A 57671-nucleotide genomic window follows, 5' to 3' on the forward strand; every position below is an offset into this window, starting at 1 on the left:
TAGCGTTTGCCTGGTATCAGCAAAGGTTCGGTTGGGCCATACAGTAAGGTGGTGGCCTGCGTGGTGGTGCGGTACAATGGCTGTGATGTACCGAAAGCGGCTGCGGGCGCTATAGCATTATCCCATAATTCCACCAGCGTGAATTCGTATTCGGTGTTGAAAGCGGCAGTGGGACTCCCCATATTACGGGGCGTCCATTGGAAAATGATATTGGTTGGCTCTTTCCAGGCAATGCTTTCGCCGTTCCGCGGCAGGTTGAGTAAGGGCGGATCCAGCAACGAGAGCCAGGCCATGGCGCAATTGCTGCGGCCAATCAGCCTGTTGGTATTATATTCATACACTTCGAAACAAAACTGGTAGAATCCTTCGGGAAGTTTTTTGGTTTGCAGGTATTGTGCGCGGGTGATGCCTTGCAATACAAGATTGTCTGCATTGAAATAGGGAGCCAGATCATTCAGGCTGACGCGGAGCGGAACACCTGCATCGAGCGTGATGGGCGGATAATACATTTCATCGCGGTTGATGAGCTTTGCATTCTGGCCCTGAATGCTCATTTTGAGCCTCACCTGCAACGTGGGTTTGCTCAGGTCCGTATTGGTAAGAAGCACCACCAATTTTTCGGTTGTACCCATATGATAGTCGCTCACATTGAGTGTATAGGGCGGCAGCAACCGGGGCGTTACCTGCACAGGATACACCTGTGCATGCAACGGCCAATGCAAAGCCAGCAGCAGAACATTCAGCAATAAAACGCGTATGGAACGGGCCATGGGCAAAGTTTTCACAGAAAAGAATTGGTGTGCTTCCTACTTAAAGAGATATAACGATCCATATTTCCTGAATGAATAAGTTGTTTGCCAGAGATCATCCCCATCCCTTTCCTCCAGGGTATAAATAAGGGTCTTGCCGGTAAATTCGGAAACAGTCATATCTTCTCCGTCGATGGTCAGGATATTGCTTTTGTAAGTGTAAGCCAGCGTATCATGCGGGTCAAAACCCGGGCCTTCATTGGGATTGCTGAAGCGGGTGTACACTTTTCCATTATCGCGGAACTCCATGTAGTCGCCGGCATACACTTCAAGGTCCTCTTCGGTAAAGTTGCCTGTTTTGGTGTCCGTCACTTTCTCTTTGGTACTGACCGGCGTCCATTTTCCCAGGAGCTGGTTTTGGTTGGGCGATGAATTGTCTTTGTCCTTATCGCAGGCAGTGAAGGTTAAAGCGGCGATGGCAGCGAGGGCAAAAATTGTCTTTTTCATTTTTGGGATATTCTGATTGATTATAAAATTTAAAGGATCATTACTTTGATTATCCTGTACTCTTTTGCAGTTTCCAGCACCAGGGAATAGATACCGGCATTGAGCGAAAGCTGGTAGGGAACCTGGTATAGCTTATCACCGCTTTTCTGTTGCTGGTGCACAGTAGCGCCGGTGTTCAGATCTATCAGTCTTAGTTTGATACTGGCTTTCTCTTCCAGGCTGATCTTCACAGTGAATTGTCCGCCGGATGGATTGGGCGCCACCATGAACTCTTTGATGAAAGGCGAATTGGCGGGGCCGGGATCATTGAAGGCTTCAGGCTGTACAATGGTGATCGATTGCGTTACCAGTTTCTCGCAGGCGCCCACCATGGTTTTCATGCCGATGGTGAAATGTCCTGTATTCCTGAATTTCACTTGTGCATATTGATCATTGGCCCTGATGATGGAAGTGCCATTATCAGGCAGCACCCATTCCACTTTTTCAGGAGCGGGTTTGCTTATGTTCACCAGCATCACTTCTTCGTTGGCGAATGCCTGTGAGGAAGCCAGCATTTCTGCCGCCACTACGGCATTGCTCTGGGTTACGCCAACGGTGTCTTTCACCACGCAGCCATTGGAGGTGGTAGCAGATACATAGTATTCGCCCGCGAGATTCAACCGCACTTTGGCTTCTGATGCGTAAAAACCATTATTGGCCGTCCAGCTGTAGATCACACCATCCTGGATACTTGCATCGGCTTCATAGACTTGTTCTGCGCATAAGGTGATCTTCTCTTTGAGTGAAGTGGTGAGTTGTGGTGGTTCATTAACAGTGAATATCTGTTCCAGCGGGCAGCCCTTGCTGTCTGTGAGTGTGAGCCTGTATTCACCGGCAGACAAACCATTCAGGGAACTGGTGTTTTGTCCATTATTCCAATTATAATTGTAAGGGAAACTGCCACCGGTGGCAGTGAAGCTGATAGCTCCATCGTTGCCTTTGTAACAGGTTGCGTCCTTTACCACCAGGTTACTGAGACTGACGGGATCAGGTGATGTAACCTTTACCAGCTGCTGCACCTGGCAACCATTTGCATCTTTCACGAAGGCCATATATGTTCCCTGCGCAAGATTGGAAATGCTTTGACTCGTCTCACCGGTTGTCCATTCCAGTGAGTACGGCAATGTGCCGCCATTGATCAGGGCGCTGGCCGACCCATTGTTACTGCCATTACAAACGAGCGGTGTGCTGCTCAGATCGAGGGTAAGCAGGTCCGGCTCTGTGAGCAGGAATGGATCAGATTCTCTGGAGATATTGTTCCTGTCTGTAATGATGATCTTGTACAGCCCTGCAATGAGCCTGATAGCGATACTGTCTGACTGCGAAATATCTGTCCAGGTTCCGTTCTCATTACGGAGCCATTGGTATTTGTAACGGAAGACGGGTAGCTCGATCCCACCCTGCGCTTTTGCATAAAGCTCTCCGTCCGACAGATTTTTGCAGGAAACGTAACGATACTCGCTGATCTCTACCAATAGCGGCTCTGGTTCTACCAGTGTGAACGTATCCCTGGTGATACAGCCTTCGGCATTGGCGCCGGAGCTAAGCGCATAATGGGCGTCTGTAGCTTGCAAGATGTATTTGCCATCGCCGATATTTTGGAGGATGGAGGTGAAAGGATTGGTGGATGGCGGTTCGGGCGTGAGCCGGGCGCCGGCTTCGTTTGTCCATTGCAGGTTGTAACTGTCGCCATTGACGGGCGTTCCACCGGTAAGGATGGCCCTGATGCTGCCATCGGTGTAACCGAATGCCAGCGGATTGATGGCCTGGTAATTGTCTACATGCAATGGTTCTGCAGGCTGCCCGATGGTAATGGTTGCGATCACTTCTTTTCCACCGGCGTCTTTCATCATACAATCATTGCCATCGCGGATGCGCAGATAGTAAGTGCCGGTGTCCAGGCCGGTAATGGTATGCGTTCCGGCGGATGCAAAGCTGGTCCAGGTATAGGTATCGTTTTGCACTTTTCTATAACCAGCCAGGTAATTCCCCACTCCACCTGTGGTGTTGATGGTGATGGTTCCGTCTGCGCCACCATTGCAATACACATCCCTTTTGGTAGAATTGAAGTTCATGGCTGTAGGACCTGTAAACCCGAACCTTCCCACATGGAATGGGCCATCTGTATACGTGGCGATACTGCCGTTCGGGTATTTTCCCAATAACGTTATCCTGTAGCCGCCGGGAGGTAATTCGGATGGCCAGGTGATGGTATTGCCGGGATCCAGGGATGTGAGGTTGATGATGGAATGATTATATCCTGTTGCGCTGGTGGTATCTTCCAGGAAGATATTCAGCAATTCATTCGTATACAATTCCCTGTCGAATTGGATCTTCACGCTGCCATTGGACTCTCCGAAACATTTGTTGGGATTAACTGCAAGACCTGTGATCTTTGGCGAAGAGAGCCTGTTGTTCAAAGTGATCACATTGGAATAAAGATCGGTACAGGTCCGCATGCGGATATAGGTGTTCTCGCCGATGATCTTTACCTGCCCTGGTTGCAACAGATCAGTAAGTGAAACATCAACAGAAGCTTTGCCGGCGCTGTTGGTGGATGCAGGAAAAGGGTCCCATTCCCAGCCATTCAATGAATACTCCCAGTTGTAAACATTGGAAGGGAAACCGGCTGTGGCATTCAGGGTGATCTTATCGTTATCGGGGAGCAGTGTTGAATTGCTGCTTAAAGAAAGAATGGGCGTGAATTTAACATTGAAAGTGATGCTGGTCATCCTGGGCGTACCGGAGGGTACGCTGATACCATTTACGTTACAGATACTGATGTCATTTGTCTGATCATAATCAGCGTCTGTTCCGCTGCGGAAGTTCACGAATCCGGAAGAGCGGACTGCCACAGGAAGCTGACTAACGGTCATGGGTGGGTTCAGCCACCAGTCATTCTCATTGTCGCCGGATTCTCCCAGGTGCCTGAAATAGAGTTGCCGTTTGGAATTGTCCGCCATTACCAGCTCTATCAAAAGATGCGAGGTGGTATTGTTCTTTACACCATCGATCACCCTGAAGCTCAGGTTGGTGAGCTCCACATTATAGCTTTGGGCCTTCGATGCAAAGGAAGCCAGCAAGCACAATATGAATAAATATTTTCTCATCACAATTGTCTTAAAGCATTAGTGGAACCTAATATTTTGCCGATACGGTTTTCATGCTGCTGAAACTGCCGGAACTGAACACGGCCATCACACCATACTGGTATTCCGTATTGGGCTGAACATTGTTATCGTAGATGCCCATCTGTGCGGCGGGCAGCACTTTCCATAGCGCCAGTTGCTTTCCCAATTCGGCGCGATAAACCTGGTATTCCACTATCTGCTGCATGTTATGGTCCCAGGTGATCTCGATCCTTCTTTTATCGGGCTGCACATAAGCATACATTTTAGTGAATTGGGAAGATGCATTCGCTGCGTTTGCCACAGTGGCCACTTTCAGCTCTTCCGAAGGAGTTGTAAGACCGCCCTCGCTTTTGGCCACCACGTAATAGTTGTATGTTTTTCCACTTGTCAATTCTTTATCAGTAAAAGTGGACAGCGATCTTCCCGCAAAACTGATCAGCTCCACTGGCTGGCTTGTATCTCCGGCCATCTTCCGGATCACTGTATGCGACACCACATCGGAATCGGAACTACAGATCCAGTTGAGCATTACAGCATTGCCTTCCACCTTGAACCTGGTGATCACTGCAGGAGATGGCGGGATCACTTCTGGTTTCTTCACTTCCACCAGTACGGATTTTTCGGATTGATTGAAACGCTGGTCCAGCGCCGTGACGGCATAGTAAGATCGCTTGTTCAGCATTTTCAGGCTGAGCGTATCCTTGAAACTATTACCGTAGTAAACGGAATCCACCAGCGGCACCAACTCCTCTCCTTTCTTTTGCGCCCTGAATACTTTGTATCCCATCAGGTCGCGCTCATGGTTCTTGTCCCAGGAGATCGTTACAACTCCATTGGTATCGATTATTGCTTTTACGTTCACGGGAATAGCCGGCGGAGTACTGTCTTCCGGCTGTACCAATACAGGAAAAGAAGTGCTGCCTTCGCCTTCTTTGGCAATGGCGGAGATGGTGAAATAGTTGGAGGCAGCCAGTTCTTTTTTCAGCGTGGTATGCCGGAGCGAAGCAGTAAGGGTATCGCTGAACAATTCATAAGGGCCATTGATATTGCTGGCCCGCTTCAGTACAAAGCCGCGGATGGTATTATTGAATTTTTCGTCGAATATCCAGTTCACCTGCAGCATACTTTTGTTGTCAACAAATGCTTTTCGGATATTCGGAACAGCAGACAACAGCTCCTTACCCATTCCTTTGATGATAGGCGAAGCTGGTCCTGTTTGCCCCAAAGGATTTACACCAAGCACGCGATATTGGTATTCTTTTCCATTTTCGCGAAGCGAATCCATCAGGTACATGCGGGTCTGCTTGCCGGTACGGTCGTCGAAATTAGAAACAGGAAGACCGTTCAGCTTTGTGAAGTTCGCGCCTCCATCTTCCGATCTTTCCACGTAGTAAGAGGCGTAGTACTGAGAGAGCATCTGAATGTCCCAACTCAATAGCACGCCTTTATTACCAAACTGCGCGATGAGTTCCTGCACAGCAGGCAATGGTTCAAATTCAAGCGGACTGATAAATACGCCAACCGAGTCCGGCTTCAGCAAATGAGCCGGAGCAGCGGGTTTCAGCCGGTAGAGATACTTTTCGTCTGGTTTTACATTTTTATCGACATAACCCCAGCCGGCCAGCATGGCTCCTTCGAATGAATTGTCTGCGGCGTACAGGGAAAAGGAAAAGCGTTGTTCCAGTTCCTGCGATTGCGCCATGATCTTTGCTGCTCCTTTTTCATTCACACTCACATCGAAATCGGAACCATACAATGCCTGCGCTATCACGGCAGCATTACCGTCGAGCTTTGCGAGTGTTTCCCATTCTTCCAAAACAGCTGGTTTCAAGGGCGCTGGCGTGAGTACCATTTTTTCCGGTTGCGCCAGCATTTGTTTGTTTCGGATCACGGTATATCGCTCCAGTATGAAGCCATATTTATTATTCGTCTTCCAGGCCTGAGCGTTGGCGGATGCCCAGCGGAGGTAGATGGCTTTCTGTGAACTGTCTGCCCTGCCGATCATGCGCATGGAAGGCTGAGGCTTTTTAACGGCAGTCTGCGCCATCAGCATCACCGGAAACAGGAATAAGTAAAATATGGAAAACAGTTTTTTCATTTTTCTCTTTTCTTTTTTTCGTCTACCTGAGATCATTACGGTAAGGAACAGTGAAGGAGCTTCCCTTTGCGCCACCGGGCAGCACAAACTGGTAATTCACGCTGTAGATACCCTGCCTGATGAATGGATAATAGCCATTGATGATCTTTTCATAATCCTTTTGCAGTGGTGTACCGAGATACCTGTTCACCAGCTGGTTCTGTACATCATGGAAATCGGATTTGTAGTAAGATGGAAGATCATATACATAAGGCAGCCACTGCGTCACCTGCGGATCAGCATAATTCCCGTTCTCTATCATCCACAGATAACCGGGCGAAACAGGCAATGCACGTAACGGGATGAGGCCGTATTCAGCCGTGTCCCTGTCACTCACAGTAATATCGCCATAAGGCAGGCCAGCATACAATAATGGATACATGTCTTTATTGAAATAATCGTCTGTTGTAACAGCTACTGGTTGCACCAGTGGGATCCCGGCTGTATAGTCAGTTCCGGAGAGCTCAGCCAGATCAAAAGCTTCTGCATTGGCCACACCCTGTGTGAAACTGATCAGGTCAGAGCTCAGTTTTCTTGCCCTGGTGGAAGTGAGACTGTAACTGTTCATCCTGTCGGCAAATTTTCCAAATCGACTGCTCACAAATTCATATTCTAAAATGGTTTTGGCAATATCTGTCCGGGCCACATTGGACGCTGTTCTGTTGGTCAGCTCCAGGCCGTTCTCATCAGTGGTGGATTGCTGTGTAGTGCTGCCTGATGCGGATGACCCGATGGGCGCGCTGGACATTATAAGTTTGTATTGCTGATCTGTTTTCAGCTTGATCACATTGAAGCTGAGCCTGCGTGCCACGGAATCGTATTGGAATGGAAGAGTGATGGGTTGACCGCCATTCGCAGCAACAAAGGAAAGTTCCTGCCTGTAACCGGGGATCCTGAAAAGATAGGTTTGTCCTCGTTTGAGTTGCACATAACCGATCACGGTCTCATCCTTATAGAAATTGCGCTGGTCCACTACCGGCCAGGAATATTCGATATTATTCAGTGGGATGGCCTCGGGCGCCGTACCTGTAGTGAATTCCAGTATTTTACTTTCTTCAGCTTTTTGTCCATCCGTGTAAACGGTCTGCCAGCTACCATTCTTCAGTTCTTTGAAACTCACACGCACAGTGGCTTTCACACTGGTTTTGGAAGGCAGGATCTCGGTGGAATAGAAAGTGGCTACATCTTTATTGGAATTCCACCTGATCTCACCGGGAATGGACTTGCCATTGTTGACCAGGTTGAATTGCTCCAGCTGAACGCGGAAGGTTTTGTTGCCTTCATCATCCTGTATTGGAATATCCTTATCGATCGCGAAATTGAATGCTACCTGTGGCGCAGTGAACACGTCGGTGTTCACGGTATCTTTCGGCGAGATGTCGGATATAACGGCCATGCCTACCACTGCTTCCTTGCCATTGCCCTGCACAATTTTACACTCTTTACCGATGGTGAGCTTGAAACTCATATTGCCCTTCACCAGTCCTCCGAGGATATTGAACTTCACTCCAAGATATCCCGCAAACCACGACGGATTGGGCAGTTTAGCCTGCAGCAAGGTAGCTGCCGCTCCCTGGATAATAGGAAAACGGAACTTGATGAATTTGAGATTCACTTTCACACCCAGCTCACCCTGCAAAAAAACATAGGCCTGTGCATTGCCATACCAGCCATTGATCCCGATCGGCTCGCTGCTGCCTTCGCAGTGTGCATCTTTGTATTGCTTGAGCATGAGATCGAAACCGAGCCCTGCTTTGAAGTTGGCATAGAGAATGAGAAAAGTAAGATCTCCTGTCTGCACTTTGAGCCGCGCTCCTGTAGCGAAGCCGCGGCCCTCGCCAAGCGAATTAAGATCACGCATGTAATCGAGCTGCTTCATATCCAGTCCGAGGATATCAGCCACTTCGCCGGGCGGTGGTGGAGAGCCTGGGATCTTAGTCCCCATCATGAAATAGGAACTGGTTTCAAGACTAAAACCTCCCAGTCCAAACCGGATACCTACCGGGTTATTGGGCGTGCCCATATACACATGCCAGTCGCCGGGAGCAAAATACATTTCGGACCAGCCTGCCCGGTAATTCTCTCCCACGCCCGTCAACACATTCGCAATATTGAGATAGAGCTCGAAATTGGATTGAAAGATCCTGTTCTGAAAATCGTACGACATGCCCACGTAGGCAGAGAGCCCTTTGAAGTTCGGACCACCAATAGAACAGGGAATTTCCTGCGCGGCCGTCTGCGGATCATTGGCCCGCAGCTCCTGTTCTGCTGCAATGGCCTGTTGCTTTTGTTCATCGGTCATGCCTTCCATCGCCTGCGCTTCTTTGGAACTACCATTGGCAAAGATCTGTTTGGCCTGTTCCAGTTCTTCCCCTACTGCATCGGTTACGCCGCGCATGATGTCTGCATTGCCAAAGAATCCCATATAGCGGATACCACCGCCATTGTTGAACGCTACTTCAAACTCCGCACGGGCATTCACTACTTCAGGACTGGTAACGCAAAACAATACACCGGCTTTGATGCCAAGCCCCAGCGCATTGTCGGGCTTGTATTCGGGCATGAGATTCTTACTGATGCCGGCAAAGGAATTCATCTTGCTCATATGGTAGTAAGCGCCGCCGGCAAAGCCATTGATCATCACAGGCCCCACCACGGGAATTCCGGGCGACCAGCGCGCCAATCCATCCACAAACCAGTAACGGAAACTTGTTCTGCCGAAGATGGCCCTTACCTGCACTTCCAGGTTCAGCGCGGAGAAAGTGGCATTGATACCGCCGGCAAATCCATCGCCGTACACTGGATCGTCTTCCATGAAATGCACTTCACCACGGAGCGTAAGCCCTCCTATCTTCACATTATCCAAACGGATACTTTCAAGTCTTACTTTGTCTAGTTTCCAACGATGGGTTCCATTGCTATTCTCGAAATCCGCGCCGATGTTCAGACGGGTGCTGGCCTTGAAGGCATTGTCCTGCAATGTGAGCTTCAATCCGAATGCAAGATCTGCATGCGTATTGTTGGCCACCAAACTGATATTATCTATCGATACAGGAAAGTTCCCCACTTTCACTTCGCCTTCATAACCGAAATAATCAACCGAAAAATAGGGATTCTTCGTGCGCAGTCGTAGTCCCCGGAAAGTAACGCCTTTGAAACTGGCGATTGCTTTGGAGCCTTCTGGTTTGGTGGTAGCGTTGATGGTGAGCCGGCCGTAGAGATTGGCTTCGGGCATGAATTCACCATTATCTACCAACAATCGTACATAAGAATTTGAATCGAGTGTACACTGCGCCTGCCAGAGCTTGAAATCAAGTTGTCCTTTGGGGCTGACAGTGAGCCAGTATTTGTTATCCTGCGTAACAACAGCCTCGTAGCTAAGCGAATCCTTATCAGCTACCGGCAACCCTATATTGCCTTTGAAACCCGCCGCCACCAGGCGATTGGCTTCAATGCCGATACTCAGTTCATCCACCGAGAACTTCCATCCCGATGCTGAGCCACTGCTATAAGAAAGAATATTTTTTCCATAGAATAATCCGCTCACACCATTATTGTCCACTATCAGATCATGCGCGCCAAAACTCACACGGGCATTTGCATCTTTCTTTTTGAATGCTTTCGGAAGCATCACTTCCACCATTTGCACATACACGCCGCGCCACATATTGGGATTGGGATAGCTCATATGCCGCAACTCATATCCCTGTGGGAAGATGATACTGGAACTATTGCGGGTATCGCTGAAATCGAACACTGCATTGGTAACGGTGAATACGAAACCATCCAGACCACTGATCTGGAATTTGGGCAGACTGATCGCCACCAGCATATCGTTCCAGTCACTCACTACTGATTTGAAACTTCCTGCTACCTGTACTTTGGTATCTGTGATCTGTTCGCCATTTTGATCACAGGGGATCAGCAATGAACGGGGAAAAACCACATCGGCAGCGATACCCATTTCCTTGAACCCATTACAGTCCATACTCAGGAAAGTTAGATCGTCGGCGGCCTGACCTTTATTGAGATTGAACCCTCCTTTCAGTATTACCTGGCTGTTGCCGCCATTGATATTGATGGGCACATTTCCGAGCAGGCAGAGCTTTGCATCGCCGATGATACCTCCTTTGTAAGAGAGCTTTAATCCACTCACACCAAAGAACAACTGGCCTGGACTCTGAGGAATTTCCACTTTTGCAAAAATGGTGAGCTCGGCAAAGGTTTCATGGAAAATGGCACTGCTGATGGCGAGCTTGTAAGTGACATTACTGATGGTCCTCTTCAATCCGATGGGCAATTCATTCAGATCATCTGGCTGCAATGTTTCCAGCCATTTGTTGAGATCGTCCACTTTCTGCACGGCGGCATTGGCCACTTCTTTCACTTTTACAGAATCTGCAAGTGTAAAAATGGATTTCCCGGAAATAGCGCTATCCGGTAATGCATGCTGAACAAATGCCGGTACACGCAAACTGTCATTGGCCCGGATCGAAGCGCCGGCCAGCAGGAAGAGTACAATGTATATGATCCTAAAATTCATGACTGCGTTTGTTGTGTTGTTAAAAACCGAAACTATAGCCCAGTGTTCCCGTCAGGTCTCTCTTATTTCCCCTGTTCAATACTGAGCGGTATTGATTGATCAGACTGAAATTGATATTGTGTTTTTTCAGTAAAGTGTAAGCAGCATTGAGGCGAACACTGAGTACACTATTTTGCTTTTTCCCTTGTGCTGTACTGTTATTGTAGGAAGATGAGAGGCCGGTTGTCAGCTTCTTCTTAAACAGTTTTGCATTGGCGGAAACAGTAGGTCCCTGTGTAATGAAATCGTTCCTGGCAATGGTATTGTAGCTGAGATTGTAAACGAATACCAGGTTGAGGCCGCGCTGCAGGTAGAGCAGACCATAGGATGTAGCCAGATTATAGAATTGTGAGCTATTACCCTTGCCCACTACTCCACCCTGTTCATCAGAAGCGTCCTGGAAAGTGGCATTCACATTGAGTGATTGCTGCTGCCATTCATTACGCTTTGTGATATAGTTCACGTTCAGCGAAGCGTTCTGCGACAATTGTGTAAAATTGAGCGTATCGAAATTCTGTATCGGGTTTACGTTATTGATATAATCGAACTGGGGCCTGATATTCATATAGGTTTTGAAACTGGAATAGTTCAGGCTGGTCTGTAAGCGGTCAGTAGGCAGGTAGTTCAGGCTGATAGCGCCTACCCATCTGCGTGTGGTGCTTTCTTTTTTATTGTCGAGGTTATCCCGCTGCGAACCAATGTTCAGGGCCATACTCACTTTATCTTTCAGCAGGCTCTGCGCCAGGTTCACTGTAATATTCTCCAGGTCGCTGTTGAAATAGTAAGCGCCCAATGTTGTGTATCCGGGGTTCACCCGTTCATATCCCACGCCCATAGTAGTTTTCAAAAAACTGTAATTGAGCTGTGACTTGAATGCAGCGTACTGTACGGTGGATGAATTCCCTTTCATCAATTTTCTCATGTAACCGTTGCCGGTAGTGATTGCTTCTTTATTATTGTTGCGTATATCGCGGGTAAGTGCGCTGTTGGCGTATTCGGCAGTGATCTCCATTCCTTTGGCCGGCTTGATGCCGATCTCATAAGCGATGGCCAGGTTTTGCCGGGGAAAGAGTTCCAGGCTATCGGGTGGTTTGGTAAGACTGCCCGCTTTGTCCTTTGCATAGAAAGTATTGATGCCTGCCTTCCACCATTTTTCTTCGTATACAGTCTTGAATCCGTAGCCCCATCTTTCGTAAGCTGGCATTGCGTTCAGGTTAGCGCTGTCGTAAGCAACGGCACGCTGCAATCTGCCAGCCATGGCGCTGAATTTCCAGTTGCCTTTGGGTGAAAGGTCAACGCCTGCACCGCGGAACTGGTGGCCATTCAGCGTGTATGGCGAAAAGCTCATAGACACATCGCCTATATGTCCGCTGATCCATTTGTAAGTGGGATGCAGGCTCAGCCGGTTCGGCATTACGGGATAGGAAAACCCGGAACCGGCATTGGTGAAATTGAAAGAGAACGGCAGGTTGAGCTTACCGAAAATGTTGGCGTTGGCATTGCCTTGCAGATACCAGGTGAAGGGATCACGACCGGTATTACCATTGCCATCGTAGAATATAGAGCTGGCAGATACGCCACCGTTGAACTTCACCGGTTTGGCCTTGAATACATCCTTCAGTCCTTCAATATCCACCTGCTGCGCATGTAAGGTTGCGCCTATAGAAAGATACAGGATCAATAGCCAGCATTTTTTCATAAGATCGGTTTTACCTGGGCTCTTTTTGAACTTTGATATCTACGACTATATATGACTGTTGTTCTTCCTGAACAAATTGTTTGATCCTGATGGCGCCTTTGATCCCATTGTTCTTTTTGAAGAGCAGTATTCTGGGAACTGTGCTGTTATTGAACTGCATCCAGGAGCTTGCTGTTGGTTCGATGGTGATCGATCTCAGTAATTGATCGTTGTTCATTCCATCAAATAGTTCCGGGCTCATAAAAGCCGCATAGGGCGAATATTCCAGGGAATTGATAATCGTTACAGGACCTGCACCGGGAATGGGATTGAATGCATAATGCGCCGCAGAATCCGGGCTGATGAAACGATTATAGTTGAAATTTTTGCTCAACCCGTAAAAGATGATATCGATGTCTTTACCTGCTTCGGTGAGATCATCTGCAGCAGTAAATTTCCTTCTCAGTTTGGTGGAAAAGAATGAACCGATACTGCTGTGGGCAAGACTGATACCCAGTTTGATATTGGAAAAACTGCGGAGGTTATTATCAGGTGATACAGTAATGGAATTCGATACAGACTTTTTTTCTTTTTTATTATCTGCTGTGAGCGTAACTGTATAAGTGCCTGGGTTGGTGAAATGTATCTCCGGTGATCTCGCCGTGTCGTTACTGATGGCGCCACCGGTGCTGGTCCATTTCCAGGTGATTCCTCCGATGGAAGTATTATTGAGTGTGGCGGTCAGGGGCGATTCATCATCTTCATCCTCAAAACCTGGCTCAATGCTAAACGCAGGTTGCAGCGATTCTTTGAGTGTAATGGTTTTCCTGAGTGTGAAAGTTTTACGGCCATTGCTCACAGTTAGTGTGATCTCATGATCCCCGGGTTCGGAGAAGGTGATGGTTCCTGGTTCCTGTTGGCTGGAGCTGCCCGGCGAACCGCCGCTGAAGCTCCAGCTAAAACCGCTGGCGCCTATGGTATTATTTGTGATCCTTACCTGCGCGGGCGCAAAATCATTCACGAGTATCTCCGTGCTGAAATCAACGGTGACCGAGCTGTCGAGATCAATGAGAACAGACTTTTCATCCCGGCTGTCTTCATTCCAGGTTTCCAGTTTGATATTGTAAGAACCGGCTTCATTGAATACGATGATGCCGGGATCCTGCTTATCGGAACTGACGGGTTTTCCACCTTCAAAAGTCCATTTGAAGCGATTGCCTCCGGTGGAGGAATTGATGAGTTTGATCCTGACGGGCACGGTGAAATTCTCATCCAAGATCTCATGGGTGAATGCTGCATGTGCATCAATCACCTGTTCGCGTTTACAGGAATTTAATAAGGTTCCGGTAAGCACAAGGCATACAACAACCAACCAACGCTGTTTCATCAGACAAGGTTTAGAAGCAATAAATTATTGGGTACTGTAACTAAGTACCGGAAATTCCAATGGTTGGTTTACAAGCTCGATGTTTCCTGGGATGGTTTGTGTGAAGTATCCTGAAAGGCAGGCCTGGTGTGGTTCCTGAGTAGATTTGATTCATGCCGGGTAGGGTTTAACGGGATAATAGATCTGTATTCCGGGGTCAATCTACAAAGAAAATTTGATTTATGCTATATAGTTTGGAAAAGAGAGGAAGATTTGCGGTTAGCCGTAAACGTTTAACAATCTTACAGTGCTAAAACTATTTTTAGAAGCCTTGTGGAACCAGACCAAGTTTATTGATCATTGAAAAACTCAAGGCGAATTGTTCATGAACCTGCAGCACTTCTTTGAAATCCCAATATTTCAGTTTGGAACTTAGCTGCGTAAGCTGGGCCACTTCTTTCTTTATTCTTTCAATTTGTTTGGCATCGCTAACAGCAACGAGCCCTTGCACAGCCGGATTATTTGCAGCTTTCAGGAGATTCAGGATCAAACTATCAATGGACCCGTTTGTCTGCACTTCAAATACATAAATTACCCGCCCCATATTGCCAATAGTGGCCTCCCAAACAGTATCAACCACTGCGCCATTGGCAACCTTCATTTCAATATCAGCTTTGAAACCTAAAAAATTTCCGATTGCTGCCAGCTTATCACGAATATCGTTATGCTTGAATTCAACTATCGCCTCCAACTCTTCCTTCTGAAGCTTGGCCGCCTCATTTCCCGGTATAATCAAGCTTGCTTTTTGCAAAGCAAGCTCTGCATCATCAGCTTCTTTTCCTTTCTTGAAGTCACTCAATTTCTCTATTACCTGCAATTCATCCCACATAAAATAATCAACAGCCAATAAAGTAGGATCCTCAAAACCATTTGCAGCCAATCTACCGGCCATCTCTTTACACACCTGGGAAAGATATGTATACACTCTGCCTGTCAACTGGTAATCGTAAGTTGGAAGATTAGGTACTCCCAGATAATCCATAGCTATATGCGCCCTCCGGTTCCACAACATGTAGTCGTTAGGAAATGTATGACAAAGTATCTCGCTCATCATTGCGGGCCCCATACCTTTTATTGATTTTCTGAAATGATTCCAGCGGGACTCAATATCAGCATCTCCATACAAAAGATTGACCAATTCCAGGCGAAAACCTTCAAGTGTATTATCTGATAGAATTTTATCTACAACATAGTGTTTGTTCCCCCAAATAAGCATGGCCCACAGCTGACTTAAATAAGTATACACTTCGTCAGGTGTCATATTCAGTATTCTCTGACGATCATAGCTTTGATAATATGCAACTCTTTGTTGCCTTTCTTCAATATATTGATGGGATAATGCCGGATCAGACTTTAAGCTCGAAACAAAACGGTGGATATGTTCATCTAAGAGCGTATAGTTCATAGTAATTCAGGATAACCGATTTATAGATAAGATTTAAGATCCTTCCCGGAAAATCAAGCATTTTTTATTGCAAGTGCCAAATATACGTAACTCGCCCGAAGTACGGATACACGTTACTTAGTCCTTTACGTATCCGGCCAGATCTGCTCTCTCAAAATACAGCTCAGGTAAAATTATTTGCACCTCCTGTTTCTCCCTTTCCCCCAGCCAGTAAACAATGAAATTTACTTTTCCACTTTTTAATACATACCCCCTCTCCTTCATCGCCTCAATTTTCATTTGGAATTGATTTGAGAACTTCAAAACAGTATATCCTTGTGCGTTCAAAGAATCAGTTCCATTCACACTCAACTCATCCCCACTTATCAGTTGAGAAATTATCTCCTGACAATTTTTGAAAAACCCCAGCCATACATCTTTGTAGCTAAGCTGCATTGAAAAGCCTGCAGGTGGAAGATACATCTCATTATCCATCACCAATTCCAGTTCTTCAACTTTAATATCATCCAGAAAGCTCGAATTCAAATGAATGGTCAGATTCCTTTTTGCCCTTGTCAACGCTACATACAATTGCCGTTTGGATTCATCTGTTGCCAGGTTGAAATTATTGAGCATCAGGAATACATTGTCAAATTCTTTCCCCTTGGCCTTGTGAATAGTTGACACAAAAACCGTTTCACCATTACCGTTGTAAAAATCCTCTATTCGAGATTCCCGAATGAAAACTTCCAGATCAGACCTGTATTTATATTTGGGGTTTGTTGCTTCGAAATCACTGATCAGGTTATTACACAATTCCAGTTTTTCACTTTTTTGAAACCTTTGAGTCAGGCTCCGTTTTGCCGACGCCCAAATATCATCATGGATTATGAAGTTTTCAGCAGACATGTCCAGTTGCGATATGAAGAATCGGACTTCTGCGAGATTGTACAAGTTGAACCCATCATTCGTTTGAATTAATTTAGATGGTACTCCATTTCTTATAAGCAAACCGGTAACCTGCAGGGCTTCTTCGTTTGTTCTTGTAAGCACACAAACAGTTCCTGACAATTCAGCGGAAAGAATATCCCGAACAACAGGATCAAAAAGACTGTTGCTTTGATATCGAACGACCTTTACCTTACCATTAGCCGTCTGGCTGGCAATAATCGGCGCCTCCTTCAACCTTTGCTCAATCTTACTAACAAACTGATTGGAGAATTCGACAATATTACTCCTGGACCTGTAATTTACTATAAGCTCACTTTTACCAGCTTTATCCATTTCGATAAACTGTGAGAGATACCGGGAGTTTGCGCCTCGAAACTCATAAATATTCTGATCATCATCCCCAACAGCTATTACCCGCATATCTTCATTATGTTCCATTAGTGATTTTATCAGCTCGAATTCATCACCATCCATATCCTGCGCCTCATCAATCACAAGAACAGTCTTTGTGATCTGACTTGCTTCAACTTCGTTATTCCTGATCTTTTCAATCGCAGTTTTCAATATCTGGTCCGATTTTTCCAGACTTCCAACTTTCCCCAGCAAATCGAAACAATAGGAATGAAAAGTTTTGATCTCTATATACTGTGCGGCGTTACCAATAAGCTGGCGAAGCCGCTTCTTGAATTCCGTAGTTGCTGCCCGTGAAAACGTCACCATCAGTAATTGCTCATGCTTTACATCCTCCATAAGGATTAAAGAGGCAAGCTTATGTACCAGCACTTTCGTTTTACCGCTTCCGGGTCCGGCCAATACCACCTTGTATTGGGTATTCTTGTCTTTTATGATGTTTATCTGTTCAAGTGAAAGCCCGCCAAATAACTGCTTGAATTTTTCGGGAGTAAGCGTAAAATTAATATCCTTTTGACGTTCACCATTGAAATACTTATTTAGAAAAAAGGAATAATTCAACTGAAAATAATCTTCAACAAATTGTAGTGCTTCCTTATAGTTCTCCACCATCTTTTTTGCATACTCTCCCACTATATGGATTTGCTGAATCTTGTTTTCATAGAATTGGTTCAGCTTTTGATAATCTTCAACCTTGTACCTTTTTTTATTATCAAGCTCCAGTCTTTCAATATTTAGCCTGTTGTAAATAACAAGAAAACCTCCTTCAATTTTAATTGCTTCAATCCTGGACAGGTAAAAAAGGGAATCTTCAATATCTTTTACGGTTATCTCAACTTTAAAAAGGTCCGGACTGTTCTCATAAGCTTCCTTCAATTCCAGTACCGAGAATTCCACCAGTATTTCTTTCTCCAATGATGGGTGTTCTGTTTCCCCCTGGTTAGTTCTTTCATATAGCAACTTCACAATGAATCCTGCCAGTTTATGTCTTGTTTCCATTCTCTTCTGCAATTCAGATGGCGGATGCAGTGAAATAACGCTGACATGATTTTTCGTGTATTCCTGATTGTATTTTCTAATCCAGTGCTTAATAGCCCAGAAATTAAGGATCGTTTTTATTTTGTTTGGAGTTACATCTTCGCACCCATTCTTTTCAGCATCTTCATTCAATTCCTTAATGTGGAAAGTTTTTTCTTGTTCTTCCAGAATATTGAGCAAATAAACCTCTATCCTGTTGAACATTTCTACGATGTAGAGAGAACGGTTTATTCCTTCTCCCCTTTTGATAAAGGCAGTAAGATCCTTAGCATCATTAAGTATATTTTCCTGCTGAAGGATCGTAATAATATTGATGACTTCATCATTCCTAATCCCTAAATGATCACCTATATAATCAATCCGGGATTCCGGAGTTTCATTATTTGCCTGCTTTTTACTTCTGCTCGAAATGAGTTTTTTGATAATTCTGATAGCTGTCGTTTTCTGCTTTTCCTCAAACCTTGTAGAACTGTTTATTTTCCCAATGGCTTCCTGCGCATTTTTCGCTCTGATACTGTCGGCATAAACCCTGGGTGCATTCTGCTGCCGCTTTAAATAACCAGCGTCTTCCAATGCAGCAACAGCAGTCTTTACCCTTGTTTCAATTTCCTTTATATTATCATCCCAACCGGCTTTTCTGGCAATTTCCAATGCTGAATTGGAAAGTGAATTCTTGAATCTTGTGAGATCCTTAATGGCTTTCCATATTTGCTGAATTTCCTTAATGGAAAGCCGGGTCTGATTCAAGAGAATAAAATGTTTGCTTAAATCTTCTTCATTGAATAAGGCAAAGCATTCGGCTTCCAGCTTTTCGTCCCTCCCGGCTCTTCCTGCTTCCTGGATATAGTTTTCCAGGGAATCTGAGATCTCAAAATGAATCACCAGTTTTACATCTTTTTTGTCTACCCCCATTCCAAAAGCGGAAGTTGCTACCATTATCTGTGTTTCTCCTGAAATGAAAGCATTCTGGTTTTCCGTTTTTTCTTTTGCTTCCATTTTTCCATGATAAGGCCTGGAATTAAAGCCATCGCCAACCAACCTTTCAGCCAGTTGATATGCTTTCCGGGTTCTCGAAACATAAATAATGGTAGCACAGTTTTTCTCAATTATCAGGTCTCTTACTGTCTGGTACTTCTCTTCTTCATCCTTTTGCTCGATCACTTTGTATTTCAGGTTAGTCCTGGAAGCCTTTGAAGAAAAAACTTCCAGCTCAATAGAGAGTTTTTGCCTGAAATAATCTCTGATATCTTCTATAACCTTTTGTTTTGCCGTGGCGGTAAAGCAGGACACCGGTATATCCTCGCCGTTATTTTTTTGTTGCTGAAGGGATTTTATGAAATCTCCGATATACAAATAGTCAACCCTGAAATCCTGCCCCCAGGAAGAAAAGCAATGCGCTTCATCAATTACAAACCGGATGATCTTTCTGCCCAGCAATAATCTTTCGATAGTTTTGGATCGAAGCGATTCCGGAGAAATATAGAGAAGGGAAGCTGATCCGTTCTCGACGCGTTCAAATGATATTCCTCTTTCCACAGGATCAAGCAGGCCGTTGATGGTAACAGCATCTGTAATACCCGATGCCTCCAGATTATCCACCTGGTCTTTCATCAATGATTGCAAGGGAGAAATTATCACAGTCAACCCTTTTACATTTTCCCCACTCATGAGTGCGGGCAGCTGAAATGTGATGGATTTACCTCCGCCGGTTGGGAAAACAGCTAATAATGATTTGTTGTCAACTGCAGCCTGCACTGCTTTTTCCTGAAGAGGCTCTCCGCCATAGGTTCTGAAAGAATTGAAATTAAAAAAACGATTCAACCCCTGCTGAATATCCAATGCCTTGTTGCAATAGACGCAACCAGTCATACATGGCCTATTTCTCAATTTTGCCATAATCCTGTCAACTTCCGGATAATTTTTCAATACCCATGGAGGCGTGATGGAATAACGATTATTGGCATTGATAAGAGACAAACAATATGAAAGTTCAATAGGGTGATCAGCTATTATTTTAGTAAGGTCAGATTGTTCACAAATTTCATTTTTGAATTGTTCTCTTATCAGAAACTCTGTATCCGCATATTGGGGGATGTATGATAAAAAATGGAAAAATGCCTTAAACTCAGACTTGTCTCTTAGCAAAAAATAGAAAATTTGCTGCAGCTTTACGTGCAACTGCCTGAAAGCAGCTACCTCATCAAAGAAGAGATTTTTAGCCTGTATTGAATCATTCAGAGGATTATTCAGCTCTTCAGTTTGAAGCTTATCATCTTTTACCAGGGCGTGATAGGGTCTGGCAGGAAACAGGAGTGGCGACAAATAAAGTGTATCGATGATATTATTTTCCGGGAATTGCCCCTCCCGAGCATCGGAGTGATGAATTGCAGATCATGCCTGATAATATTATGGCCACAAATAAATTGTGATCCCTCAAGGAATTTCACAAATTCGCCAATGGAAGTATTGTGAAAAGAACGGCCATCGCCCTTTACACAGCCAATATCCAGGATTGTTCTGCTCCTTGAATCAATTTCGGTATCAACAAAAGCAATCGATTTTTCCATTTGTTGAGTTCATAAATGATATGGTCTACCGGTATACCACACACTCAAAATAACTATTTTTTTCCATTTTTCCACTTACTATCAGCATTAGCCGCTTTTTTATGAATCAATTTACAGAGGTTTATGTCCCTCAATTTCTCCAAAAATTGTAGATTAGTGATTACGCATTTTACATAAATAATTAAAGCCGACTGTTTGCTGAGCCTATCAGTAAAAGTGATTATGGAAAATAAAACCTGGTTATCTTATTGGAAGAAAAGCCTGTCTGATGCACAGGCTGCAGACATTGATATCGACAAGTTCAGACATTTCGAGATCGAAAATTTTAACCTGGAAACACCAGTAATTGAACAAATCGATAGTGTCAACGAGTTAATTGATTTTGAAGAAACGAGAATCAATAAAAAAAGAGGGATCAGCAATAAGAATAATAATGACTGGATAAGTCTGGATTTCATTACTGTTTTGATTGCTCCGTTTAAACTGGTTCCTGTTTCTGAGCGTCAGATCTTTCTTAGAGATAAGAAACCAAAATTCCCATTTTGGTTCTATGCAAAACTGGACCGGGTCGGCAACCTTGCTGTACCTGAAGAAACATTTCCGGTTTTCCAAAGAAAGTTTCTGGAACCACTGGCTGATGAGAAAACGGAATTTATTTTTACATCAGTAGAAAACGTAGATAATGCCACTGTTCCAGGCAAAGAAAAATATGATTCGTACTCAGAATACCTTCAATACCTGAATAACGTATTCGCCCTGGCTGTAGGCAAACCGATTGCTGTGTACAGTACTGATCATTTAGCTACTATCAACAACGCTATCGTCCTCTTGCCGGATGAGGACATAAATGCTGCATTTGCAATTATTCAGCTTTATGAAAAACTGCTAAAGGCGAAAGATCTGCCACCATTGCTCAATAACTTCATACAACTTCACAACAACATCAAAAATGAACCTCTTACCGTTGAAGAGCTGATTGATTTCAATAGTCTTCATCTTGGACAAATGGGTTTTGAATTTCCTTTATCTATTTCACAAAGAAAAAGCCTGTATACTTTCCTACAATCGAACGACAAGGTGTTTGCCGTTAACGGGCCTCCTGGCACCGGCAAAACTACCCTGCTCCAAAGTATTGTGGCTAATATGGTAGTTGAACATGCATTGAAAGGAATTCACCCTCCTTTCATTCTGGCCTGCTCTACCAATAACCAGGCTGTAACAAATATCTTAGACAGTTTTATTAAGGCAAAAACTGCTCAGGGAAGCCTGGAAGGGCGCTGGCTTCCTGAAATAACCGGTTACGCAACCTATCTTCCTTCAAATACGAAAACAGCGAACGAACTAAAGGGAATAAACTATAAGAAATTAAACGGGGACGGCCTTTTTACAAAAGTGGAAAATCATACCTATCTGTCCCAGGCCAAAGAGTTCTTTTTGAAAAGTGGTAATCATCATTTTCAAACTGAAGTTCTGGATATCCCGGAAATTCTGCGGAGAATACAAAAACAAATTGGAGCGATAAGTTCCTCTATTGTAAAAGGTGGCGAAAAATGGAAATCCTACCAGCAGGCCTTGAAAACTTTTGATAGCTCATATTGTCAGGAGAACCTTGACCGAAAAAAATATTTCGACTCCCATGAAACCCTTGATGAAACTAATTTCGAAGCCGAAATTGCAGCTTTAATTGCACTGGAAAAAGAAGTAGTCACCTATTTCAGAGAAGAACCATTTTTCAGAAAACTGTTTTGTTTTCTGGGATTGAAATCTGCCCTGAAAAGCAGGACAACGGAATTAAGAGTGCTTCTTCGTAATTCACTGATCCAGGACTCAGGTGAGTTTATCTTTAAGAAATCAGTAATCCTCGATAAAATAGATTCAAAAATCAATGAGGCAAGGAGTATCCTGAAGGGAATAAAGGAATGGAAAAGCTGGAAACAGGAAAACAATATCAAAGGAAATCCCCCTCGAAACGAAACTGCCTATTGGGAAAAAGAATATTTAAAAATCGAAGGATTAAGGCGCAATGATCCGGAGAAGAGTCAGGCCAATTGTTTTTACGATGAACTTGATATCACATTACGTCACCAGGCATTTCAACTGGCATTACATTACTGGGAAGGCAGGTGGATACTCAAGCTGGAAGAGGATCTCTTTTCCGATAACTTCGCTGGCAGAAACGATGAAAAATCAAGAAATCGCTGGCAAAGACAGGCTATGCTTACCCCTTGCTTTGTAAGCACATTCTATATGGCTCCCAGGTTTTTTACTTCATCCAGATTTCTGCAAAAATCAGATAAGGGAGACTCTATTTTTGACAATCCGCCACTTACTGAATTTATTGACTTACTGATTGTAGATGAAGCAGGACAGGTATCGCCAGAAATTGGCATCCCTACTTTTTCATTAGCCAGGAAGGCCGCCATTGTGGGCGATATACAGCAAATAGAGCCAGTATACAATATCACGAATAAAATGGATATCGGCAATCTGAAAGCAACAGGATTGGTCCGGGATTATGACGATCTTATTTTTGAAAAAGAATACCATCCGAAAGGCTTTCTTGCATCAACAGGAAGTATTATGAAAATGGCACAAAATGCCTGCTCTTACCAGGAGAAGGGACTTGCAGAGAGAGGAGTTTTGTTGATAGAGCACCGGAGATGCTTCGACGAAATCATCAGTTATTGTAATATGCTGGCTTATGGCGGTCTGCTCAAGCCATTAAAGGGAAGCGGAATTGGAAAAACGTTGTTTCCTCCCATGTACTGCATTCATGTAGAAGCTCATTCAACAACCATAAACAACAGCCGCTACAATCAACCAGAGGCCGATGCAATTATCGGTTGGCTGTTAAAAAACAAGGATGTCATTGAAGAAAAGTATAACAAAAAGATTGAAGATGTGGTTGGCATTATCACACCATTCGTTGGCCAAAAACAGACAATATACCGGGCCCTGAATGCTGCAGGGTTTGATACCGCCAGGATCAAACTGGGCACTGTACATGCTTTGCAGGGGGCAGAACGCCCCATTATCATCTTTTCTACAGTTTACGGTCCGGGTGATGCAGGTACCATGTTCTTCGACAGGGATAATAAGCCCAATATGCTGAATGTTGCGGTATCCCGGGCGCAGGACAATTTTATCGTTTTTGCCAATTCCAGCATTTTGAATAAAGAAACCAGAACGCCTTCGGGTATCCTGGCGGGTTACCTCACTTATGAAAGGGGGTGATGGCAGTCAAAACAAAAAAGCCGCTTCTTTCGAAACGGCTTTCCAAATATTCTAACAGCAATTACCACCTGTTACGTTTATCGTAGTTATTGCTTTTGAATGGGCTTTTGTTGAAAGTCTTCTCAGTCTTAGGCTTTGCTTCAGATACGCGCATCTGACGGCCATCAACTGTAGAATTGTCGAGTTGGGAGATTGCGTTCTGGGCTGCGCTATCGTCAGGCATTTCAACAAATCCAAATCCTCTGGATCTGCCGGTTTCCCTGTCTGTAATCACTTTTGCAGAGCTCACTTCACCGAAAGCAGCAAAATATTCCCTTAAATCTTCGTCCTGTACATTAAAAGACAGGTTTGATACATAAATGTTCATTTGTTCAATTTTAAAATAATGAAAATCTGAGTAAGGCAAGAAGTATAGGAATTAAATGCGGACTTAGCAGATTAATGACAAATACTGATGCAACGCTCAAATGAATGTGTAAAGATACACTAAAAATTACATTAACAAACTTTAATCTTTGTTCAGCGTAACATTCACTGCATTATAGCCTTTAGGGCTCCTGACCACTTCAAACTTTACTTTATCGTTCTCGCTGATTTGTATGTTGAGATCGTTGGAGTGCACAAAGATCCGTTCTTTGGTCTCGGAATCGATGATGAATCCAAACCCTTTCTGGGTATTGAAGAAAGATACTACACCGGTACGGATTGCTTCTTCTGGGTTATCTTCCATTTTAGGAACACCGAGTTGAATTTCTTCCGCCAGGAAAACCTTTTTATTACGGGGATCAGGCGGCGTATCTGTAAGATTACCGTTTTCATCCAGGTAAGCGATCATGCTGTCAAGACCCCTATTCTGGTCTTTATTATTCTTGCGCTCTTTCATCTTCTCCAGCTTCTCCTGTTGCTTCTTCATCCGTTGTTTTTCTTTTTCCCGCTTTGTAAAGGTTTCCTTTGATTTCGCCATGATAATAATTTAAGTTTAGTAATTGCATCCCGGTCCTCTGCCTACTGCGTAACCAGGCGCCCGTTAATACCTGTAGCAAACTGCATTGATGTTCATTCCTGCACCTACAGAAGCGAACATGATGAGATCTCCGGGTGATAAGGAATGCCCTTCGATCGCTCCCTTCCTTACCAGGTGTAATAAGGTTGGGATGGTGGCTACCGAACTATTGCCCAGCCATTGTATGCTCATCGGCATAATAGCGGCCGGTGGTTCACTGATGCCATATAACTGGTAAAAAGCTTTCAATATGCTTTCGTCCATTTTTTCATTTGCCTGGTGAATAAAGATCATTTTGAGCTCATGAATGGAAGCTCCGCTCTTATCCAGACAATCTTTCATGGCCGCAGGCACATTGGTCAGCGCATACTCGTACACTTTTCTACCCTGCATTTTGATATATCCTGTAGCATCATCGGTTTCCCTGGAATAGGATGTTCCGAGATTGATGAATCCAACTTCCTCCAGACAATCCGATCTGCTGGCCGCACTCAGGATACCCTGCTGAGGCTGCGAATCGGTTCTTTTTTCCAGGATACAGGCCCCTGCACCATCAGCAAAGATCATGCTATCGCGGTCGAACGGGTCAATGATCCTGGAAAGGGTTTCCGTGCCCACCACCAAAAAAATGGTGCCGGCGCCGGCTTTGATGAAACAATCTGCCTGGATCAGCCCCTGTAACCATCCGGGACAACCGAAGAGTACATCATAAGCAACACATTCAGGGTTTTTGATCCCCAGTTTGTGCTTGACCCTGGACGCAATGGAAGGTACCGTATCCGGCTGAAATGTGCCGGGTTTAAGATCACCGTAATTGTGTGCAACAATGATCTGACTGATCCGCTCCTTATCAATTCCACTATCATCGATAGCGGCCTGCGAAGCAAAAGCAGCCATTTCAGAGCTGCTGAATTCAGCCTCTGCGTATCTTCTCTCCTCTATTCCGGTTATCTTTTTGAAATTGTCAATGATCTGGTCCGTTCGCTTGTTGAATGGCGTACCATCCTCATTCAGGAAAACGGAATTATTGAAATCTTCATTTTTGCGGATATGGGTAGGGATATATGCTCCAGTTCCAGTTATGATGTTTCTACTCATGTGTTATTCAGGAATTACAGTGCAGAAAGCTTGGTGAACTCAAAACCACTGAAAATTTTGATGAAATTGGTATCGCCCGTTCTTTTGAAATTTTCAATGTTCGCTTCAGGAACCACTCTCCAGAAATTCTTCGCTTTCAACTCCCTGTAATCTGCAGTTTGAACGAAAAGGCCTTTGAAGGCACCCCGGATCTTACATTTGATCAATACAGGTGTTTCATTCAGGAATTTCTCTTCCACAAAATTTCCAATTTGCTCATTCGACATTATGACGGTTTTTAGTTTGATAATCAGATCCCGGAAATAGTTGATCTCTCCCCGATTTCCTGGCCAGTTGTTGCCGGGGAACGCTTTCGTCTCCTTCAAAATTGCCGGAATAATATTCACCTTTTAATTAGAACAGACCTCCACTAATGTTGAAATGAGGAATCAAAATAGGTGCAGGGAGGGTAATATTGGTATTGAAGATACGATTAAATTGCCATATGGGCCGGATTATGTTGAAAACGCCGGTGTTAATTAGCTTTTCATTTCCAGATTACAGAATATAAACAAATGATATTCAGTCAAATAGTGAGCCGTTCCTTGACTATTGCATCAGCTCCCCGGCGGAGCAGCAAAAGTACCCGAGCTTGCTGTTTTCTTCCTCTCCCATCTGTGTTTCATTCATAATATGAATTCGGATCTCCCCGAAATGCCAGTAACCTTCTTTTTCTTCGGTAATGGCTGCATGTTGGGAAAGTTCATTGGCGATCAATTCCGCCTCATCCATGAAGTTGAATTCGATGCCGAACAGTTTTATCTTTTTACAATGGTGCACTTCAAGCTCAAACAGGAAGTTGTTTTGATCATAATGCAGAAAGAAATAGCTGTCGTTGGAATGGAGCTGATTGTACAGATCCCTGCGGAGGAAGATGGGAGTATCTTCGTTTTCAAGTAAAACTTCTTCGTTCTGTTCATCATAGGCAACACCGAGTTTGGCGCGCACCAGCTCGCGGGGAATGCCGAATGGCAACCGGATCTTGTTGATGATGATTTCTTTCAGGGGTACGCATTCCAGCATCATAGAGGATGGGAAGATAAAAATTATCCTGATAATTCATTCCAGTTTTCCATTATCAGGCTTTCTTCCGGGCAAAGAACAGGTGCACCAGCAGGGTCAATAAACAAAACACAGTTCCTGTAGCTACCACACCCGGCCACTGATAGTATTTCCAGGCCTGTGCGCCTACAAAGGTTCCCGTAGACCCGCCAATGAAATAACTCACCATATATACCGTATTCAGCCGATTATTCGCATTGAGGCGAAGTGCAAAAAAGCTTGACTGGTTCATGATATGCATCGATTGTAAACCGAGGTCGATAAGAATGATGCCGATGATCAGTCCGATATAAGTGTAACCACCCACGTAGAAGATCCCCCAGCTCAGGAGCATAATGAGTATTGCAAAGAGAATGATCCTGTAAGCTGTGGTTTTAGCCGCGATCCTCCCTACCACTGCCGCCGCCAGCGCTCCTGCTGCACCAATAATGCCGAAAGAACCCGCAACAGACGGTCCTGCGTGAAAGGGCGCTTCTTCCAAATGAAAAACAAGGGTTGTCCAGAATGCACTGAAACCAGCAAAGGCAGTGGCTCCGCGAAAAGCGGCCACCCGTAGAACGGGCTGCGTACGAGTGAGAAAAACCAGTGAGCGCATCAGTTCTCCATATGATCCGGCAAAATTCGGTTGTACTTCAGGGAGACTGCGCCAGATCAGTATACCCAGCACCAGCATGAATCCTATTGCTATCCCATACATTGCTTTCCAGCCCAGGAACTCCCCTACAAATCCGCTCAATACTCTCGACAATAAGATCCCTACGAGCAATCCACTCATCACCATTCCGATGGCGGAGCTTTGTTTTTCTTTTGGCGCCAGTTCTGCCGCCATCGGTACAAACAATTGCGGAGCAATACTGGTGAAACCCACCAGGAAACTGGCTGCAAACAACCATTCCACCGATGGCGCCAGCATCATGCCTGCCAGCGAAATGATGATGGCCACCATATCCCAAAGGATCAGCTTGCGCCTTTCCAGCCTGTCGCCCAGCGGCACCAGCAGCAATAACCCCATCGCATAACCGATCTGTGTAAGCATTGCGATATTGCTGATCCTGGATTCAGGCACTCCAAAATCCCTCGCCATCAGTCCAAGTAATGGCTGATTATAGTAGTTATTGGCCACAATCATACCCGTAGCGATGGTCATCAGCCACAGTGTACTTTTTGTGAGCGCGGGTTTGGATTGCATCATCATTGCATGTATTCTGCTGCAAATTTATCGGGTAAAAACGATCTTTCCTTCATGGATCAGCGAACGTACAGGCGAGATCCTGCTCACCGCTTCTGCCGAACAACTGGCATCTACCAATACCAGGTTGGCCTTATCCCCGGTTGCGGGCCATTGGCGGTTACCCTTATCATCCAGCGGCAAAACGTTGGCAGTGGCCAGTTTCAGACTTCTCGAGAGATCGAATTCAGTGGAATAACCATAAAGCTGCGCCATCAGATTCGCTTTCTGCAATACGCTGCCGGAGCCGAAAGTATTCCAGTGGTCTATAATGCTGTCATTGCCGGTCAGAACGGTAACGTCATATTTATACAATGCTGGAATGGGCATGATAGTATTGCCAAATGGAATAGTGGACACGATCCCAATACCAGCACCTGCAAGACTATCTGCTATCGATTCCTGTTTAGCCTTATCCAGTCTCGCGAGCACGAAGCAATGACTGAGAAAGGTTTTGCCTTTCAGTTGCGGATTGGCCTTCACTCTTTCGATGAGGTATTCAACAGTTTTCAATCCGGATTCTCCGCCTTCATGCAGGTGGATATCGATCCCTTTATTGAATTCCATCGCCAGATCAACAGTGAAGTTGATGCTTCTTTGAATATCTCCGTCGATGGACTGCGGATCGAGACCGCCGATAAAATCGATGTCCATTTTTGCAGCTTCGCGCATAAGGCCGGTACTATCGGTGTAGTATAACCCATGTTGCGGGAATGCCACCAGTTCTGCGCCAAAGCTGTCTTTTTTGTTTTGAAGGGCCAGTTGCAGGTTCTTCAGTGAGTTCAGACCTGAAGTTGGATCGATATTTACATGGCTTCTTGCAAAATCACTACCATTGGATTGCAGCAGCTCTACCAGCTTTTCCGCTCTGTAAGTGGATGTTTTCAGTAATTCAGGAATGATCCTTTGTTCAAGTGAGATCATATCGCGCACGCTCCTGTTCTTTTTCTGTCTTGCTTTCCACGGACCACCATAGAATGTTTTATCAAGATGAATATGCATGTCCCTGAATGCAGGCAACATCAGCATTCCTTTTGCATCGATGGCTTTGGCTTTTGGATCATTCGGAAGGATAGCAGCAATCTTACCATCTGCGATCTTTATGAGGAAGAGCTCTGTTTTGGTAGCGATCACCTCCCCTTCTTCATATTCAAAACCGGTTTCCAGTTTTACATTTTTAAGGGAGTAATTCTTTTGATCAGGTATAGCACTGCTTTCTCTTGACGATTCACCCGCCATTACATTACCACCCAGCATCACTCCTGTTCCGCCTGCTACCAGTGCAGATGCATTCCTGATAAAGTGCTTCCTTGAAATATTATGTTGATCCATTCCTTTCAGTTTGATTCAAAATTACGCCGGTACTGTGGGAGGGAGGGTGCGGAAATCATGCCAATACTTGTAATATTTATAACGCGGTCTTGAATTCGCGGGGAGACGAGCCTGTCTGCGACCTGAAGAAATTCGAGAAATACGCAGGGTCTTTGAACCCGAGCTCAAAGGCAATTTCCTTGAGGCTCCGATCCGTTGACAGGATCATTCGTTTAGCCTCCAGCGTTACCCGCTTCTGAATAAAGAACATGGCGGATACCTGGAATTGCCGCTTGCAAAGAATATTCAGGTAATTGGGCGTGATATGCAATAACCCTGCATAGAATGCTACGGATTTCTCTTCCCTGAAATACTGTTCAACCAGAGAAAGGTAACGTTGCAGCACAGGAGTTTTTTGATAAAGGCTCAGGTCTTTGAATTTCTGTTCCGCTTCGCGATTTACCAGCTGCGCAATGATATTGCTGCGCAGATAGATCAGGTCCCAGCTGATAGGTTGCTGTTTCAACTCTATGCGGACAGATTGGAATTCATAACACATCAACTGAAAAGCTTTCGGGGAGAGTTGTACAACGGGATGATTTTGAAAGAGAAGAAAAGACAGATCCAGTGAAGCGGAAAAGGTTTCAAAGATCCTTTTGCTGATCATCAGCTGATATGCTTTTGTGCGGGCGCCCAAATTCCATTTATGCACCTGGTGCGGGAACAGGATATGCACCTGGTGATCTGTTACCTTATGATCCGTGAAGTCGATGGAATGAATACCACTCCCCTTTTCAAATAGCAAAAAGAGGAAAAAATCATGCTTGTGAAATTTCTCAATACTGCGGGCACCAAAGATCTCATGGTATTGAAAACTGGGCTCGGCCTCCTGGTCTGAGAGGAACTCCCTGATATTGAGAACAGGGATCTTGTCTTTAGATGTTTTAGATGTGCCGGCCATGCTGGCAAAGGTAATTCAGTATGACTACAATATTGTTATATGGATATCCTGCGCTGTTACCTGTGCGGTAGTACGCTGTAAGTGTATATGTCAATTGGGAGTCAGTCGGAAAGCAAGCGTACAATCAAGCATAGACATCGGATATCACCCGGATAGAACAGGGAAATCATACGCTTTTACCTCGGGAGGGACCCGAAAACTATAGCAATAAAGCTCAGCTATCACAGTACAATCACTCCAATCTGCAGGTCAGGCAATAAAGTTTAAAGTTTAAGCATTACAGAATTTTGGACAAACAAGTCCAAATGAGGTGAAGCTATAGTCAAAATCACCTGTTTCGTTCAAAATCCTGTTGCATTGCCAGGAATGGGAAAATATAAGGCTGACAGTCAATGTCAACAAACTTTCTTATACGACTAGTATATGCATAGTATAAGAAAGTTGAAAGTGGAAATAATAAACATAGGAGATTTGAATTTGCATTCGATTTGTTCATTCTAAAACTTTCGATCATGGCAAGACAATCCGGAAAAACAAAACTGGTGGGCCGTATTGGCGATGTGGTCTACTACAAGATGGACGGCAAATATTATGCGCGTGCTGTGAGCTCTTTAAGTGGCCGGCGTGTGAAGCGCGATCCGAAATTCAAACGCACGATGGAGTTTGCAAAACTTTTTGGAATAGCAAGCAAGCTGGCTTCAGAACTGCATCGCAGCCTTCCGTTTGAAAAGAGAAGTCACAAGTTGTATCGTAAAATGACCGGACGCGCTTATCAACTGTTGAAAAATGAAATGGAACAGGCAGCCGTTACAATTGAATTGAAGAAACAATTTTGGCCTGAAGATAATAAGCAAATTGTACAGGAGAAAGTGGAACTGTTTATTCCGGTGCCGCAAAAGCAGGACAACAATAACAAATTACTTTGCGAACTTCAATCAATCCCTAACGGCAAAACCGCCTCCCAGAACCTGCTCAGTCCTGAAACGCGGCGCCAGCTTTTGCCGTATCATTTATGGCTAGCGTACTTTCGCAAGCAAGGACTGTTCAACATTAAGGCTTTCGACCAAAGCATCAACTTCCTTGAAGTTGTCAGGACAAAGGATCAGGATGCCTTTAAAAGCCAGGATCCTCACTTTTTCATCAGGATAGAACCCAAGCGGCTGCAACCATTTTCCCAGCAATTTGATAAACGATGCAGGCTGCTGCACTTTTTCGGAATTGGAAAAATGGCTGGCGGGATAGTAATGCTGCCTGATCACAAGCCTATGAGCGCAGGGAACTCCCTCGAAGTTATTCTCACGGAAGCGGGACAGGATGGGCCTTAGCAATTGAAGAGCCTGGATCAGATCAGGAAACATTTCCCGGTTGGCATCGCTGAAAACTTTGTTTTCCTTTTTGATCTTCTTGTGCTTTTTGTGCTTGCGTTCGCACTCGCTGCAACAGAATAAAGTCTTGTGCATTTTTCATTTTTTTTAAGGTGAATAATGGGCAGAGTAAAAGGGATCAATACCTGAATACTTACAGGTATTCATGACTTCTGAGCGTTAACCTTAGTGCATGACATATCCGTATTGCTTATTGCAATAGCGAAGCAATATGCAAGTAGCATGTAGCGTCATGCACGCAACGTTCAGTGTTAGCGTTCAGCTTTAGCCTTCAGCATGCAGCATTCCACTTTAACTCTCAGCATCCGGCATCCGGCATTCTGCTGGAGTTGCAGCATAACGCTTTAGCAATGCATCAGCATCGCAATTCAGCTTTCAACTGAACTTTGTTCTGTTTGAGATATGAGAAAATAAACGGCGGAGGAAAAATGAAAACCCAAGGTGGAGTATACAACAAAAAAACTATAGGGCTGACACCTACCCGCCTTCTGCAACGCTGGCCCTGACAAGGCCGCCGTCTTTCGACGGTACTCCAACAGAAGACAAAAGTAGGCCCAACCCTATAGTTGTAAATATAGTGTAAGGGCACTACATTCGGCCTTGCGGAGTAAAATTGTCAGATTTGCATTGCAAGACGTTTATGTATATGCGTTCTTTCTAGTTGTCCTATCCAAATATACGAAAGATGATTTCTAAAAGATTGTAGAAGAAAAAAATATTTTAAGATAGATATAACGCTGACGAATATTTGAAGTTACCCGTTGAGAGTTTTTTTTGATCCCTGTTCTTTTAGTTATTATCGCTACTACTTAACCATCGTTAACATCGTAACCATACATAACCATTTCCCATCGATCCAAATAAAAGTACTGGTTGACCATTCATAAAGGCTGAAATCCTCTCCCATCCAGGTTCCTGCGCTGGTGCCCTTACTGATCACTACGGCAGTATTGCCTTTAATTGTGATATGCATTTCATCTGAATCCATCCGGTTATGCGTGAGTTTACCGGATGCTATCGGAACAAGAAAATCAGCTTTAGTGGTAATACCATCTGCACCAACGATCACCCAATCATCGGTCATGAATGGTGAGATTTGGTTCACATCATTGCTGACGATGGCCTGATCCCAACGGATTACCGTTTCCCGTAAAGCTGACTCGCTCATATGATTGGATTTATTTGTGCTGTTCCCTGGCTTTCAGGAAGCCACCCTGTTTCAATTTCACCAGGTCTTCAACATAGTTTCTGTATACAACAATGGCTTTACCAGCTTCCAATTTGTAATAGGGCGCAGGGAAATATACCTTCCATTCTTCTTTAGTAAGCTTTCCTTTCAGAGGGATTGCCACTTCTTCGGAGAAATCCAGTTTCACTGGTTTAACAGTGGTATGCTTATTCAATTCGTGTGCGTAATCACGGGTCTCGTAAGGGCCCGCCCATTTCTGGTCCTTTGTTTTGTAAACATGATTTTACATATATTTTTCATGTACATAGGTGCCGCTGTCTGCAAATACATAAAGCAAAACGTTTTTGTATCGTGTAAATGGCGGCCTGCCATAATGATCAAAAACGAGGAACTCAATGGTATCTCCTTCAAATTTGCCATATACTTTTTGAAGAATACGATATTTTGCTTTAAAGCTCTCATCGAACTCCCCGGGCTGATATGGTAACTGATCAACCGTGATCATTTCTCCTACAAATGCAAAGAGCTTGTTGTATCCTCCATTATAGTTCCTCACCGAATCGGCAGGTTTATATCTTTTCGTTTCCTTCATATCGGGAGAAGTTACTCCGGTTTGAGAATAGCCCGTCAGAGCAGCCAGGGATAAGGTGGCAAATAAAATGCCTGAAGCAATATTCATGTTGATGGATTGTCAGATCCGTTTCGCTTTTTTGGGCACTGTCCCCTCCTGGAACTCTTTGCGCTGCGTCTTATCGCCAAGGTCCATCACAAAGCGCTCCCACTCTCCTTTCTCATTCAACACAGCGCAACTCCAATCTCCCGTTACATCGTCTGCGAACTGCCAGAGAATATGGTAGCCATCTTCATTGGAAAATCCTTCATCGTCTGCCTGCAAAATGCCACCAACTTTATTCCAGATGGTGGATTTGATATTGGCCACTATTTCATAATTCCCTTCTTCGAAGGATGCATCCAGCATCTGGATTGCATAGATCACTTTCACTTTATTGAAATATTCGGTGAGCCATTGTACTGAAGAAAGCGGTTTGTCTTCCTGGATGAATTCACGGAATTCGTTCAGCTCATCCTGTCCGAGTTCGCCGGGCAATACGGGATTCCTTTCCAGTTGAGCGAGGTGATCGCCTTCTTCATTGAGGATGTCTATAACAGTCCATTTGCCGGGCTCTTCGCCTTCATCGAAAGCGAATTTGGCAGATAATTCTTCTGAAACGAGTCCTTCCATTAAGTCATCCATATGGATGTCCGGGTCCTGCGTGCCTAAAACTCTGATGTAATATCCCATTGTTGCTGGTTTATGAGCTGTAAAGTACGGGAAGAATTATGATATGGGGAAATGGATAGTGGCAGGCGGGTTGTTCGCCGGAGGCGAACTAATAGAAGTCTCTCGCCGGGAGGCGAGCGACTGCCAGCTCTCTGCCTGCATTGGACAAACCGGGAAGTTAATGGGAAAAAATGGGGCTGGCCGATTGATATGACCAGCCCCTCTGAATGGCTAAGGTTCCGTGGCTATACTTTGTACATTATTTTCTTTTTCTTCTTATGAGGAGGATGGTTCCTGCAATCAGCAGCAGCCCCGGGATAGCATATACGAAAACGTACCAGAGCACTTTACCAGTGTTTCTTCCAATGGTGAGGAATACATCTTTATGCTCTATGATCCTTGTATATACCGGGTACTCGTTATTTGTAAGCCAGCTATACAATCCCAGACCGATTGCGCCGCCACTGGAATATCCGGAAGTCATAAAATCAGCATCTCCCATCACTATTATCCTCTGCTCCCTGTTATTTACCTGGCGGGTCATTTTGATGCCGATCACATATTCATCGCGTTGTATATCGCCTTTTTCCGGCTCAAACACTGAAGCAGCAGAATCTTCCTGAACGTATCCTTTTTCGATCCAGGCATTCTTATTACCGGCCAAAGTGAATATAGGCTCGATAACAAATCCATTCGTGTCAACATAATTGATTACGGCCGCTCCGGGAAAAAAGCTGCTAATACCGTACTTAGGATCCAACTGGTACAAATGCATTGCACTCTCCTTCGCCAAATAAGCTCCGGCCCTCGTCATAGCGCCTCTTATATGGTCAGCATTACCTGTATTATGTTTATTATAAAGCAGCTTCCCATCCTCCAGGTTCACTCCTATCTTGTTCAATACAGGATTGAGCATTTGTTGTTTGCCGGGCTCGGCATAGAACATGGCATTGCCGCCCTCTTCGATAAAACGAAGTATCGAATCCTGTTCTGTTTTTTCCAATGCTGATTTAGGATCGGCTACTACCAGAAGTTTTGGTTTATCCACCAAACTACCATGCAGGAAAGAAACAGTATCGGCCATCATACCATTATTGATCATGGCTGGAGCCATCAGCGTATTGTTGGTATGTGAACCAAATTCTCTTTCTCCATTTCGCCAGGGGCTGCGCTCATAATGACCTGCAGTGAATTTCACTTCAGGTTGAAGGTTCCTGGTAAGCTTCATCACTGATGCAGACACCACAGGTTCCGGAGGCCAGATTATGAAATCAAACGTGCGGAGCAACGTTTTCTTTTCCTTATACTTCAGCTCCATCACCAGTCGCATTGGCTCGCGCGAAAGGTCTACCTGCTTATTGATCTCGCCGGGTTTCTGAAAAAGGTCCAGGTCATTTTTACTCATTCGCGCAAACTGTTTGGCAATATGATGAATACTCTTATTCTTGAATGCCTTGTACAGCATACTGTCTCCTTTCGGAATATCATAATAGTATTCATATTTCAGTTTGATATTGGGATAGAAACGAATGTATTTGCTCCAGAAATTCTGGATATAGGCATTTCTTGCATTGGGTACTCCGAAAGGTAAATTAGCACCAAGGAGGTTGGTATACAGGGTTACTGTTACGGGCGAACCATCAAGCTCTTTCAGTACGGCCTGCGTGGCGGGATCGATGGTATTGAGCTTATTACGCGTTACATCCAGGTAGCCGATATAACCCGGACGGGAACTGGCATAGCCAAGCAACAGCACCAGGGTAATCAGCGTCATGTTGCGACCGGCGGCAACCGTCCATTTTTTCGATTCATGTTTACTTTTCAATTTGATCATCGCCAGGCCAAGGAAAAGTGCAATAATCAACAGAAAATAGAACAGGTCTTTTGTTGTGATCAGCCCGGCAATCATGGTTTCCGTTCTGCCGGAGATCTGAAGGAACCAGGTAAGGTCACGAATGAAATCATAGTGCTGAAAAAAACCGCCCGCTATTTCCAGCACAAAGAATGCAAGGAATGTAATAATACCGGCAACTATCTGATAATTGGTCAAACAGGAAATAAAAAGTCCGATGGCCATATAGGTACTGCTCACGAGAAACAGACCGAGCATGATACTCAAAAGCCAAAGCGGCTCTGCGTTCTGAATGGTGAGATAGCCGGTGAACAGCAGCAGACCCACAGCACTCATGAGTGCGAGATTAAAACCTTGCAGGCCCAGGTATTTCCCCAAAACGATTTCGCGGATCCTTACGGGTGATGAGCTCAGTAATTTCATGGTGCCGGAGGTCTCCTCCCTGTTGATGATTCCCATGGTGATGAGCGGAATAAAAAGATAGAGATATTTAAGGCATTGCCCCAGTGTGCCGAGAAACATATTAATGGTCAGCGGTCCGGTAAAACCGTTCCAACCGGGGCTATTGGTCTTTTCTATTTCCTGGATCCTTGCTCCGTCCATCAATGGCGTCACAAACTGCATACCGCTGATCACAAAGAATACTACTATCACCACCCAGGCAATGGGAGAAAAGAACAATGTTCTGAGCTCAGCCCTTGCTATTTTGAGAATTATTTTCATTGCAAATACGGTTGTATGGAATTTTATTTTTTTAGTTACCGATCATTTCAAGAATGCCTTCATTCCTGATGATCATCATACCCTGTCTGTCTTCCGTGATACCATCCTTTAGACGGTAAGTATATTTAGGGATACCAGCTTCGAGAACCGTAGGCATGTATTCGAATTGAATATTCTTCCGCTGCTTCAGCGCATCTCCCACTTCAATGATATGTGTTGATACAATGAATAGACAGTTCACATATTCCGAAAAGGCTTCGGTTACAGCCAGTGTGCCATCGTAGGCATCTTTTACGTTGGTGCCTTTGAACAATTCGTCGAACATCAGCAGCAGGTGTTTGCCGGTAGCAGTAGCATCAGCCGCATTCTTCACCCGCACCACTTCCGCATAGAAATGACTATAACCTAATGCAATATTATCCGCCACATTGATACTGGAATAAATCCCTTCCCGCACAGAGAACTCCATGGATTTTGCTGCTACGGGAAAACCGATATGCGCGAGGTACATACCAATGCCGATACTCTTCATCCAGGTGGATTTACCGGCCATATTGGCGCCGGTGAGGAAGATCACGTTGCTTTGCTCCTGCATTTCAATATCATTCCCGATTGCCTTTTCAATACAGGGATGTTTCAGATCGATGGCATGCAGTCTGTTCAGTTTTTTGGGCAGGGCTTCAGCGTAAGTAAAATTCCTGGCGGCTGCTACACTACTAACGGCAATGTTCAGATCCAGTTCACTGATAAAAAACAATACATCTTTTATTTGTTCATAGAACCGGCTTTTGAGGAGATGGTCGTAAGCGGCAATGGTCTTTACAGAGATGGACGAGTAGATATTGGTGTTGAGCAGTTCCGCTATCTGACTTTCGCCGAGTATTTTCAATACCTGATCAACGCGAGCGTTGAAAGGCCCATTTGTCTGTTGGAGTGTCAGAGCAAATGCATAACATTTCTGAAGTGTTACGATAGTAGCCTGCAGCCCCTGTATCAATGCCTTGTACCGATGATCACGGGTGAGGGATGCCAGGGTTTTCTTCATCAGGATATTGGCAAAGCTGCGTAATTGCCCGGATTCCGCTGCCGCATCGGTGTATTCCTGCATCAGCAGTACCTGCTGCGGATCGAAAGGGAATTGGTATTTCCCTTCCTGAAAGAAGCGAAAGATGGCAGTGCGTTGATTGAGCGCTACATCATCCATCAAAGGATGTTTGAAATACTGTTCCAGCAGTTGTTCACCACCACGGGTCTTCACCTGGTTGAAAAGAAAGTATACAGATCCCTGGCGAAATTTCCCCATCAGGTTCAGCTCATCCTGGGATTGCCTGTCTATACTAAAACTCATACTTTTAAATTTTATTTGAGTGTGGCCGGTGACTTTTGTTTGTTCGCCTCCGGCGAACACAGTGTCGCCGGAGGCGACAGAATAGAAGTCACTCGCCGGGAGGCGAGCGACTGCCCGCACGCTGTGTTTATTCTTTCTTTCCTTTTTTCAATGTCTCAAGGATTCCTTCATTGCGAATGATGATCATGCCATGACGGTCATCGGTTATCCCCTTCTCCAACGTATAGGTATATTCGGGAATAGCGCCGTTCATTCGTGTAGGCAGGTAGTGAAATCCGATATTGGGTTTCTGTTTAAGCTCATCACCGGCTTCCACGATATGGGAAGAGATCAGGAAAAGGCTGTTCTTCTTCCTGGCAAAAGCATGTGTTACAGCCACTGTTCCTTCATGCGCATCTTTCACATTCGTGCCCCTGAATAGTTCGTCAAAAACAACAAAAATGGATTTGCCGGCGCCCAGTTCCGATGCTACCTGCTTCACGCGCAGAACTTCTGCGTAAAAATGACTGGCCCCGATACCAAGATTATCCGGCAGATTGATTGTAGTGTAAATCCCATCCATAACCGAAAACTCCATTGACTTTGCCGCCACGGGAAACCCCATATGGGCCACATATACAGCAATACTGAATGCCCTGAGGAAAGTGGATTTACCCGCCATATTGGCCCCGGTAAGGAAAACAATGGATGTAGCCGCATTCATGCTCAGGCTATTTGGAACAGGGCTTTTCAACTCAGGATGGTACACGCCTTCCAGTTTCAGTGTATTGGAACTCTGCGGATGTACAACAGGAAAAATGAACTGTCTTTTTGTAGCAACGGTGGCAACAGAGATAAACACGTCCATCTCGTAGATGAATTGCAGGATGCTGATCACCTGACCTCTTTCCCTGATCCGGATCAGGATATCGAAAGCTGTAACAGCCGCATAAGAGATCTTTGTACCAGGCTTCTCCTTCAATACCGGCTCCAATGCGGGCAGTTTCAAGAGCTCTATCATTCTCTTTCTCTCTTCCAGTAATTCCTGTACCTGAACAATAGCTCCTTTTTCCAGGAATATTTGTACAGCATGGAAAAGTGAAATAAAAGCGCTTACACCATTGCTGATCTCTTTTTCACCCAGGGAAGATTGACGGCCTTCGTTATTATCGTTTTGCTGCGTAATGTATTTCTCAACATTGTCCAACAATGCCGGTTCAAAGGGGAACTTCGTTTGCTGCCGGGCAAATGCTTCGATGATGGCTGCCCGTTTGCTGATGGCTTCTTTGTCTGACAATGGATTCCGGAACATCTTTTCCAGCAGGGACTCACCACCACGGGTAGACGTATTATTGTAAATATCGTAAATGCCGCTTCGCTCCCTTTTGGCAAACAGTCTGAGATCTTCGATGGTTTGATCATCCGTCTGGAGGAACATCTTGTATATTTTTACTGATTATCGTTTTCTATTTTCTTTTCCTGCGCACCAGTACGATCACGGCCAGAAGTATGAGTCCTGCCGGCACCAGGTATACCAGCACATCCAACTGAATCTGCGCTCCCCGGTTACTGAGTGTAAAGAACCTGTCAACCGCAAGCGGGTAATTGGCATAGGCGGGATATCGATTGTTCAATCCCCAGCTATATAACGCGAGATTGAGCCTGTACTTACTGAGTCTTTCGAAGGTCATGAAATCCGCGTCACTCGCCACAATGATCCGTTGCTCCCGGTTATTGATCTTCCTGGTGAGCTTTACAGCCACTACATATTCAGTCTTCCGAACATCGCCTTCGGCGGCTGAGAAAACCGGCGCTGCAGAATCCACTACCAGTACTCCATTTTCGATCCAGGTATTTTCATTGCCTTGCTGTACAATCACAGGCTCGATGGTAAATCCATTGGTATCTGCAAAGCTGATATGACCTGCTCCCTCATTCCACACCTGTCCTCCCATGATGCCATAGTCCTGGAAATACTGCATGAGCCTTTCTTTAGCCAGAAAATTACCGGCCCTGGTGAGTTTGTTCACAGATAAATGCGGCATTTCATGTTCATTGGGATGAACGATGATGCCATTGTTTACATGTACTCCGAGCTTTGATAATATGGGTTGAAGAATGAACTGCTTGCCGGGCTCACTCAAGATGATTGCATTGCGGCCTTCATCGATATATTGATTGATCCTGTTCTTTTCTTCCTGGCTATACTCCGATCTTGGATCGGCAATCACCAGCAGGTTCACATTTGCAGGAATCCCTGATTGCTGAAGAGAGAAAGTATCGCAATCAACACCATTGTTGATAAGGGATATGGGCTCTGATTTACTAATGGCATGATTTTGATAATCTCTTCTTGCATGTTTGAAGGGGCTGCGTTCAAAGTGGCCCGACAGAAAACCTATCCGCACATCACTACTCCTTGAAAGCCTTTTGATACTTCCTGAAACATTTTCCTGTGTTGGCCAAACGTCTGGCGGCGTATAGGTTCGCAAAAATGTTTTCTTCCCTTTATATTCAAGCTCCATGAGCAGGCCCAGGTCTTCTTTCGACAGATCGGTCAATTGATCTATCTCCTGCTTTTTTTTGAATATGGAAGACCGGATACCCAGAATTTCCGCCTGGATCACTGCAATTTCTTCGAGTGTTTTGCCTGGATATTTCCGGTAATAACTACTGTCGCTTTCTTTCAATCCATAGTAGTATTCATATTTGAAATGAATGTTTGGATAGAATCGAATGTATGGCTCCCAGAAACCCCAGATATAATTGTTGCGGCTTTGCGGCAGCCCATAAGTTCCGCTCCTGCCCAGCAGGTTGGTATACAGCGTAACTGTCAGCGGCGATCCGTCCAGTTCTTTCAAAACAGCCTGGGTAGCGGGATGCAGCGTATTCCTTTTTGTTTTCGTAAGATCTGCATAAGCAATATAACCCGGTCTTGAACTGAAGTAACCAAGGATACAAACCAGCAGGAACAATCCTGTATACCTGGTAAAAATGGCTGTCCATTTTTTTGATTCCTGTGTACTTTTCAATTTGATCAGCGTGAATCCCACAAAGAGCAGAACGATCAAAAGGAAGTAGATCACATCACGACTGGTGATCAAACCGCCCAACATCAGCTCTGCCCTTCCCTGCATGGAAAGCGCCAGGGTAAGATCGCGGATAAGATCGTATTGCTGCCAGAGAGCATTGATATTGGACAGCACAAACAGCAGGGCGAATGTAAGCACTGCAGCCACCACCTGGTAACTGGTAAGGGCCGACACAAATAGTCCGATGGCAGAAAATGCATTCAGTATCAGGAACAATGCCAATAGCCCTGCCATATACCAACCGGTTTCTGCATGTTCGATATTGAAATACGAAGCCACCATGATGATGGAAAAAACAAGCAATACCAGGATATTGAAGAAAACAATGCCCAGGTATTTGCCCAATACGATCTCGCTGGTGGATACAGGTGAGGAATACAGTAATTTGATAGTGCCTGTATTCACCTCCCGGTTGATCACTCCCATGGTAAGCAATGGCACCAGCATATAAATATATTTCGCGAACTGCTGCAACAACGGGAGCACATAATTTGCTGAAATACCACCTGCAAAGCCGATCCAGTTTTCCTGCTCTTCCAGCATCACTTCCTGCATGCTTGTCATTCGTTCAACCGGCGCCGTGAGCAGCACAGCCCCGATGATATAAAAAAGGATCAATACCAGCCAGGCAATAGGTGAATAGAACAAATTCCTCAGCTCTGCCCTGGCTATCTTAAAGATTATTTTCATTAGTAAGCGCATTATGATTGCCTGGATAATTGTTTGAACACATCATCTAAGACAGATTTTTCCAAACTGATCTCCTGCAGTTTCCAGTTATGCTGTATACTGGCCGCAATGATGGATTCATTCACGGGTTTGTTTTCTGCAAACCAGATCCGGCATTGTCTGTCTGTGATGAACTGCACTTTGGTAACGCCTGGAATTTTGCTGAGCTCGGATTCAGATGGAGGATTTTCCATCCGCACCAATATAGTAGTAGGCTGCAGGTAATTGTTGAAACTCTCCATGGAATCAGAGAACACCATTCGCCCCCCTTCTATCATGATGATATCCCGGCAAAGCAGGTTGATCTCTGAAAGTACATGTGAGCTCAACAGAATGGTATGATCCACTGCAATTTCCCTGATCAGTTTTCTGGCTTCGATGATCTGGTTGGGATCGAGCCCATTGGTGGGCTCGTCCAACACTACTATACCGGGTTTATGGATGATGGCCTGTGCAATGCCTACACGCTGACGATAGCCACCACTGAGGTTCCTGATCAGCCTCGAGCTGAAATGTGTGATGCCAGTTCTGTCCATCACTTCCGCCACAGCTTTTTTCACTTTTCCAGTTTCTATGAATCGCAGATCGGCTGCATAGGTGAGAAATTCCTGAACGGTGAAATCGCTGTACACCGGCGGCGTTTGGGGAAGAAAGCCCAGTTGCTTTTTTGCCAGCCTGGGATCCTTGCTTTTATTGATGCCGTTGATGATTACATTCCCTTCTGTCTGATTCAGCACTCCGCAGATGATATTCATAGTGGTAGACTTGCCGGCTCCATTGGAGCCGAGCAGTCCGATCACACCGGGTTGACTGATCTCGAAATTAATATCACGGATAGCCCAGGCACTGGAATACCTGTGGGAAAGGTTTTCCACTTTTAATACTGTACTCATATGTTTTACTATTGAAGAATAAGGCTGTAGTACCTTATCTGTGATTCATCAGGTAGACTTTTTGTTCATTGGGTCCTGTACCGTTGTAATGGCCTGTAAGCACGAGTGTATTGGACTTGTTATACCATTTGTTGATCACAACACTACCATTAACATAGCCGAAATTATCTGCAATAAATACAGCAAGCAGTTCTTCAGAGGCCTGGTCCCTGATCTCGAATTCATACTGACCAACAGCCGTTCTGGCATTCATTTCCGTAAACTCACCAATGCCTTTGTATGGCAGGCTCTGCATGAATGAGCCGGCAGGTTCACCTTTAAGGTTCACACTGATGGGCTGGGCATTGCCAAAATTGGCGAAACGAATAAAGGTTACACTGTCATTTGCTTTCAATGCTGGGATTTCGTCTTTATGCAGGAGGAACTCAGCGGCTGTTTTATTGCCGAAAATGAACATGGAGTAGAAGCTCTTTTCTTCCAGCTCCAGGTTGGCCCTGATCAGAGGTGAGTCATGTGTTGACGTATCGGACGTGCTCCAGAGATCCAACGGCTGCAGAGGCTGTTTGGTAGAGATGGAATTGGTTCTTACATCATAGTACTGCTTATTGTTGATCATGAGCGCTGTTTTAAATTGCAGCGGCCTGTTACCGGACAGATCAGCGTACAGTTCCGTACCATTGTCCAGCGCATTAAAAAGCTGAACAGTGGATGGGCTGCCAACAAAGGGCTCTTCTTTACTGCAGGCAGCGAGCATTAACATTCCGAGCAGTATAACTGTCATGGATATCCTGATCCGGTGATTGCAGCACCGGTATGAAAATGAACTGACCATAAAATATTTTTATTGAGTGTTCTCTTTTACATGTATTAATTCAGTACTACCTGCTATTGTATTCAGGATTCTGTACCAGGAAGGCATTAACCTTGATCTCATCCGTGGGTATGGGATACAATAACTGATAATCTCCCCACCAGGGTTGTTTGTTCGCCATTGCTGCTAGAACAGCTCCTGCTTTCCCGGTCCTTTTCAGATCGAACCAGCGGTGCGCCCATTCGCCGAACAGCTCTACCCTTCTCTCCTGCGCAATCGCCTCCTTAACCTGTTCTGCCGTAAGGGACTGATCGAGATTGTCCAGATCTGCCCTTCCTCTCAAAACATTCAGATCTGAAATGGCATTGTCTTTTCCCCCGGGAGACAGCAGCACAGCGGCTTCTGCACGTACCAGGTACATTTCTGCCAGTCGTATCACGGTATAGTATTCCGTTTGCGCCCCTGCCCCAAAGCCTCCGTTTTTGTATTTCCACGGCATATGCCAGCTGAGTTTCTGAACAGTCCAGGAACTTTTTCTTTTATCACCTGTTTCAAAAGCATTCATCAATTCATTGGTCAGCGAATAACGCGGTATCCAGGTTGGATCCGGAACCCCTGGTGGGATGTTGTATTCGACAGCCTCAGGGATGCGATTGCCGATATTTAGGTTTTCCGAAGCAGGTTTAAGCTGAAAAATAGCTTCGGGACTTTCCTTCAGAAAAACATTATCAATATTGAATTCGATGGAGAATAAAGCAGTTTGGCCGATCACTTCCGTAGCACTTGCAATGGCCTTATCGTATTCTCCAGTGTAGAGATACACACGGGCCAGCAATGCTTCGGCAACCCACCTGTTCACTCTCACCTTCTCACCTTTTCCTACTGAAAGATCAGCGGCCAGCATAGGCTTTGCCGTTATGAGATCAGCCTTGATCTGCTCAAATACTTTGGGAACAGGCGAACGTGAAAGCCGGTTTGTTTTATTGAAATCCGTGGTAAGCGCCAGTGGAAGATCGCCAAAGAAATTGACGAGATAAAAATAAGCGAAGGCACGCAATACAAGGGTTTCCCCTCTCAATTGATTGCGGATACTGTCCGGAATATTGGAAGCACTGTTCCCGGAAAGACCTTCCAGCACTGCATTTGCATCGTAAACCAGTTTATAGGCAGTTACCCAGATCGCTTTCGATTTTCCCATGATCGCAAGCGTTAGCTTATTGTTATTGGTTGCCAGATCTTCGATGTTGCTGGAAGTAACTACCCTGTATTCATCCGAAGACAGTCCCCCCGAAATGGTGCTCAACCCGGCCGCAAAAGCAGAACTGCCAATGTTCATTAAGTCAAGATTTAGCCCATGTATCATTTTGGAATAAAGACCGGCTACTGCCCATTCGGCCTGTTTGCTATCCGAAAACAATTCTCCTGTAGTAACTGTATTGATAGGAGGAGCTATTTCAAGTAGTTTTTTACATCCCGTAATGCAAATCAGGATGGCAGCAGCATATATGAGATAAAATTTTTTCTTAAGCATACTATCAGATTTAGAAGGAGAGTCTTAAACTGGTGGTGATCACCCTTGAGATGGGAATTGTATTGGTTACGCCATCCACATCCGGATCAAAACCTTTGAATGAAGAAAGTGTAAAAATGTTCCCTGTGCCGATTGCAAAGCCGGCAGATTTGATACCTGTTTTACTGAGCCATTTTTCCGGCAGGGAATAAGCCAGGTTCAGGCTTACCATGCGGAGGTATTTCACTTTTACATAATACCCGTCAGAGTTCTGAAAGGGTCCGAGCTCAGTCACCCTGGTGGTATACCTGGGGAATTTCACTATATCGCCGGGCTTTTGCCAGTGATTGTTTTTGACCTCCTCCGGCAGAATAAAATTTATCTGCTCACCCGGTAATCCCTGGAACAAAGGATTGGGACGATATTTATTGGTGAAAGAGAAGTTGGTGCTCAACGAAATTCTTTTGTACCCCGCGTTGACTACCAAACCACCATAGTATTTATCATTCATATCGATCAGGATACGCCTGTCGTCCAGTGCAGATAGAGGGAATCCCTGTCCTGTTGTTACTCTTCCATCCTTGTTAGCATCCTCGAAAGTGAATGAGCCTGTCAACGGATCGATCCCCGTATATTTAAGGAGATAACGTGCATCCATTGATGCGCCTACTTTATATAACCCTTTGTCTGGTGAACTTTCCAGACCCGGATAATCTGCCAGGGTATTTTTGTTGGTACTCACATTGAAATCCAGAGAAACATGCCAATCCTCCTTGTTAACCAGCTTCACACCCAGGGTAATTTCAACTCCTTTGTTTTGAACAGCTGCCAGTGAATTCCCTAGCACCTGTGCAAAACCAGTATACAATGGTTGGTCCAGATTAGTGATCTTATTCTTTGAGAGGTTTTTATATGCGTTGATGGTAAACGTAATCTTATCTTTTAGAAAACCCATGCTCAACATGATATCTGAACGCCTGGACCCTTCCCATCTGTAATCCTGGTTCAGTGGTCTTTGAACATGGAAAGCCATTGTTCCATTATAATTCGGCAGCAGATAGCTGGAACCGGAAAGAAAAGAATTTCCCCAGTGCGACAAATATTCATAATCTGAATAGACGTCACCTCCAACAATACCGGTATTTCCTGACAGTTTCAAATAGTTGAACCAGGAGGGCATGATCCTTTTCATCCATTTTTCTTCTGAAATATTCCAGCCCAGGCCCAGAGATCCGAAATTGCCGAACTGCTTGCCTGGTCCGAACCTGGATGAACCGTCCCTTCTGCCACTCAGTTTGATTATATATTTTCCGTCCCAGGAATAGTTGATGAGCGCGGAACCTGATATATACCGGTATTGCTTAAACGCATCCTGAGACATCACAAGCCTCGCATTGGTAGCAGATTTCATCAGGGCGTCGTTGGGAAACATCTGTGCAAATGTGAGGCGGCTGTTCGTTACCACATTATTCAGGTTACCGATCACTTGCACAGACAGATCGCCTTTTCCGATAAGCTTTTTGTATTGAAGCTGGGGCTCTACCTGCCAGCCTTTATTGACGGTTGATCCGTAGTTGGCGCTGGAAACAACCCTGAAAGCGGGATCCAATGAAGCAGCAGGTACGATGGTATTGTTTTCATTATTGGAGTAATTATAACCAATTGTCGTGGAAACAATCAGCTCTTTGGTGACCTCATACTGGAGAGCAATATTTGCAGCAAAAATTGTTGTTTTGCTGACAGAGGGACGTTTCAGTGGACTGAACGGAAATACGCTTTGGTATTGATCCCTGTAAGGTTCAAAATTGAATTCCCCTTTTTCATTATAAATATCGGGCGCATTGGGTGGCAGTGATCCAGGTAATGCCCCCATTCCATAAACCTTGATATCAGAAAAAGACAAATTGGTGCCAGCATTCAGTCTGAATTTCTGATCAACACTGGCATGTCCGATGGATGAAGCAAAAGTAGTCCGCTGATTTTTACCATCGAGGTTCAGTATTTCCTGCTCGCTGGCATACGAGCCGGATAGCCTGTAATTGGTTTGCGACATCCCACCAGATACGCTGGCATTCACAGTAGTTGTATTGCCTATACCCACCAGCTCGCGACGCCAGTCTGTATATTTTGTAGTATCCCATAGCATCAGGTCTGGTGCGTTATAAATATCGGGCAATATTCCATCATTCCTGAAAGCTTCCCTGCGTACGGCCAGGTATTCCTTTGTGTCCGGAAGCTGTGGATATCTCTGGTTGAATTTGATCCCGCGTTGTACATCGATGCTCAATCGGGTTGGTCCGGCTTTGGCTTTTTTGGTGGTGATCAGAATAACGCCATTGGCTCCCCTGGATCCATAAATAGCAATACCATCCGCATCTTTCAATACATCTATACGTTCGATATCCCTCGGGTTGATACTAAACAATGGGTTTTCGCCTACAGAATTGGTCTGGCCTGCCTGCACCGGCCCGGTAGAAATACCAATAGAGCCCGTAGTGGTGGATGCGTTGAGATATACCAATGGAATGCCATCCACTACATACAGCGGATCGGTATTACGGTTCAGGGAGTTTCTACCGCGTATCACTACCCGAACAGGAGCGGAACTGTTTCCCGACATCCGTTGTATGCTAAGACCAGGTACTCTTCCGATCATGGCTTCCGTGGCAGTCATTACCGGCATTTTTTCTATATCCTCTCCCTTGATGGAACCAATATTACTAATGGCCATTCTCCTGGAAGTTTTGCCATAAGCAGTCACCTGCATTTCATCCAGCTGGCTCACAGATTTTTTCAGGTTAAGGGATAATATGATCTGTCCTGGTGTTTTTGTATCTGCCGTGAAACCGGCACTGGATGATTTCACCTGGTAATCGTTTTCCACTTTTTTGATAGTGATCTCGGAGGTTTCATACCCGATCATACTTATCTGCAAAACAAAATTCTCTGCACTGCTTTTTATCTGGAATATTCCCTTCCCATCAGTAGTAACCCCATTGGAGCTGCCTTTGACCCGCACAGACACACCTGCCAGGAATTCTCCTTCCACTGCCCTGATCACTCCATTGATCACAATCGGCGGCGGCTCGCCACGCAGGAATTCTGTAATGGATTTTGGAACGATGACCTTCTGCGAAAGTATGATGGTCTTGTTCCGGATACTGTATTGTATCGGCTGATCTTTCAATACAAGATTGAGCAATTCCTCCACGCTGACCTCATGCACCGTCACCGATACCTTATGCGATCCGGAGAGAAAACTTTCATTGGAGAAGACCACATAGTCTGTTTGCTTTTCTATTGCGGCAAACACCTGTTTCAGCGTGATCTCCTTGCCGCTCAGGGTCACTTTCTGTGCGAAAGTATTTCCATGGGCCTGGAAAATTGCGGCGGTGAGCAGGAAAATAGCCAATTTCATGACTAAAGTTTTGGTGATAGTTCTGTACAAGTTGCCCCTCCTTTTTCCTGACGGAGGTGGCAAATGATTGTTGAACTCAAAAGCAGTATTTAGCATACCTTTGGGTAAGTTTGGTTTGAGAATAGTATGAACGCAATTCAAATTATGATCAACTGAACGGCATCCGGGAGTGGTACGAACACTTCCGGTTTTTTATGATCATTGTCTAATCAGAGTTTCGATTAACCGATAGGCGTAGATTTTTGATGAGCAATTATTTTTTTACGATCAGTTTCTTTCCTTCGATCACAAACTTAACTTTCGACATATCCAGCGCGTCCAGCAGGTCTTTCAAAGACAGATCCTTGCCCATTTTTCCATAAAACCTGATGGCAGGCGGACTTCCTTCATAGCTCACTTCGATATCATACCATCTCTCCAGTTCTTTCATCACTTCTACCAGTGACGAACCCTCGAAATTGAACAATCCCTTTTTCCAGGCAGTGATCTTTTCGATATCAGCACTCTGGTCAATGGTGATAGCAGGGTAGTTACCAGCCGGTGCAGGTATCACAATTGCCTGCTGACCCGGCTTCAACAACATTTCCTTATTGACTGATGCCGGAACTGCTGTTGAAATATTTTTCACTTTCACCATACCATTCACCAGCGTGGCTTTGATATCAATTTCATTGTCGTAGGAATTGATGTTGAACTCAGTGCCGAGCACTTCCACTTCCGCTTTTTGATTGGCAGTAACGATGAATGGTTTGCGCATATCAGCGGCCACCTCAAAATAAGCTTCGCCGGTAAGCTGTACAGCACGCTGTTTTCCGGTAAAAGCAGTAGGATATTTTAAGGAGCTGGCGGCATTCAACCATACTTTGGTGCCATCGGGTAAAGTGAACTGGAACTGCCTGCCCTTGGGAGTGGTCATAGTATTGAAAGTGACCTTTGAATCGAGATCTTCTTTGGGTTCATAGGTCATGGCGCCATTGGAAAGATGGATATCGCTGCCGTTCTGTTCTGCAATCTTTCCGTTGCGGAGGGAGTCCAGCACCAGTTGGGAACCGTCTGCCAATGTAAGGATCGCTCCTTCCCTACCTGCGGGAATATCAACGGACTTCACAGTTTCAATAACAGGATTCGCTTTTTCCTGAATAGAAAACAGTACTATACCACTTGTGATCAGTACCAGTGCGCTGGCGGCAGCCCAATACCAGAGCCTATTTCTGCGTATGTTGCGGACTGGTGCCTGTGTATTTTCTTCTTCTGATGAATGTATTTGAAGCAGTACCTGGTTGCGGATCAACCGGCCGGTTTCCTCATCGGGTTCCAGTTCAAAGCGACGTTGCTTCAATTCATCGGAGAGGATGTTTTTGAAAGCATCTGCATGGGCATCCTCCTCCAGCATTGAAGCCAACTGGGCTTTCTCAGCTGCCGTGATGCTTTCATCCAGGAAACGTTCTATCAGTATTTTGAGTTGATCTGCTAACATGGTAATTGAGCGGTATGAGCGCCCCTGTTATTAAAGTACCATAACTGGCCCGACAGGGTTACTCGTTGAAAAAAAATTTCAAAAAAAGATAAAGTGGAATATGCGTGCGGATATATTGGCGGAGGAAAGAGAGGGCTTTCACCATTTGGACTTTCACGGTTTCCCGGCTGATCCCGAGCTGGCTGGCGATGGCTTCGTAGGTCAGTCCTTCATTACGGCTCATTTCAAAGATACGCCTGCGCTGCGGCGGTAGTTGGGAGATGGCATCCTGCAGCAGGGTGTTGATCTCGCTGTGATCGAACTGCCGGTCGGGGCGCAACTGTTGCTCAGCATAGTATTGCTCGATATTATCCGTGATGGGCTCTGCTACTTTTTTCCTGACCTCGTTGAAGATCTTGTTGCGGGCGATGATAAAGAGATAGTCTTCCGGACTTTCCACTTCCGGCAGCTTATGACGACTCTTCCAGATGGCGAGGAACACTTCCTGAACGATGTCCTGGGCCTTGAACCTGTCTTTCAAATAAGCCATGGACTGACTGTAGATCAGGTTCCAGTATTTGTCCAGCAGCAATGTGAACGCAGCTTCATCCCCTTCTGCGATCTGAAGGAAAAGTTGATGGGGCGTATATAGGGTCTGGCTCAAAGCAGTTCGGGATTGCCTTTAAATTGGGAACAATAAATAAATGGAAAAATGTACAGGAAAGGTTGGAAAAATGAAAAGCTGCAAACAATATTACGGGTTTTATATAATATACACCACGAATATTGTTTGCAGCCAATATCAAAAAAGTGACTACTGCTTCTGCCAGTCCTGCGTTTCCCTCAATGAGAACAGCAAGGAATAAATTTTACCCAGTTCATCCGGACCACTGGGACCATAATCAGAAATATGTTTTGTTTTACCATCCTTGAAAACAACCACCAGGTCATAGGTTGGCTGGCAGGTGATCTCCGCATCGTAGTGATCTTTCAAGGATGTGATCTTTGCCTGATTGATCAGCTTGAACAGACTATCCAATTGAGGTTGCTGTATCACAGTTTTGAATTTTCCTTCTACATCGTTAAAGTTCTTTGCATCAAATTCCGCATTCCCGTTTTCCTGGATTACCATATCGAAAATGGGACAGGTACCGAAACAGGCGCCTGCGCTGAACTGCACTTTCTGAATATTGTTCTTTTCTTCCGGTTTCTTTAACGCACAACTTCCCAATAAAAGCAAGAGAGCGATCAGATTGAATAGTTTCATGCTATCTTTTTTTATAAGATGCAATCACTGATCCGATTACATAAACCTTAAGAGAATGGGAAACCCGCGAAATGCCTGGCATTTGCCCGGATGAATTTGGCGATGGGTGTAGCTACAGCAGGCCAGCCGTAATTCTTTTCCACCAGCGCATAATAATCATTCAATATTTTCTCGTTTTCTTTATCCGTTTTTTGTTCTTCTTCGGCAGCTCTTAATTTTCTGTATGGTTCTTCTGCAGATTCAACTATGTTAGCCAGCTCATCCATACCGGCCATTCTCAGACTTTCCGGAAGGATATCCAGGTCCTCCTTGTGCACATCAAACAAATTATTCCAACTACCATGTAAGATATTGTACGTGGTTTCCGAAGCAGCCCAGGCAGCGCGGAGATAAGGATTCCATTTTCTCACATCGCGTTCAATCTGCCTTTCATCTGTTGAATACCTGACATCCGTGAACTCCTCGTACATTTCCCTCACCAGCTCTTCATCGGAAAGCCTGTTGATCTTCTCTTCTGTCCATTTATCGTTTATCACTTCCTGCATGGCTGCTTCAAAATCTTTCATGAATTCTGCTGCTTCTTCTTCCGTATAATCTTCAAAATTCTTATTGAGGTAGGTCTTGTTCTTTTTATTGTTTTCTTCCATACTGTCCAAGTTAATGTATCATTACCAATCCTCTTAACAAATAGATAATTTATTTCCGTTCATATTATTCCCAACTTGCAGCCCGAAACGACGATACACCCATTCCATCATCTATCAGGTAGCAATGAATGATCTCAGGACAATAGATGCAGGCTCGTTCCGTTCAGTGTACGATCAATTCCACGCCAGGATTTTCCGTTATTTCCTGAAACGCGCCGCTGTACATGAAACGGCCACGGAACTTACACAACAACTCTTTATCAGGCTGTGGCAGCATCGCAATACCCTCTCAGAACAGCATCCGCTGGAGGTACAACTCTTCACCATGGCCAATAGCGTGTGGATAGATCACCTGAGAAAACTGGCCACCAATAAGAAATACTTCAGCTCAGTGGAAGAGTTCGATTTACCGGATACAACTGTATCTACTTCACTTCAGATAGAAGCCAGTAATTATTTCCGGCTGGCTATGGACAAGCTCCCTCCCATCCGGAAAAAAGTTTTCGTTCTGAAAATGATGCATGGTTTCTCCAACCAGGAGATTGCCGGCAAACTCTCCGTGTCTGTCAAAACTGTGGAAGATCATCTCTGGAAAGCGATGCGCTTTATCCGCGCCATGATCACCACTATCTGGAGCATCATTGTGCTGCTGATATTATCTTAATGTTACCGGCAGGGATTCTTTTTCCTTCACACGTATTTAGTTTCAACCTTGTTACATGCCAATCGACAAAACCATTATTGAAAAATTCCTGAACAACCGTTGTGATGCTGAAGAAGCAAAACAAGTGCACCAGTATCTGACGGAGCACCCTGAAATTTTGAATGATTGGTTTTACCCAGACTGGATGCAGGCTACCAAAGAAGGACCGTTGAACAATTACTTTGCAGAGGACATGTACCGGAATATCGAAAACAATATTCCTAAAAAACCGGTAGTGATTAAATTGATGCCCTGGGCTGCTTCCGCAGCTGCAGTGATCATTGCAGCATTATCTATTTGGCTTTATCTGCCTGAAAAGAAAAACACAAACATTTCCAGTCAGGTGGCGAAAGTGGAAAAAACAACATACAGGAATACACCACAGGAACCCTGGCAACAACACCAGAACAATTCAGGCAATAAGCAAAAATTACAATTACCGGACGGCTCTACCGTATTGCTGGCCCCGTCGGCTTCACTGAAATTCAAACCAGCATTCGATTCCACAAAAAGGAATCTGTTCCTGGAAGGTGAAGCACTCTTCGAAGTTGCAAAAGACAAATCACGGCCCTTCACAGTATACACTGGTAACCTGTCTACCACCGCACTGGGCACTTCTTTCAGGATCACCACCAAAGCAGCAACTGTACGCGTGCAATTGCTCACAGGAAAAGTAGTAGTGCGAGCCACAAAAAAATCACTACCGGGATGGAAGAACGATGTTTATCTCCTCCCCGGCCAGCAAATAAATTACGATGCAGGATCCAGCCTGGTGAATGTTTCCGGAAAAGAGGAAACCAGGAAAACAGAAACAAGGATAATCACGCCGATACCTGAATCCACTGAAAAAATGGTATTCGATAATACACCATTGGAGGAATTACTTACCAGACTGTCGAAAACTCATCATACATCTATAACGTACAAAGCCGGAGACCTCAGCGGCCTTGGCTTTACCGGAACCATATTCTATAAAGATTCCTTACCTGTGATCTTACAGGCGATTGCCCAAATGAACGATCTGTTACTAACAACCGTTCCAGGCGGCTACTCCATAGAGAAAGCCCCCAACCAATAAGCATTATCCATTTCGCTTTTTACATAAAGCATCCGCAGTTGCGGCATGCAACAGGCACCCTATTGCTTAACCGTTCAATTAAAATATGTAGTTATGAAAGTTCAGGCTCTACACTTCAAAAAACAACTTCAGTGGCTGGCATCGTGCTGCCTGCTCCTGCTGATGACGCTACAGGGCTTCGGCCAGCAAAGCGTGGAAGTTACCGGCACAGTGATGTCAGACAAAGGCGATCTCCTGGCTGGCGTTACAGTGGAAGCCCGTCGCGTTGCGGGTAATGAAAAAGAAAAGTATACAGCGCAGACCAACGACAAAGGCATCTTCGTTTTCAAATCCCTTATTCCCGGCAATAAATATGATTTCAGTTTTTCATTTGTAGGATACGAAGCCAACGCCTACAAAGCTTACACAGTAAAGAGATCAGGCGAAAAGAATTCACTGCTTATCAGGCTCACACAAAAGAGCAACCAATTGGATGAAGTAGTGGTAACAGGTCAGGGTGCCGATATCAGCAAAAGAAGACTGAGCTCCAATGTAACCACTATCAAATCATCGGAGCTGGAAAATATCCCTTCCGGCAGGTTCGATCAATTGCTGCAATCAAAACTGCCTAATGCGCAGATCAGGCTCACAGGCGGTCAATCAGGCGCCACCAGCATCATCCGCGCCAGGGGCGTGTCTTCCGCAATGGTGAACTCAACTCCCATCATCTATGTGGATGGTGTGCGCATGGATAACCTCAACACTGCAGCCACTGTTGGCGGCGGCAGCACACAGGGAGCAGCCATCAGCTCCATTGCAGATATTCCCATGGACAATATTGAAAGAGTGGAATACATCAACGGCGGCGCCGCCACTACTTTGTACGGTTCCGATGCAGCCAACGGCGTTATCCAGATCTTCACCAAAAAAGGAAGCAGAACAGGCACCAGCATCACTGCAGAAGCACAGATCGGAGTGGAAAAATCAACAAATGATTTTCTTTTTTTCGATCGCACCAAAGACCTGCTCTTCGAAACCGGCCTGTACCAGAAATATCATATGGCCATCAACGGTGGCAGCGATAAGTTCGGCTACAGTTTTTCCGGGAACTTTCTCAACAGCAGCGGCGTGATGCTGCACAACCAGAACCGCAATCGCAAGATCGATTTCAGCAGCGGTTTCAGGGCACCGTTAGGAAAGAAAGTGATGTATGAAAGCTCGTTCATGTTCGTGAACAATCAATACAAAAGGAACCGCAACGGGAACCAGGGTGGATATACCGGCCTCTGGTTCGCTGAAAGTGGCGCCAGCGCTATCACTGGCCCAAAGTTCAATAACAAGCTGGACCAGCTCACAGATTCTGCCTTCCAGGTGATGAAGGATTATGTTGACCAGGCAGAAAGACTGCAGGACGATCAGATCCGCGTGAACCGGTTCACCACTTCACAATCTTTCAAATACACACCTTTCAAGAACCTGGTGGTGAAAGCCGCGGGCGGTATCGATTATCGTGTGCTGAGAGACCAGGCGGTATCCACCAACGCCTATATTGCACACACTACCGGCAAACCCTCTGTTGACCAGGGTTCCATCACCAACAGCGAACGCAAATACATGGGCATCACGCTGGAGGCAAATGCGCAGTATACTGTGAACCTCGGTGATCTCTCACTGGTGACCACTGCAGGCGGACAATTCTTCCGCACGGATGATCAGCAGGTAAGCTACTCCGGTACCAATCTCCGCGACGGCATGCGCTTCATCTCCACGGCCGCTATCAGGAATGCCACCGATTTCTATGGCGAGCTCGTCAACTATGGCATCTATATCCAGGAAAATATCGGTTACAAGAATAAACTCTTCCTGGATCTCGGAATCCGTGGTGATGGTAATCCGGCATTCGGCGATAATATCGGCATTCAATATTATCCCAAAGCAGGGATCAGTTATTTGCTGAGTGAAGAAAAATGGTTTGAACCATTACAGCATATTCTTTCTTCAGCAAGACTGAGAGCTAGTTTCGGTATTGCCGGAAATCTTCCTCAGCCCTGGTCCAATCAAAGGACGATCAATTCCGGCGGCTTTCTCGGTGAACAGGTTGCTTACTTCGGCAAACCCGGCAATCCTGATCTGAAACCAGAAAAAACACAAACAAGCGAAGTGGGCATCGATCTCGCATTCCTTAATGATCGTATCCGTTTCTCTGCAGGTTTCTATCGCTCTATCACCAACGATGCTCTGTTCATCGTTCCCCCTGCTCCCTCTACCGGTCAGTTCGATCCACAATATTACAATGTGGGCAAGATCCTTAACCGTGGCTGGGAATTCAATACAGTGGTGGTTCCTGTGAAAACAAAAGATTTCACGGCCAGCGTGAATTTCTCCGTGAACACATTGTACAACCGTGTGCTCAGTTCCGGCGGAAGGGCTCCTTTCAATATCAACGGATTCAGTGCACGCACTATTCAAACCGTGGTGCAGGAAGGATTTCCTGTAGGCTATATCCGCGGCAACTATGGTGTGTTCGGCAAGGACGGCACACTGGAATCTTTCACACCACAGGAATACCTGGGCACTACTATTCCTGATCTCTTCGGTAGCATGGGGATCAATATACAATACAAACAATTCACTCTCTTCGCCAATGCGGACTACCAGTCAGGGGCAGTCGCAAATAACTGGGATGCGCAATTCCGTTACAATTATGGAGCAGACAATGGCAAGATCGCACAGGCAGAAGTGGACAAGAACGGCCGTTTGAACTGGCTCAATTTCACCAATATGTTCATTGAAAAAACAGACTTCATCAAGGTAAGGACCATTGGTCTGTTGTACAATATCAAATCGGCTTCAAAGAATAGTGTGATCAAAGGACTGACCATCGGCCTGTCTGCCGTGAACCCGCTCAATTTCGCTTCCTCTTCTTTCGATCCGGAAGCAACCATCAGCGGATCTGCACAGGGTCAGGGCGGGGCCACAACAGGCGGTATTTCTTATGCCACCTATTCAGCACCCCGTCAATTCATCGGAACTGTACGCTTCAATTTCTAAGCTGATCCATTCAACACAAATCAAATTATTATGAAACGATATTTCCTGTTTTTCGGAATGGCGGCCTCAATGGCCCTGCCGTCCTGTGTGAAGAACCCCTATCTTACCGAAGACAAATTCCTGAACGAGCCCAATGCCGCCAAAACCTGGGCAAGCGGCATCAAGCGCCAGCTGGCCACTACCACCAATGCAGTAGTAGTGAATGCAGAGCTCATCTCTGATAATTATTTCAACAACTATACTCAGAACAGTAAAGTGTTCGATATTCCACAAATCGATTATTTCGATGTGGACGTGAACACTTCGCAGGTGGAAGTGCAACGCCTTCGTGAAATGGCGGTGTATGGCCTGGGCAAGGTGGTTCCCGTTGATCCCGCTGCCACAGCACAGGATAAGGCCATCATGTATTTTGCACTGGCTTATTCATATCTGTTAAGTGGTGAAATGTTCGTGGCATTGCCCATCAGCGCGCATGGCGAAGTGCTGAGCTCAGAACAACTCCTGCAAAAAGCACTCACCCTCTGGGATGATGCCATTGCCAATGAGCCGGACGCCACTAAAAAGATCGCTTATACCTTACTGAAAGCACGCACTTATTACCGTCTGGGAGATGCCACCAATGCCAGCAACCTGGCAACGCAGGTACTGGCGCAAAAGAATGTACTCTTACAGGTACAGTATGACGGGCAGAACAACGGTGTTACCAATGAAATGCAAACAGGTACATTCGTGGCGCAGCCCAA

Annotated in this window: 39 protein-coding genes (2 of these 39 running past the window's edge); 6 read left to right on the top strand and 33 right to left on the bottom strand. The window is 45.1% G+C overall.

The features are described 5' to 3' along the window. The 9 genes from FSB84_RS24485 to FSB84_RS24525 form a co-directional block, all read right to left on the bottom strand. Positions 1-770, bottom strand: the start of a protein-coding gene (locus FSB84_RS24485; protein ID WP_147122351.1) for a fibronectin type III domain-containing protein. Its footprint begins 2389 nt before the window's first position; only the first 770 of its 3159 coding nucleotides appear in the window; the start codon lies at positions 768-770; the stop codon falls past the left edge of the window. Between the two features lie 36 nt (positions 771-806). After that, a complete protein-coding gene (locus FSB84_RS24490; protein WP_130540479.1) occupies positions 807-1256 on the bottom strand; it encodes a lipocalin family protein in 450 nt (149 codons plus the stop codon). A gap of 29 nt (positions 1257-1285) precedes the next feature. Continuing rightward, entirely contained in the window at positions 1286-4405 is a 3120-nt protein-coding gene (locus FSB84_RS24495) for a T9SS type A sorting domain-containing protein (protein ID WP_130540480.1), read from the bottom strand. A 28-nt stretch (positions 4406-4433) separates the two neighbouring features. Then, entirely contained in the window at positions 4434-6524 is a 2091-nt protein-coding gene (locus tag FSB84_RS24500; protein WP_130540481.1) for a fibronectin type III domain-containing protein, read from the bottom strand. A 22-nt stretch (positions 6525-6546) separates the two neighbouring features. Continuing rightward, on the bottom strand, positions 6547-11106 hold the full coding sequence (locus FSB84_RS24505) for a hypothetical protein (protein WP_130540482.1): 4560 nt from the start codon (positions 11104-11106) through the stop codon (positions 6547-6549). Between the two features lie 19 nt (positions 11107-11125). Beyond that, positions 11126-12844: a TonB-dependent receptor gene (locus FSB84_RS24510; protein ID WP_130540483.1), complete on the bottom strand. Its 1719-nt coding sequence runs from the start codon at positions 12842-12844 to the stop codon at positions 11126-11128. 10 nt (positions 12845-12854) lie between these two features. Next, positions 12855-14210 carry a PKD domain-containing protein gene (locus FSB84_RS24515; RefSeq protein ID WP_130540484.1) on the bottom strand — a complete coding sequence of 452 codons (1356 nt, stop codon included), beginning with the start codon at positions 14208-14210 and terminating at the stop codon, positions 12855-12857. Between the two features lie 301 nt (positions 14211-14511). Beyond that, on the bottom strand, positions 14512-15654 hold the full coding sequence (locus tag FSB84_RS24520; protein ID WP_130540485.1) for a hypothetical protein: 1143 nt from the start codon (positions 15652-15654) through the stop codon (positions 14512-14514). A 117-nt stretch (positions 15655-15771) separates the two neighbouring features. After that, complete coding sequence (locus FSB84_RS24525; protein ID WP_225979877.1) at positions 15772-20355, bottom strand: RecQ family ATP-dependent DNA helicase; 4584 nt, start codon at positions 20353-20355, stop codon at positions 15772-15774. 467 nt (positions 20356-20822) lie between these two features. Between FSB84_RS24525 and FSB84_RS24530 the strand changes: the two genes are divergently transcribed. Further along, entirely contained in the window at positions 20823-23834 is a 3012-nt protein-coding gene (locus FSB84_RS24530; protein ID WP_130540487.1) for an AAA domain-containing protein, read from the top strand. 61 nt (positions 23835-23895) lie between these two features. Here the strand turns inward: FSB84_RS24530 and FSB84_RS24535 are convergent, their stop codons facing one another. The 8 genes from FSB84_RS24535 to FSB84_RS24570 form a co-directional block, all read right to left on the bottom strand. Then, on the bottom strand, positions 23896-24201 hold the full coding sequence (locus FSB84_RS24535; protein WP_130540488.1) for an RNA recognition motif domain-containing protein: 306 nt from the start codon (positions 24199-24201) through the stop codon (positions 23896-23898). Positions 24202-24342: 141 nt separating this feature from the next. Next, positions 24343-24798 carry a cold shock domain-containing protein gene (locus FSB84_RS24540; RefSeq protein WP_130540489.1) on the bottom strand — a complete coding sequence of 152 codons (456 nt, stop codon included), beginning with the start codon at positions 24796-24798 and terminating at the stop codon, positions 24343-24345. Between the two features lie 63 nt (positions 24799-24861). Beyond that, on the bottom strand, positions 24862-25935 hold the full coding sequence (locus FSB84_RS24545) for a 3-oxoacyl-ACP synthase III family protein (protein ID WP_130540490.1): 1074 nt from the start codon (positions 25933-25935) through the stop codon (positions 24862-24864). Positions 25936-25949: 14 nt separating this feature from the next. Continuing rightward, the gene (locus FSB84_RS24550) at positions 25950-26201 is read right to left on the bottom strand and encodes a short-chain dehydrogenase (protein ID WP_130540491.1); all 252 of its coding nucleotides are present in this window, start codon (positions 26199-26201) and stop codon (positions 25950-25952) included. A gap of 322 nt (positions 26202-26523) precedes the next feature. Then, complete coding sequence (locus tag FSB84_RS24555) at positions 26524-27000, bottom strand: hypothetical protein (protein WP_130540492.1); 477 nt, start codon at positions 26998-27000, stop codon at positions 26524-26526. Between the two features lie 52 nt (positions 27001-27052). Then, complete coding sequence (locus FSB84_RS24560; RefSeq protein WP_130540493.1) at positions 27053-28231, bottom strand: MFS transporter; 1179 nt, start codon at positions 28229-28231, stop codon at positions 27053-27055. A 21-nt stretch (positions 28232-28252) separates the two neighbouring features. Continuing rightward, on the bottom strand, positions 28253-29596 hold the full coding sequence (locus FSB84_RS24565; protein ID WP_130540494.1) for an amidohydrolase family protein: 1344 nt from the start codon (positions 29594-29596) through the stop codon (positions 28253-28255). Positions 29597-29672: 76 nt separating this feature from the next. After that, entirely contained in the window at positions 29673-30536 is an 864-nt protein-coding gene (locus FSB84_RS24570) for a helix-turn-helix domain-containing protein (RefSeq protein ID WP_130540495.1), read from the bottom strand. A 512-nt stretch (positions 30537-31048) separates the two neighbouring features. Here FSB84_RS24570 and FSB84_RS24575 point away from each other — a divergent pair. Further along, positions 31049-31861, top strand: a complete 813-nt coding sequence (locus tag FSB84_RS24575; RefSeq protein ID WP_130540496.1) for a hypothetical protein — start codon at positions 31049-31051, stop codon at positions 31859-31861. 865 nt (positions 31862-32726) lie between these two features. Here FSB84_RS24575 and FSB84_RS24580 read toward each other — a convergent pair. From FSB84_RS24580 to FSB84_RS24655, 16 genes are all read right to left on the bottom strand, one after another. Further along, a complete protein-coding gene (locus FSB84_RS24580; RefSeq protein ID WP_130540497.1) occupies positions 32727-33089 on the bottom strand; it encodes a nuclear transport factor 2 family protein in 363 nt (120 codons plus the stop codon). A 10-nt stretch (positions 33090-33099) separates the two neighbouring features. After that, positions 33100-33324, bottom strand: coding sequence for a hypothetical protein (locus tag FSB84_RS24585; RefSeq protein ID WP_130540498.1), 225 nt, complete (start codon positions 33322-33324; stop codon positions 33100-33102). 69 nt (positions 33325-33393) lie between these two features. Then, positions 33394-33789, bottom strand: a complete 396-nt coding sequence (locus FSB84_RS24590; RefSeq protein WP_130540499.1) for a hypothetical protein — start codon at positions 33787-33789, stop codon at positions 33394-33396. A gap of 12 nt (positions 33790-33801) precedes the next feature. After that, on the bottom strand, positions 33802-34413 hold the full coding sequence (locus FSB84_RS24595) for a hypothetical protein (protein WP_130540500.1): 612 nt from the start codon (positions 34411-34413) through the stop codon (positions 33802-33804). Positions 34414-34651: 238 nt separating this feature from the next. Continuing rightward, positions 34652-36967 (bottom strand): ABC transporter permease subunit, encoded by a 2316-nt coding sequence (locus FSB84_RS24600; protein ID WP_130540501.1) that lies wholly within the window; start codon positions 36965-36967, stop codon positions 34652-34654. A gap of 31 nt (positions 36968-36998) precedes the next feature. After that, positions 36999-38315 carry a MutS-related protein gene (locus FSB84_RS24605; RefSeq protein WP_130540502.1) on the bottom strand — a complete coding sequence of 439 codons (1317 nt, stop codon included), beginning with the start codon at positions 38313-38315 and terminating at the stop codon, positions 36999-37001. Positions 38316-38442: 127 nt separating this feature from the next. Continuing rightward, on the bottom strand, positions 38443-39732 hold the full coding sequence (locus tag FSB84_RS24610; RefSeq protein WP_130540503.1) for a MutS-related protein: 1290 nt from the start codon (positions 39730-39732) through the stop codon (positions 38443-38445). Positions 39733-39760: 28 nt separating this feature from the next. Then, positions 39761-42076: an ABC transporter permease subunit gene (locus FSB84_RS24615; protein WP_158644104.1), complete on the bottom strand. Its 2316-nt coding sequence runs from the start codon at positions 42074-42076 to the stop codon at positions 39761-39763. 11 nt (positions 42077-42087) lie between these two features. Continuing rightward, positions 42088-43008, bottom strand: coding sequence for an ABC transporter ATP-binding protein (locus tag FSB84_RS24620; protein ID WP_130540505.1), 921 nt, complete (start codon positions 43006-43008; stop codon positions 42088-42090). Between the two features lie 34 nt (positions 43009-43042). Then, positions 43043-43768 (bottom strand): hypothetical protein, encoded by a 726-nt coding sequence (locus FSB84_RS24625; RefSeq protein ID WP_147122353.1) that lies wholly within the window; start codon positions 43766-43768, stop codon positions 43043-43045. 118 nt (positions 43769-43886) lie between these two features. Beyond that, positions 43887-45350, bottom strand: coding sequence for a RagB/SusD family nutrient uptake outer membrane protein (locus FSB84_RS24630; RefSeq protein ID WP_130540507.1), 1464 nt, complete (start codon positions 45348-45350; stop codon positions 43887-43889). A 10-nt stretch (positions 45351-45360) separates the two neighbouring features. Next, positions 45361-48747: a SusC/RagA family TonB-linked outer membrane protein gene (locus tag FSB84_RS24635; RefSeq protein WP_158644105.1), complete on the bottom strand. Its 3387-nt coding sequence runs from the start codon at positions 48745-48747 to the stop codon at positions 45361-45363. A gap of 253 nt (positions 48748-49000) precedes the next feature. Next, the gene (locus tag FSB84_RS24640; protein WP_130540509.1) at positions 49001-50224 is read right to left on the bottom strand and encodes a FecR family protein; all 1224 of its coding nucleotides are present in this window, start codon (positions 50222-50224) and stop codon (positions 49001-49003) included. A 58-nt stretch (positions 50225-50282) separates the two neighbouring features. Further along, positions 50283-50867 carry an RNA polymerase sigma factor gene (locus FSB84_RS24645; RefSeq protein ID WP_130540510.1) on the bottom strand — a complete coding sequence of 195 codons (585 nt, stop codon included), beginning with the start codon at positions 50865-50867 and terminating at the stop codon, positions 50283-50285. 150 nt (positions 50868-51017) lie between these two features. Continuing rightward, positions 51018-51470 carry a DUF6438 domain-containing protein gene (locus tag FSB84_RS24650; RefSeq protein WP_130540511.1) on the bottom strand — a complete coding sequence of 151 codons (453 nt, stop codon included), beginning with the start codon at positions 51468-51470 and terminating at the stop codon, positions 51018-51020. Between the two features lie 47 nt (positions 51471-51517). Then, entirely contained in the window at positions 51518-52117 is a 600-nt protein-coding gene (locus FSB84_RS24655; protein ID WP_130540512.1) for a hypothetical protein, read from the bottom strand. A gap of 124 nt (positions 52118-52241) precedes the next feature. Here FSB84_RS24655 and FSB84_RS24660 point away from each other — a divergent pair, with 124 nt between their 5' ends. The 4 genes from FSB84_RS24660 to FSB84_RS24675 all read left to right on the top strand — a co-directional run. Beyond that, positions 52242-52781, top strand: coding sequence for an RNA polymerase sigma factor (locus FSB84_RS24660; protein ID WP_130540513.1), 540 nt, complete (start codon positions 52242-52244; stop codon positions 52779-52781). Positions 52782-52836: 55 nt separating this feature from the next. Continuing rightward, positions 52837-53898 (top strand): FecR family protein, encoded by a 1062-nt coding sequence (locus FSB84_RS24665; RefSeq protein ID WP_130540514.1) that lies wholly within the window; start codon positions 52837-52839, stop codon positions 53896-53898. A 93-nt stretch (positions 53899-53991) separates the two neighbouring features. Further along, entirely contained in the window at positions 53992-56928 is a 2937-nt protein-coding gene (locus tag FSB84_RS24670) for a TonB-dependent receptor domain-containing protein (RefSeq protein WP_207234221.1), read from the top strand. 30 nt (positions 56929-56958) lie between these two features. Further along, on the top strand, positions 56959-57671 hold the 5' portion of the coding sequence (locus FSB84_RS24675) for a tetratricopeptide repeat protein (RefSeq protein ID WP_130540516.1). 706 nt of this gene lie beyond the right edge of the window; 713 of the gene's 1419 nt are visible here — the first part of the coding sequence; its start codon is at positions 56959-56961; the stop codon falls past the right edge of the window.

Source organism: Pseudobacter ginsenosidimutans (genome assembly GCF_007970185.1).
In the GTDB taxonomy this organism is placed as follows: Bacteria; Bacteroidota; Bacteroidia; order Chitinophagales; family Chitinophagaceae; genus Pseudobacter; species Pseudobacter ginsenosidimutans.

Excerpts from the sequence above, each read along its gene's own strand:
- FSB84_RS24505 (WP_130540482.1), bottom strand. The coding sequence starts at position 11,106 with ATGAATTTTAGGATCATATACATTGTACTCTTCCTGCTGGCCGGCGCT.
- FSB84_RS24545 (WP_130540490.1), bottom strand. The coding sequence starts at position 25,935 with ATGAGTAGAAACATCATAACTGGAACTGGAGCATATATCCCTACCCAT.
- FSB84_RS24605 (WP_130540502.1), bottom strand. The coding sequence starts at position 38,315 with ATGAGTTTTAGTATAGACAGGCAATCCCAGGATGAGCTGAACCTGATG.
- FSB84_RS24655 (WP_130540512.1), bottom strand. The coding sequence starts at position 52,117 with ATGGAAGAAAACAATAAAAAGAACAAGACCTACCTCAATAAGAATTTT.
- FSB84_RS24550 (WP_130540491.1), bottom strand. The coding sequence starts at position 26,201 with ATGTCGAATGAGCAAATTGGAAATTTTGTGGAAGAGAAATTCCTGAAT.
- FSB84_RS24665 (WP_130540514.1), top strand. The coding sequence starts at position 52,837 with ATGCCAATCGACAAAACCATTATTGAAAAATTCCTGAACAACCGTTGT.
- FSB84_RS24625 (WP_147122353.1), bottom strand. The coding sequence starts at position 43,768 with ATGTTAATGCTCGCTGCCTGCAGTAAAGAAGAGCCCTTTGTTGGCAGC.
- FSB84_RS24555 (WP_130540492.1), bottom strand. The coding sequence starts at position 27,000 with ATGATGCTGGAATGCGTACCCCTGAAAGAAATCATCATCAACAAGATC.
- FSB84_RS24575 (WP_130540496.1), top strand. The coding sequence starts at position 31,049 with ATGGCAAGACAATCCGGAAAAACAAAACTGGTGGGCCGTATTGGCGAT.
- FSB84_RS24520 (WP_130540485.1), bottom strand. The coding sequence starts at position 15,654 with ATGAACTATACGCTCTTAGATGAACATATCCACCGTTTTGTTTCGAGC.
- FSB84_RS24650 (WP_130540511.1), bottom strand. The coding sequence starts at position 51,470 with ATGAAACTATTCAATCTGATCGCTCTCTTGCTTTTATTGGGAAGTTGT.
- FSB84_RS24600 (WP_130540501.1), bottom strand. The coding sequence starts at position 36,967 with ATGAAAATAATTCTCAAAATAGCAAGGGCTGAGCTCAGAACATTGTTC.
- FSB84_RS24635 (WP_158644105.1), bottom strand. The coding sequence starts at position 48,747 with ATGAAATTGGCTATTTTCCTGCTCACCGCCGCAATTTTCCAGGCCCAT.
- FSB84_RS24515 (WP_130540484.1), bottom strand. The coding sequence starts at position 14,210 with ATGAAACAGCGTTGGTTGGTTGTTGTATGCCTTGTGCTTACCGGAACC.
- FSB84_RS24640 (WP_130540509.1), bottom strand. The coding sequence starts at position 50,224 with ATGTTAGCAGATCAACTCAAAATACTGATAGAACGTTTCCTGGATGAA.
- FSB84_RS24500 (WP_130540481.1), bottom strand. The coding sequence starts at position 6,524 with ATGAAAAAACTGTTTTCCATATTTTACTTATTCCTGTTTCCGGTGATG.
- FSB84_RS24540 (WP_130540489.1), bottom strand. The coding sequence starts at position 24,798 with ATGGCGAAATCAAAGGAAACCTTTACAAAGCGGGAAAAAGAAAAACAA.
- FSB84_RS24565 (WP_130540494.1), bottom strand. The coding sequence starts at position 29,596 with ATGGATCAACATAATATTTCAAGGAAGCACTTTATCAGGAATGCATCT.
- FSB84_RS24570 (WP_130540495.1), bottom strand. The coding sequence starts at position 30,536 with ATGGCCGGCACATCTAAAACATCTAAAGACAAGATCCCTGTTCTCAAT.
- FSB84_RS24610 (WP_130540503.1), bottom strand. The coding sequence starts at position 39,732 with ATGTTCCTCCAGACGGATGATCAAACCATCGAAGATCTCAGACTGTTT.
- FSB84_RS24595 (WP_130540500.1), bottom strand. The coding sequence starts at position 34,413 with ATGGGATATTACATCAGAGTTTTAGGCACGCAGGACCCGGACATCCAT.
- FSB84_RS24670 (WP_207234221.1), top strand. The coding sequence starts at position 53,992 with ATGAAAGTTCAGGCTCTACACTTCAAAAAACAACTTCAGTGGCTGGCA.
- FSB84_RS24630 (WP_130540507.1), bottom strand. The coding sequence starts at position 45,350 with ATGCTTAAGAAAAAATTTTATCTCATATATGCTGCTGCCATCCTGATT.
- FSB84_RS24615 (WP_158644104.1), bottom strand. The coding sequence starts at position 42,076 with ATGAAAATAATCTTTAAGATAGCCAGGGCAGAGCTGAGGAATTTGTTC.
- FSB84_RS24510 (WP_130540483.1), bottom strand. The coding sequence starts at position 12,844 with ATGAAAAAATGCTGGCTATTGATCCTGTATCTTTCTATAGGCGCAACC.
- FSB84_RS24660 (WP_130540513.1), top strand. The coding sequence starts at position 52,242 with ATGAATGATCTCAGGACAATAGATGCAGGCTCGTTCCGTTCAGTGTAC.
- FSB84_RS24490 (WP_130540479.1), bottom strand. The coding sequence starts at position 1,256 with ATGAAAAAGACAATTTTTGCCCTCGCTGCCATCGCCGCTTTAACCTTC.
- FSB84_RS24590 (WP_130540499.1), bottom strand. The coding sequence starts at position 33,789 with ATGAATATTGCTTCAGGCATTTTATTTGCCACCTTATCCCTGGCTGCT.
- FSB84_RS24530 (WP_130540487.1), top strand. The coding sequence starts at position 20,823 with ATGGAAAATAAAACCTGGTTATCTTATTGGAAGAAAAGCCTGTCTGAT.
- FSB84_RS24620 (WP_130540505.1), bottom strand. The coding sequence starts at position 43,008 with ATGAGTACAGTATTAAAAGTGGAAAACCTTTCCCACAGGTATTCCAGT.
- FSB84_RS24560 (WP_130540493.1), bottom strand. The coding sequence starts at position 28,231 with ATGATGATGCAATCCAAACCCGCGCTCACAAAAAGTACACTGTGGCTG.
- FSB84_RS24535 (WP_130540488.1), bottom strand. The coding sequence starts at position 24,201 with ATGAACATTTATGTATCAAACCTGTCTTTTAATGTACAGGACGAAGAT.
- FSB84_RS24495 (WP_130540480.1), bottom strand. The coding sequence starts at position 4,405 with ATGAGAAAATATTTATTCATATTGTGCTTGCTGGCTTCCTTTGCATCG.
- FSB84_RS24580 (WP_130540497.1), bottom strand. The coding sequence starts at position 33,089 with ATGAGCGAGTCAGCTTTACGGGAAACGGTAATCCGTTGGGATCAGGCC.